This is a genomic window from Armatimonadota bacterium, assembly GCA_020354555.1.
Lineage (GTDB): Bacteria > Armatimonadota > Hebobacteria.
The window spans coordinates 2,924,586-2,965,587 of sequence record CP070648.1; the positions used below are offsets into that span (position 1 = coordinate 2,924,586).

The following is a 41,002-nucleotide window of genomic DNA, read 5'->3' on the forward strand; positions in this document are numbered from 1 at the left end:
CCCCAATACGCCGGCCACGACAGCGCGCCGCGGTAGTGTTTCCGGTAGAACCGCGCCAGCCCCTCCTGGCTCAACCGCAGCGCCGCGCGCCGCGCCTGCGCCGTGCTCGCGCCGACGTGATGGATCGCCTGCGCCTGCGGCACGAAGTATGTCCTCCACGCCGCCCGACGCAGCCGGTAGCATAGATCCACGTCATTGAAGAACAGCGGAAACTGCTCGTCGAACAGGCCGACTTGACGCAGCGCCTTGCGCCGTAGCATCAGCGCCGACGCCATCGGCTGGTCCACTTCCCGCACGGAATCGTAATCCCAGTGCGTCAGCCGATAGCGCCCGAGCGTTTCGCTCCGCGGAAACAGCTGCGCGAGCCCGAGCACATCAGCGAGCAGCGCTCCGGGCGTGGGGAAGCTGCGCACCGACCGCTGCACGCGCCCGTCGGGATGCACCAGCTTCGGCGCGCACGCCCCCGCCGCCGGGTTGGCGTCCATGAAATCGAGCAGCGCGTCTATCGCGCCCGCCAGCACCTGCACGTCGGGGTTGAGCAAAAGGAGCATGTCGCCCGCACTCGCGCGGATCGCCTGGTTGTTGGCTCGCGCGTACTGCTCGTTCCGCTCGTTGGCGATGAGCCGCACGTCAGGAAACTCGCGCGCGACCATATCCGCGCTGCCGTCCTCCGAGGCGTTGTCAACGACGATGATCTCGTGCCGGCGGCTCGGGGGATGATTGGCGAGGGAGGCAAGGCAGTCGCGCAGGTGTTCGCGCGTGTTCCAGTTGACGATGCAGATGGACAGGGCGAGCGACGCATCTGCGTTTTCAGCGGATTTGTGCACCTCTAGTCGCCTGCGACGCTGCTGCGCCCCCGGTCGTAGGGGCGCAGTATGTTTACCCGCCTCTGGCGGGCTGTGCCGTGCTTATTCCCCCTGTTCCGGCTCGAACACCTTCTCGCCGACGACCTCGAGTTCCCCGTCCTCGAGCTTGCGATAGAAGCACGACCGGAACCCCGTGTGGCACGCCGCGCCGCCGATCTGCTCGATTTTCATCAACACCGCGTCGAGGTCGCAGTCCAGGTACAATTCGAGCACCCGCTGCCGGTTGCCGGAGGTCTCGCCTTTGACCCACAGCTTCTGGCGCGACCGGCTGAAGTACGTCGCGTAACCGGTCTCCACCGTTTGGCGAAACGCCTCGGCGTTCATGTATGCCACCATCAACACCTCGCCGGTTCCCGCATCCTGTGCAATCGCCGGCACCAGGCCATCCGCGCCGTATTTCAGTTCAGGCAGTTCCATCTCTCTCCTCTGTCACTCCACCCGCGCCGCCCGCGAGAACCGTACAGCCGGCCCTTACCCCGGCTTCAGCTCCGGCATATCCGGCTCGAAACGCACCGGAATCTGCCGCTCCGCGAGGTGCTGCTTGATCTCGTTGACCGACAGCTCGCGGAAGTGGGTGATGCTGGCGATCAGCGCGGCGTCCGCATGCCCCTCGGTGAACGCCTGAGCGATGTGCTCGGGCGTCCCCGCGCCGCCGGAGGCGATCACCGGAATCGGCACCGCATCCGCCACCGCGCGCGTCAGCTCGAGGTCATAGCCCTGCTTCGTGCCGTCCGCATCCATGCTCGTGAGCAGGATCTCGCCCGCCCCGAGTTCCGCCGCGCGGCCCGCCCATTCCACGGCGTCGAGTCCCGTCGGCTTGCGTCCCCCGTGCGTGTACACCTCCCACGACGGCGACTTCGACTTGACGTCCCAGGGATTGTCGGACACCTTGCGCTTGGCGTCAATCGCCACGACGATGCACTGCGAGCCGAATCGCTGCGCCGCCTCCGAAACGACGTTCGGCACCTCCACGGCTCGCGTATTGATCGAGACTTTGTCCGCCCCCGCCTTGAGGATCTCGCGAATGTCATCCAGCGAGCGCAGCCCGCCGCCCACGGTGTACGGGATGAATACCTGCTCGGCGGCGCGCGCCGCGATGTCCGCCATGATGTCGCGCTGCTGGTGGGAGGCCGTGATGTCCAGGAAGACCAGCTCGTCCGCGCCCTCGTCCGAGTACCGCGCCGCAAGCTCGACCGGATCGCCCGCGTCGCGCAGGTTGACGAACCGCGTGCCTTTGACCACTCGCCCCGCCGTCACGTCGAGACACGGTATGAGTCGCTTGGCGAGCATTGCTCCTATTGCCCTCCGTAGCCGGGGGCGTCTGCCTGCGCCGCGAAGACCTCCGCCGCAATCTCCGGCGGCAGGTCGCCGGTGTACAGTGCGCGGCCGACGACCGCCGCTTCGGCCCCCGCGCCGGCGATGGCCTTGATGTGCTCGCGCGTGCCGATGCCACCAGCCGCAACGACCGGAATCGCTAGCGCCTGCACGAGTTCGGTCAGCGCCGCGACGTTGTGCCCCTCCAGCGTGCCGTCATGCAGGATGTCGGTGTAGATGATTCGCCGCGCGCCCAGGGCTTCGAGTCGCCCCGCGAAATCCACCGCCTTGATCTCGGTCACTTCTTCCCAACCCTGCGTCGCCACCATGCCGTCGCGCGCGTCAACCCCTGCGACAACCGCGTCCCCGAAGCGCGAGAAGAACTCGCCCGCGGCCTCCTCGCTCTCCGTCAGCGCGGTGCCGACGATGGCTCGATCCGCGCCAGCGCCCAGAACCTGCTCCACGGCCTCCGGCGTCCGCATGCCTCCCCCGACCTGCACCGGGCACGCCACCGCGCCGCACATCGCCGCGATGGCCTCGAGGTGCATCGGCTTGCCCTCGCGCGCGCCGTCCAGATCCACGACGTGCAGCCGCCGCGCCCCCGCCTGCTCCCAGCGCTTCGCAACCTCTACGGGGTTATTCGCGTACACCGTCTCCAGGCTGAATCGCCCCTGGAACAGCCGCACGCAGCGCCCGCCGCGCAGGTCTATCGCAGGTATCACATACAACTGCAGGCCTTTCCGGCTTCCCCCGGGTGGGGCTACCATCCTCGCGTGCTTCTGTGGTGGCGCAACCGTCTCGGTTGCGGACCCGGTGGGGCGACCGTCCCCGGTTGCCAACCTGCGGGCATCCTCTCCGCGTTTTGTCCGCTCTGGCCGCATCTGCGGCTCAGGACCTCTGCGGTCGCTCCTGCCACTCGAATCCCGGCGGCTCTGTCGGCCCTTTCGGGTATGCCTGCCGCGCGAAGTTCTCCAGCATCCGCAAGCCCACGCGCCCGCTCTTCTCGGGATGGAACTGGCACGCGAACACGTTCCGCCGCCCGACTGCCGACACAAACTCGATCCCATACGTCGTCGTCGCGCGCACAACGTCGGGTTCCTCCGGCACGGGCGCATAGGAATGCACGAAGTAGAACATCGAGCCCTCAGGTATGCCCGCCAGCACCGGGTGCAGGTTCTCGATGCGAATCGAATTCCACCCCACGTGCGGCACCTTGAGCCCCGGCCCAGGCGCCTCCAACGACGGATCGGGCTTGGGTTTCCCGAAGTCCTCGGGGATGGGGTCCCACGCCGGCGCCGGCCCTGATCGCTTCACCTTGCGTGCCACAGGCCGCTCCGTCGGGCCCAGCACCGGCTTGGCGAACGCCGGCCCGGACAGGCGCCTGACCCGCCCACGCAGGATGCCCAGACCCGGCACCTCTCCGAACTCTTCGCTCACCTCAAACAGAAGCTGCAGGCCCAGGCATATCCCCATGAACGGCTTGCCGTCCTCGATAGTCTTCCTGATGACGGCCTCCAGTCCAGTACGGTCGAGCGCGGCGATCGCTCTCGCGAACGCGCCCACCCCAGGCAGAATCACCGCCGGGGCCTTGAGCACCAGCGGCGCATGGGACGTGACCTGCGCCGGATAGCCCAGCCTGTGCAGCGCCTTCTCCACGCTGCGCAAGTTGCCCATCCCAAGGTCAATAATGGCAATCACGAGGGTCCGCTCCGTCACTACCAGTATATTGGCTGCGCCGGAACCCCGTCAAGCGAACAGGACAATGCAGCGGACCGCCAGTATCCTGCCTCTAGCCCGTCGAGAACGGCTCAGCATGACGGTGGCAGACAATAAGACCTGGGATTTCGACGACGTCGCCGACGAGTACGACTCGTGGGTCCACGGCGATTGTCCGGTTTACGCTCGGTATGATGAGGTGCTTGACGCGGTTGTCGCCGCGGCAAGGGTCTCAGCGGGAAGCCGGGTGCTCGACCTCGGAACCGGCACCGGCAACCTCGCACTGCGCTGCCTCGCGCGCGGCGCCGCGGTCATCGGCCTCGACCCGTCGGAGCGCATGCTGGCAAACGCGCGCGCCAAGACCCGCGGCAATCCGAACGTCGGGTTCCGCCAGGTGGATAATCCCTTCCTCAGCATCCCGTATCCCGATGCGTCGTTCGACGCCGTGGTCAGCACCTACGCCTTTCACCACGTCTCGCATCGCGTGAAGCCGGATGCCGTGCGCGAGATGCTCCGCGTGCTGAGGCCGGGCGGGATGTGGGCCATGGGCGACCTGGCTTTCGCAAACGCCTGGGAGGAGCAGAATGCGTTGCGGCAACACGACTGGCTTGAGGATGAATACTTCATCCGCATAGACGAAATGCGCGGCCTACTCGTCGAGTTAGGCGGGGAACTCCGCGCGCAGCAGTTCACCGGCGTCACCTGGCTGCTGTGGGCCGAGAACGCCGGGCGTCATTCCAGCGGCGCAGGCTCTTGCTCGACCGGGGCTTCCTCTTCCGGCTGCGCTTATTCGATGGGCTGAGGCGCTTCCTCCGGCGTCTGCAGCACAGTAGGGCGTTCTGCCGCGGGCTGCGGCCCTTCCAGCCGCCACACATACCCGCGGATGCTGAAGGCCAAGCTCTCCGGCGGCTCCGACGGAGAGCCCTCCAACGCCCGCGCGCCCGGAAGCCACCCGCCCCGAACGGCGCTAATCAGCCGGCCGAAGATGCCTCCCAGAAGCTCCTGCTGGGGCTGCGACAGATCGCCGTACGCCAGCGCATCCCCCTGCGACGCGCGGGCGATCTGGCTTTGCGTCAGTGTCAGCATCAGCCGCGCCGCATCGAGCCGCTGACGCTCGGAGTACAGGACTCTGTTGGCGAGATCTTCCGGAGCCGGCAGCAGGGGCGCTCGCTGCGCCGGCCGCAGTACGTACACCTGTCCCACCTTGCGCCACTCGTAGCTCATCTGCCGGCATAACGCGTCGAGCGCCTGTTCCAGCGGAACCTCCTGCATCACCAGGTTGATGCGGACATCATTCGCAGGCGGCTGAAAGACGATCGGCACCTCGGCGAGCCAGCGGAATTGAATGACTGCGTCCGCCGCCGCCACATCCTCGAAGGACAGAGTGATCCGCCGCTCCTGTGCCCAGGCCGGCGGCACGAGCAGAAGATGCGCCACGGCCACCGCGACGATGAGCAACCCCAGCGCGCGCACCGTTGCCAACCTACCCCCTACGATACTGCCGCACCCCTGCCTCATAAACGTCGCCTCCGTGGCAATCGTTTGCCACGATCACGGGAAAGTCCTGTATCTCCAGCCGATGAATCGCCTCCGTGCCGAGGTCGGGGTATGCGACCACCTCCGCCGCAACGATATGCCTGGAGAGAAGCGCCCCCGCGCCCGGCGTCGCCGTCAGATACACCGCGCGGTACTCGCGCAGGGCCTCGCGCACCTCCGCCCCCCGCGCGCCTTTGCCGATCATCGCCTTGAGCCCCTGCGCCATCAGCCTCGGCGCGTAGGGATCCATCCGGCTCGCGGTGGTCGGCCCGGCGGAACCGATCGGCCGCCCCGGCGGCGCGGGTGTCGGCCCGGTGTAATAGATGATCTGACCCTCAAGCCCGACCGGCAGCGGCTGTCCGTTATCCAGCGCCTCCACCATCCGCCGATGCGCCGCGTCCCGCGCCGTGTAAATCACGCCGGTTATCGTCGAGCGATCGCCCGCGCGCAGCGCTTCCACTACCTTATCCGCCAGCGGCGGCGTGAGCTTGTGAATCTGCGACATTGCCCCGCTCTTCCCACGGCGCCCGCGCGCCCTGTCCGCTATATCACCGCCTCGGCATGCCGATGCGCGTGGCAGTTCAGGTTGACCGCGACCGGCAGGCTCGCGATGTGGCACGGGAACGTCTCAACGTGAACCGCCAGTGCGGTCATACGGCCCCCCAGGCCGCCCGGCCCGATACCGGTGTCATTGACTGCACCGAGCAGGCGCTGCTCCAGAGCGGCCGCGTCGGCGTCAGGGCTCGGCTCGCCAAGCGGCCGCAGGAGCGCCTCTTTCGCCAGCATGGCGCACCGCTCGAAGTTGCCGCCGATACCAACTCCGATCACCAGCGGTGGGCATGCACTGGCGCCCGCGCGCTCGACGGTCGTCACGACGAACCGCACTATGCCCTCGACTCCATCTGCGGGCCGCAGCATCGCCAGCGCGCTCATGTTCTCCGACCCCGCGCCCTTGGGCGCTACGATGACGCGCATGCGGTCCCCGGGAACGTGCTTGAGATGGATGATCGCAGGCGTGTTGTCGCCGGTGTTTTCGCGCCGCAGGGGACTTGCGACCACCGACTTGCGCAACAGTCCCTCGGTGTAGCCCTGGCGCACCCCGGCGTTGACGGCATCGGCGAGCAGCCCGCCGGTGACGCAGACCTCCGCGCCCGCCTCGACAAACACCACCGCCACCCCGCAGTCCTGACACGCCGGGAGGCTCTCGCGCTCTGCGAGGCGGGCGTTGTCCAGCAGTTGCGCGAGGATCTCCTTGCCGAGCGGGGACTCCTCCTGCTTCGCGGCGCGCTCGAATGCCTCAATCAGGTCGGGCGGCAGCCGGCGGTTCGCCTCGACGCACAATCCTGCAACCACCCCAATGATCTCGGCCGCAGCTACTTCGCGCACGTGCATCCTCCGCGCGCGATTATACCAACATCAACCGGTCAGTGAAAGACCTCCGGGGGGCGCCGTCAGTTGCGGGAGTTTGACTTCCGCGCGGTACCTGCCATATAATCCCCTATCATCGCCGACGTCGGCCGCGAGGCGTTCATGCGCAGTCCCAGCACCGGTTCCCGCACGTTCTCGATGGGCGAGTATCTGCTCGCCCGCTATCGCCGCTTGCGCCCCAAGCTCGCCTTCCGCGCGCGAAACGAACAGGAATGGCGCGAGTGGCGCGCCGAGTTCTCGCACGTCCTCGCCGACCTCATGGGCGAATGGCCGCGCCGCTGCCCGCTCGACGCGCATGTCGTCGAGCGCGTCCAGGAAGACGGCTATGCTCGCGAGAAGGTCATCTTCAACGCCGAGCGCGACATGGCCGTCGTCGCCTACGTGCTAGTCCCCGACGGCATCAAGCGCGGCGACAAGCTCCCCGGCCTGCTCTGCGCGCACGGACACGGCAACGGCAAGGACGACGTCTGCGGCATCCATCACGGCGAGCATTCGCGGATCATCAATATCCAGAGCCACAACTACGATTACGCGCGCCAGTTCGTCCGCCGCGGATATGTCGTCATCGCCCCGGATTGGCGCGGCTTCGGCGAGCGGCGGCTGGGCTATGACTTCCCCGGCCGCGACGGCTGCAACGTCGCCTTCATCAAGGCCCTCAAAATGGGCCTCAATCCTTTGACCCTCAACGTGTGGGACGCCAAGCGCTGTCTCGATTACCTCCAGCAGCGCCCCGAGGTGGATCACTCGCGGCTGGGCTGCCTCGGGCTCTCCTACGGCGGCACGATGACGCTCTTCACCGCCGCGCTGGACGAGCGCGTCAAGGCGGCGATCATCAGCTGTTATCTCAACGAATACGGCAGCTACGCGATCACCCTCGGCAACTTCTGCGGCTCGCAAACCGTGCCGGGGCTTCTGCAATACGGCGAAATGGCCGATGTCGCCGCGCTCATCGCCCCGCGCCCGCTGCTGGTGGAGATGGGCAAGCTCGACGACGGTTTCCCGATCGAGCATTCCCGCCGCGCCTATCGGCACGTGGCGAAGGCCTATCGCGTACTCCATGCGCCGGACCGGCTGGCATGCGATGAGTTCGACGGCGGCCACAGGTTCAGCGGCCGCCTCGCATTTGATTGGATGGACACATGGCTGAAGGACATCTCGTAACCTGGCGCACACCCTGGGCGCTGCCCGGCCAGTGGTTCCGTGGCGTGCTGCACGTGCACACCACGGAGTCCGACGGCGCGCTCGATCCGGCGGCGGCCCTTGCGTGGTACCGCGAGCACGGCTATCACTTCGCGGCCATTACCGACCACCGCAAGCTCACCGATACCTCGGATCTCGGCGGCGATTCATTCCTCGCGCTGCCGGGCATCGAGTTGAACGCGGGCGAAACCGAGATCGGCGGTGACTATCACGTCGTCGGCCTCGGCGTGACACGGGAGCCGGCGCTGGAGCCGGACGCGGGCGCGCAGGCCGCGATTGACGCCGTCCGCGACGCGGGGGGGGAGGCGATACTCGCGCATCCCTACTGGTCGGGCGCGCACCTCGGCGACCTGCTGCCTTTGGAAGGACACCTCGGCATCGAAGTCTTCAACACGACATGCGAGGAGAGCATCGCCAAGGGCCTGTCGGCCGTGCACTGGGATGGGCTCCTGGCTCGCGGGCGCCGTCTGTGGGGCGTGGCCGTGGATGACGCTCACTGGCGCAGGCCGGATCATGGCGAGGGATGGATCGTCTTGAAGGCGCGCCGCCTTGACCGCGACGCGGTGCTGCAAGCCCTGCGCGACGGGCACTTCTACGCCACCCGCGGCCCGCGCATCACCGGCATCGAGATCCGCGACGACGCGGTGCATGTCACCTGCTCCTCGGTGGCGGCAATTACATTTGTGTGCGATAATTGGCGGGGCAGGCGGTTCCGCGCCGACGGCGGGGGCGGCATCAGCCGGGCGGAGTTCGCGCCGCCCGCGGGCGTCCGCTACGTGCGCGTCGAGTGCGCGGATCAGCACGGGCGCGTCGCCTGGAGCAACCCGATATACTGGCCGCCGTGGATTCAAGCCCCCGGCGCCGAAGCTCACCATCAACCGAGCGAGACCGACCGATGAAGTTCGCGATCTGCAACGAGATGTTCGAGGAATGGCCGTGGGAGCGCGTGTGCGAGGTCGCCGCGCAGGTCGGCTACGACGGCATCGAGGTCGCACCGTTCACACTTGCGGAATCCGTGAACGATCTCTTGCCCGACTGGCGGGCACGGCTGCGCCAGCAAGCCGAGGACGCCGGTCTCGAAGTCGTCGGCCTGCACTGGCTCCTGGTATCGCCCAAAGGGCTTTACATCAATCATCCCGATGCCGACGTCCGCGCGCGCACCGCGCAGTATCTGGCGGACCTCGCTGATTTCTGCGCCGACCTCGGCGGCCGGATCATGGTCCTCGGCTCGCCCAAGCAGCGCAACGTCGCCGAGGGGCTGACCTTCGAGCAGGCGTGGGACCTCATCAAGGACACCCTGGGGGCGGCGCTGGAGCGGGCCGCGGCGCGCGGCGTCACCATCTGCCCCGAGGCATTGTCGCCCCAGGAGACGAACTTCATCAACACGGCGGCGGAGGCGCGCCGGTTCGTCGAGGATGTTGCCCACCCGAACCTGAGAATGATGCTTGACGTCAAGGCGATGTCCTCCGAGGGACGGCCGATCCCGGACATCATCCGCGACCACGGCGACCTCCTCGCGCACGTCCACGCCAATGATGCGAACATGCGCGGCCCGGGATTCGGCGACACCGATTTCCGGCCCATCGCGGAAGCGCTGCGCGATGTCGGCTACGACGGATTCATCTCGGTCGAGGTCTTCGACTTTAAGCCCGACCCGGAGACCATCGCCTCGCGCAGCCTGGCGTACTTGAAGGAGGCATTCGCAGCATAGGGCACGTGTTGCCCCCGATGCCGCAGCCACTCCAGGGCGCGCCGCGTGTCAACACGATAGCGAAGGAGCGCAGCAATGAAGGAAACCAAACTCAGGGCCAGCGCGGGACCGCATCATCGCCACCAGTGCCCGCTGGTCACCCGCATCCCGTGGTCGGGCGATCCACCGCCCGCGGCGTTCGGCATCACCGACCTCACCGCGAACCATACCGCGCCCGCGCAGCTCTTGCCCGGCCTCGCCGGCGCAGGAGAGATCTGCTTCGCCTGGGTCGTCGAGGACTTGGCGCCAGATCACGCGCGCGAGTTCTTGCTCACGCCCGAGGCGCCGGAAGCTCGGCCCGGCGTCGAGTTGGTCGAGGCCGGCGCGGGGCGCCTCGAGGTCAACATTGATGGTGGGCTTTTCACCGCGTACAACTTCCACAGCGACCTCGCCCGCCCCAACCTCCATCCCTTGTGCGGGCCGGGCGGCCGACACATGACGCGCGACTACCCCATGGCCGACGGGCCGGCCGGCGAAACGCGCGACCACGTCCACCACCGCTCGGTATGGATCGCCCACGGCGAGGTCAACCACGCCGACAACTGGAGCGAAGGCGAGGGGCACGCATGCACCGTCCACCGCGAATTCGCGCGCACGGAGGCGGGGCCGGTGATGGGGGCGATTGAAGCGCTCTCCGACTGGGTCACCGCCGACGGCAAGCGGTTGCTCAACGAGCGTGCCGAGTTCGCATTCTACAATCTCCCCGCCGAGTGGCGTTGCTTCGACCTCTCGGTGGATCTCACGCCGGCGGAGGGGGAGGTGCTGTTCGGCGATACCAAGGAGGGCGGCATCTGCGCCGTGCGCGTCGCCAGCTCCATGGATGCTTCGGGAGAAGGGCGCATCGAGAACTCCTACGGCGGCACCGACGAGGACGAAACCTGGGGTAAGCGCGCCCACTGGTGCGATTATTCCGGCCCCGTCCGCGGCGAGATCGTCGGCATCGCGGTGTTCGACCATCCCGACTCATTCCGCCATCCCACCTACTGGCACGTGCGCAACTACGGGCTGATGACGGCCAATCCCTTTGGGCTGTCGCACTTCTATGACGACCCCGCGCGCGACGGCAGCCATGTGCTCAAGCCGGGCGAAACCATGTCGTTCCGCTATCGCATCTACCTCCACCTCGGTGACGCGGCGGCGGGCGCGGTGGCGGAGAAGTATCACGATTTCATCAACCCGCCGCACGTGGAGGTCGTATAGTCGCGCACGTCGAACCGTGCGCGGACGAAGCCGCTGGCGGTCGTCACTCGCGGCGACGGTCGGCGGCCGGCTCGGGCGCGCCGTCGGCGTTGCCCGGCGCTGTTGTGCCTCGTGCGCCGGGTCGCCGCGGCACCTCGCCTGGGCCATTGAGCCGAACATCGCCGAATCTTGACTGAGGCAACCGGGAGGAACCCATGAATCTCAAGCGCTTGACGCAGATCTGCGATAAGATTCGCAGCGATTTCGATGCCAAGGACGCGGCCCGCGAGAAGGCCCTCGCACTGTCTCGCGAGGTCATCCGCAACAGCGCCAATGCCATCCGTGGCGTTCACCGCGGCGAACTCGGCGAGGCGCGCAAGCTCATCGCCGCCAGTTCCCGCATGCTGGCTCAGGTCAACAAGGCGCTCAAGGGCCACCCCGACATCCACTACGCCGGCTTCGCCCAGGACGCCCAGAAAGAACACGCCGAGGCCTGCATCACCCTCGCCCTCGTGCACCGCGAGCAGATCCCCGACCCCGACGAGTTGAAGGTCGACTACCCCGCTTACCTGCTCGGCCTGTCCGAGGCGGTAGGCGAACTCCGTCGCCACGTCCTCGACGAGATGCGCGGCGCCGAGCCGAGTTGGGGCGAGGAATTGCTCACCGCGATGGACGACATCTACTACCTCCTGGTCTCGTTCGACTACCCCAGCGCCGTTTCCGGCAACCTCAAGCGCGCCACCGATGTCACCCGCTCGATCATCGAAAAGACCAGGGGGGACGTCACCAACGCCCTGCGCCAGGAGCGCCTCGAACGCGCTATGCGCCGCCTGGAGAAAGACATCGGCGCCGGTGACCAGTGAGGAGTAACCACCACCCGCGCGCGCGATGACGACGGGCGGTTCGCACCGTCGCCTGCCCCTGACTCGCGCGGACGGACACCCGAGCGCGAAGGCAGACGTGGCGACCGCGCCGGCCCCTGCACGAGCAGCAACAACGCATGACACCCGCTTACGCGCTGTCTCTGGGGGCGTCCCGCCGCCGCAACGCCAGATACCGCTGCTGGCGCACGGCGTCAGTCCGTGCCTGAGCAGCCCTCGGGTCCCGGCCCAGGCGCAGCAACGTGTGGCGCAGCATCTCCAGGCTTGCCTCGAACTCCGCCTGGACGACCTCCTCCGCCCCTTCTCGGTACATGGCGTCAATCTCCTCTGTCGGGTGCACGCGGGCGAGGATCGGCAATCCGGGGCTGATGCGCTTGAGGCTGCGAATGGCCAGCCGCGTCGTCATCGCGTCGGGCAGCGCCAGCACTGCGAGGCAGCTCTCCTTGGCGCCAGCCGCCTCCAGTACGCGCGCGCTTGCGGCGTCGCCGTACAGCGCCGAAATGCCGCGTTGCCGCAGCTCCGCTACGATCACCTGGTCGAAGTCCACTACCGCGAACGGTGCGCCGTCCTGCAGCAGCATCTCCCCGACGTGTCGGCCGACGCGGCCGTAACCGCAGATAAGCACCGGCCGCTCGCCGCCGCAGGCGTAAGCCGCGTCGTCCTGCGCCGCTTCGAGCGGCACGTGCTCCACCGCCCGCCGCGAGCGCAGACGTTGGTACAGCGCGTCACCGGCGGCGAGTAGCGCCGGGCTCGCCAGCAGCGTGATCAGCGCGACGGCCTCGACCAGGGACAACTGCTCTCGCGTCAGCAGGCCGCTGCGGTAGGCCAGCGTCGCCACGACGAATGAGAATTCGCCGATCTGGGATAGGCCCAGGCCCGCAGCTGAAGCGGAGCGCATGTGGAAGCCAGCGGCCAGGGCGGCAACAAACACGATCAGCGCCTTGCCGACAACGACAGCGGCAAGGACGCTTATAGCCCAGCCCGGATGCCGCAGCACCGCGCCCGGCTCGAACAGCAGACCGAGCGATACGAAGAAAATTATGGCAAAAAGGTCGCGCAGTGGCGTCACGTCCGCCAGCACCTCATGGCTGTAGTCCGATTCACTGATCATGAGGCCCGCGATAAACGCCCCCAGCGCCAGCGAGAAACCTAGCAGTTGACTCCCCCACGCCCCCCCGAAGCACAGCGCGGCGGCGGTCACCACGAAGACCTCCTTCGTATAGCCACGCGCCACCACGCTGAACAGGCGCGGTATCACCAAACGGGCGAGCACATACACCGCAATCAGAAACGCCAATCCTTTCCCCAGCAACACCGCCATCGCGTCTGCCCCGAATGCGCGTGTCCCCGTCAGAACCGGTAGCGCTCCCACCATCAGCACCGCAGCCAAGTCCTGCACCAACAGGACCGCAATCATCAGCCGCCCCTGATTCGTATGCAACTCGCCGCGCTCCCCGAGTAGCTTGACCACGACCATAGTACTGCTCAGGGCTAGAGCGAACCCAAGTATCAGCGACGAATCGGTATCCCACCCCCACGCTCGCCCCAGAGCGTACCCGAGCCCAACGCTAAGCGCTAGTTGCAGCGGCCCCGCCACCAGGCTCGCAGACTTCAGTCGAGTCAGAGAGCGCACGGACAAATCCACGCCCAGCGTGAACAGCAGCAACGCGACCCCCAGCTCCGCCATGCCCATAACCGCATCCAGGTCCCTGACCAGATTCAGCCCGCCCGGCCCCGCGACGACCCCTGCGACGAGATACCCGGCGACCACGGGCAGCCCTAGCCGCCGCGAGATAAGAGCGCTCGCCAGACCCACACACAACACCACTGTTAGGTCGCGTACTGCCTCAACGCCCGTCATCGTCGCACACCCCCACGGCAAGATAGACCAAGCTCGTCGCCTGTGCCGATTGAAACGCCTCCTTACTATTCCCGCTCGACTGTATGCGCCCTGTCGCTCACGAGCCAACCTTCATCGCTACGTTAGCCCGCGTTGCCTGCAGCACTGACCCCGCCGGGGCAGGCGGCGCCTCGATGCTTCTTTTTCTTCCGCCGCGCACCGAACGGCGCCACGCCGACCACGACTGCAGCGCGCTGCGCTCCGGCAGTTCCCGACAGCGACGCCGCCGCTTGCTGCCGTGGGCGCCACACGCGCCTCCGCAACGAGCATGTCACTTCCGACAGGAGTGCAGCCGGCGAGGGCGAAAGTAATCACGGCCAGTTGCAGGGCCGCGCCCAACGGAGCATCCACTCGGCCCTGGCATTCGATGCAGTCCGCCAAGATGCGCAGCGCATTCCGACGCTGCGCGCGACGACTCTGTTGGCCGGGAGGGACTATCATCGGCGAGCAGACTTACCGTGAACTCTCAGCTCTGGGGGGCCGCTCCTTCGGCACCCTGCGGGATCGCCAGCGCGTCAGCCTGCATGCACTCAAGGCGGCGGCCGTGGCGCTGCTCCTCCTGCTCATCGCCGCCGTGCTCTACTACAAGTTCGCGGAGCATTACGAACTCGTTGACGCCGTCTTCATGACCATTATCACCATCTCGACCGTTGGCTATCGTGAAGTGCGGATGCTCAGCCCGGCCGGGAAGATGTTCACCGTGTTGTTCATCCTCGGGGGCTTGGCCACGGCCACCTTGGCGCTGCGCTATGGTGCGGAACTCGTCGTCGGCGGACAGCTCCTCGACTTCTGGGGCAGGCGGAGAAGAATGAGAGCCATCGAAAAGCTGGAGAATCATCACATCGTCTGCGGCTACGGGCGCATGGGCCAGGAGATTATCCGGCAGCTCATACGCCACGGCGCCCAACTCGTCGTCATCGAGCGCGACCCCGACCAACTCGCCGAACTCAGCGATGCGGGAGTTCCGTTCGTTGCCGGCAATGCCACCGACGACGAGATGCTCATGCGCGCCGGCATCAAGCGCGCCAAGAGCCTGGTCGCGGTGTGCTCGAGCGACGAGGACAACTTGTTCCTTACGCTCAGCGCGCGCGCGCTGAACCCCGACCTCTACATCGTCGCTCGCTGCGCCGGCCCGGGCGCGAGCGACAAGTTTACCCGGGTCGGAGCGAACCGGGTCATCTCGCCGTACGTCACCGGCGGCCGTCAGATGGCCGCGGCGCTCGTCCGCCCGGTGCTCGTCGATTTCCTCGACCTCTTCCTGCGAGCTGAGGAAGTGGACGTGGATCTCGCTCAGATCACCATCGGGCCGCAGGCGCGTTTTGCCGGGAAGAAGCTCGCCGACGCGGCGATCAGAGAACAGAGCGGCGCCGGGATCATCGCGGTGCGCGGGCCCGACGGCCGATTTCATACGAACCCGACGCCCGACTACATCCTCGAAGCCGGCGACATGTTGATCGCACTCGGCACGCCGGACCAGCTCACCCGCCTGGAGCGCCTCGCAAGCGGCAGCGACACCGCGTGATCGCCGCGCGACACCCCGGTTGTCATCAAGGGTAACCCATGCATCGAGTGCGTCGAGGATTCTTTGCACGGATACCACCTTGCCCGGCGCCGAGCCCGGTCGCTGTGACCTCAGGATAACCGCGACCGTTCCCGCCGGCAAAACGGTCGCCCATGAGGTCCTGAGCGGACAGGTACTCGCGACGTCGGAGGGGAAAATCGAATCCGACCTTCCCGCTGGAGAATGGCAGGTGGCGGAGTTCTCGCGCTGAGCCAGGCGCGTCAGGCGCCCCGACCGGGCGCTCGGCCGACGGTTCGTGTCCGTTGCTTCGATGTAGCGCGTCAAACAGAGGCGGCAGGAGAAACCCGTGAGCGCGCCAATTGACGTACGCAAGCTGCCGGGGGCCGAGGAAGTGACGCTCGTGCGTGATGCCGGGTACTTCCCGGTGCTCGCAGTGCTCGGCAAATGCGAAGTCGTCGCCATCCTGCGCGGGGGCGCCGGGCACCTGGGCCTGAAAGGCCGCCTGGAGCTGGTGCGCTCGCGCGATGGCGGACACACATGGTTGCCGCCATCAGTTGTCGCTGACAGCGACCGCGACGACCGCAACCCGGCCGTCGGCGTCACGCCCGAGGGCACGCTCGTCGTCGCGTACCACCACCAGGGCTCCTACAACGAGCAAGGCCGCTACGATCGTAAGATCGGCATCATGGACACCCTGGTCATCCGCTCGCATGACGGCGGCCACAGTTGGGAGCATCCCAGAAAGCTCGACTTCGAGCCGCTCAACGGTCGCTCGCCCTACGGGCCGATGGTGAACTTCCCGGACGGCACGCTCGGTATGTGCATCTACGGCATGCCGATGGACGACGAGCGCCCGTGGGACGTTCCTCAGTACCATACCTACCTGCTGCGCTCGCCCGACGGCGGCCTCACCTGGGGCGCCCCGTCGCTCGTGGCCCAGGGCTTCAACGAAACCGCTTTCCTCCGCTTCCCCGACAGCGAACTCATCGCCGGCGTGCGTTCGCCCGACCGCCCGCCCAATGTCCACGTCAGCAGATCGGCCGACGACGGCCGCACCTGGTCGGCGCCCGCGCCGGTCACTGAGTCGGGTGAGCACCCCGCGGACTTCGCCCTCCTCTCCAACGGCTGGGTGCTGCTGACCTACGGCCACCGCCGCGAGCCGTTCGGCGTGCAGGGAATAGTCAGCCGCGATCGCGGCCGCACGTGGGACCGCACTCGCACGCTCATCTACAACGACGATCGGCCCGGCGGCGACTGCGGGTACCCCACGACGGTCCGCTTCCCGGACGGCACGATGCTCACAGCCTACTACTCGGCGGGCGACCACATGGACTCCTATCGCCTCGACGGGGCGTTCGCGGCCGGCGTCCTCTACGCCGAGCAGGAACTCCTGTCCGCGCTTGAGTAACCGTGAGTTCCCGCTCTCACGGCGTTGCCAATCCCCCGGATGCGGCAGGATTCGGCCGCGGGTGCGGCGAAGCGCGGAGCCGAGTCGCTTGTCCTCGGCGCGGCCGCGCCGCGCGCGACTGTGCTGCGGCACGATCCTGCGAGACATGAGGTAGCATCCAGATGAAGTCAGATTACGGAGTCGGCGTTATCGGCTGCGGCGGAATGGGCACCTCGCACGCGGGGTATTTCGCCGCGCTGCCGGATGTCGAGGTGGTTGCTTGCGCCGATAGCGTCGCGCCAGCGGCGCAGCAGCTGGCGCAGCAGCACGACGCGCGGGCGTACACAGATCCCGAGGAACTCCTCGACGATCCTCGCGTCACCATCGTCGCCATCTGCACCCCGACGCCCTTGCACGCGGATCTCATCGAGGCCTCCGCGCAACGCGCCAAGCATGTGTTCTGCGAGAAGCCCATCGCCCGGACGCTTGCCGATGCCCGGCGCGCGATTGACGCCGCGAAGGACGCCGGCATCTGCCTCATGATCGGCCACGTCCTGCGTTTCTTCCCGGAATACGCGATGGCCAAGCGCCTGCTCGACGACGGCACGGTTGGGCGCCCGGCGGTCGTCCGCACCACGCGCAACAGCGGCTACCCTCGCGGCGCTGGCGACTGGTTTGTCGACCCCGACCAGAGCGGCGGCGTGATGGTTGACATGGTCATCCACGACCTCGACTTCCTGCTGTGGTGCTTCGGTGAAGCGGAGCGCATCTACTGTAAGGCGCTGACATACCACGGGCCGGAGGCGACGGATTACGCGCTCGCTACGGTGCGCTTCAAGAGCCGCGTCATTGCTCATATCGAAGGCAGCTGGGCGCACCCACCTGGAACGTTCTTTACCAAGCTCGAGATCGCCGGCGACAAGGGCCTCCTGGAATACGACAGCCAGGCCGCGTCGCCGCTCCAGGTCTGGAAGAAGGCCGTCGGCGACGAGAAAGCGCCCGGTGTCGTCGTGCCCGAAAGCCCTCTCGCTGAGAGCCCGTACCAGATCGAGATCTGCGAGTTCATGGACGCGGTGCGCACCGGCCGCGATCCGTGCGTCACGCCGCAGGACGCGTACAACGCGCTCGAGTTGGCGCTCGCCGCCTTGGAGAGCGCCCTGCGCGGGGAGGCGCTCGCCCTGCCGCTCGCTCACTAGGCCGGGCGTCGCCGCACACCGTCACACGCAACGCAGCCGCTTTTGACTGTGCTGCCAAAACCGGAGGAACGAATGGTCAAGATCGGCATACTCAGCTTCGCCCACATGCACGCCGGTAGCTACGCGCGCTGCCTCAACAGCCTGCCCAACGCGCAGCTCGTCGGCATCGCCGACGATGACAAGCAGCGCGGCAAGGAGATGGCCCGGCAGTTCGAGACGACCTGCATGGATCGCGACAAGCTGCTCAAGCAAGTGGACGCCGTCATCGTCACCGCCGAGAACGCGAGGCATGCGGACTGGGTGCTGCCGGCCGCCAAGGCCGGCACGCACGTGCTGTGCGAGAAGCCCATCGCGGCGGACGTCGCCGACGGCAAGCGCATTATCGACGCGTGTACGAAGGCCCGCGTCAAGCTCGGCATCGCCTTCCCGTGTCGCTACATACCCGGCGTCCTGCGGCTCAAAGCGCTCTGCGACAACGGAGACCTCGGCGAATTCCTCGCTGCCCGGGGCACCAACCGCGGGCGCATGCCCGGCGGGTGGTTCACCGTCCCCGCGCTGTCGGGCGGCGGCGCGGTGCTCGACCACACCGTTCATGTCGTGGATCTCATGCGGTGGATACTCAAGGCCGAGATCGTCGAGGTGTACGCCGAGGTTGACCGCCTGATGCACGACATCGAGAGCGACGACTGCGGCACCCTCACTATGACGTTCGACAACGGCGTCTTCGCCACCCTCGATCCGAGCTGGTCGCGCCCTAAGACCTATCCGACCTGGGGTGATGTCACGCTGCAGATCGTCGGCACCAAGGGCGCCGCGGCCGTTGACGGCTTCGGGCAGAAACTCGACGTCTACGATGACCAGCGCGGCGGCGTGGCCTGGAATTACTGGGGCTCCGATGCTGACCTCGGCCTCGTCGCGGACTTCGTGGACGCGGTGCAGCAGGACCGGCCGTTCGGTATCACCGGCACGGACGGCCTGCGCGCGCTCGAGGTCGCCATGGCCGCCTATCGCTCCGCCGAGGAGAAGCGCCCGGTGGGGATCGAAGAAGTGCGCTGACGGCGCGGGACGACGTGGAACAGGCGCCGCGCCTGTTGTCCCGCGCGCGCGCCGAGTGCCCCGCACACGCCACGCAAGCCGGCCGCGGATGTCCTGCCCGACGCCCCGCGCGTCTCAGAACGTCCCGTACTTCCTGACCAGTTCCATCACGTGCGAGTACTGCGCGAAGCTGACGTTGCTCGGCACCGAGTGGTCGGAGTGGTAGATGTACCCCCCGCCCTTCTTGCCGACCGGGATCTTGGTGCTGATCTCCTTCTCGATGACTTGGGGATCGGAATTCGCCATCGCGCGCACGTCAACGCCGCCGAAAAGGGCCAGGTCGCGACCGAATTCCCGCTTCAGCTCGACGATGTCCATTCCCGACTTCACCTCCAGCGGCTGCAGACAGTCGAGGCCGGCCTCGATCAGGTGCGGCACCAGGCCGCGTACGTTGCCGCAGCTGTGCAGGATCGTCGGCATCCCGTTGCGGTGGCAGAAGTCGTACAGCCGCTGCTGCGACGGGAACTCCAGCTCGCGAAACGCGGCCGGTGAGAACAGCGACGCGTTTCGATACCCGAGATCGTCGAACATAAAGGCGCCGTCAAACTGGAAACCCCGGCGGATCATCTGCTCCGCCCCGGTGATGACCAGGTCCACCGTCGTCTCGAACATCTCTCGCACCCACGCCGGGTCCTCCGCAATCGCCATCAGCAGCCAGTCCGAGCGGATAAAGCCTTGCGTCCGGTCATAGCCGATCGCGCAGCTCAGGCATACGAACGCCCCTCGCTCGCGCGCCTCGCGGTTGGCCTGCAGCGCCTTCTCCCAGTCCACGCGCTTGTCGTTCCACGCCAGACGGTGCTTGTGCTCGTCCCACGTCCGACGATCCCGAATCGTGAAGTCAATCAGCTCCGGCGTTGACTCGTGATCCTTGAAGTTGCGCCGCGTCGCCCCGTTGGCGTCGCGCGCGATGGTGTAGGTATCGGTCTCCTCCACCACCTCGTGCGGGAACTGGAATGAGATGTCCGGGCCCTGGCCCACGAGTTCATCGTAGCCGAAGAACTCCCCGGGGGACTTGCCCTCGGGCAAGCCCTCCCGCCGCCAGCGGTTCACCGTATGTCCCCACGGGCTGTCGTGGATCGGGATGCGATCCGCCTCCTTGTGAGTGAGCGCTGCAAGGTACCGTTCGCGAGAGGTCATTCACTACTCCGTTCACGTGTGCTGCGTGATGATAGCACAAGGGAATGCGGACGACAACCGGTCTTTCCGAGGGCGGCCGCGCGAGCCACAGCGCAACGTGCACTCTGCTGCCGCCGGCCCTCACAGCCGTGACAGGAGGGCCGCTGCGCTCCTGATTGTCCGGGGCATGGCAGGCAACAAGCACCGCAGTATCGAAACCAACAGTGGTCAGCGAGCCGGTCCCCACAAGGCTTCCCGGTGACAGGCTCGCACGCAGGCACGGTCGAAGCACGAACCAGTGGAGGGTGAAATGTTCCGAATCGGAGTCGCCGTCGCAGCAGTGTCCGTCGCGCTCGTGATTGCAGCCGCCCCCGCGGTGGCGCAAATCACCATCCCCGCGCCCATCCCTGTGCCCGGAGCCGGGCAGCAGGCCACGCCCGTCGTGTCGTACATCTGGTACGAGCCGTCCCGCGACGAGGTCGAATCAGGCAAGGGGGTCGAACTGTCCGCCGTCTTCGGCTTCCTCGGGCCCGTCAAGGGCCGAATTCAGTGGACCTGGCCGCAGTCCGGGGACTACTCCAACCTCGGCCTCGCCGGCATCATCGGCTGGGGCAGCCCGATCTACTTCGGCGCGGGTTACGGCCGTACCGGCGGCCACGAGACGTCCCCGGTGTCGCGCGACGTCAGCGAGTATCAGTCCTACGCATTTGCGGGTCTGACCTCGCGCAGCCAGCTCTACTCGCTCCTGCTCGAGGTGGAACGCAGCTTCGGCGATGAATTGAAGGGCACCACCCTCAAGGCCGGCATTACCATGTCGTGGTAAGGCCGCCCGCTCGAGCAGACGCCCACAACTCGTAGGGGCACAGCCTGCTGTGCCCCTACCGTTCCCTTCCGCAATCTCGCGACGGCCTCCGATCGCCTCGACGCGCACGCTTGCGTGGCTGCGTCGGAGCCGGACGCTTGTCCTCACTCCTCCAGCCGTTGGCGGCGCAGGTCGAGGTCCATCGGGCGCACCGGCTCGCCCGGCCTGAGCAGCTCAATGCCCGGGAAGACTTCGAGATGCACTACCGACCGCCCGTGAATCAGAGCTGAACCGTTGACGCCGGCGCGGTGCAAGCGTATCGCGCGTCCCGCGCCGGGCGTCTCGATGATGGTCCGCTCCGCGTGGTACAGCCGCCCGAGGAACCGCTCCGCGTCTCCGACGGTCGCACGCCGTGAACCCCCGGGTTTGCCCACGACGTCCGCCGCGTAACTCCGCAGTAGCCGCGGCCACAGGCGCCGGAACAAGTCCGGCCGGTAGAACAGATCGGCGCAGATAATCCTGTCGCCTCTCGCGATCACGACTCCTATCACGTTTGGCGCTGCCGAGGGGACGTCGCTCAACACCGACACGTACGGCGCGAGCTTCTGCTGCACGTGACGGCTCTCGTATACCGACCTAATCGCCCCCGTTGCGCTCGGCGCCTCGAGCCGCTCTTGCTCCCGGGCGACCTCAGCCCACACCGCCGATTGGTCCTGCTTGAGACGCGCCGTCCGCCGCACCGTCATCGGCGCGTTGAACTCCATGACCCGGAATCTCGCGTCCGGCGCGGCCGCGGTCCACCGGTGCGCCTCGACGCAGAACACCGGCACCTGTGCCTTGCTCCGCGGCGCGAGCAGCACGTCCTCCGCGACCGTGCGGTCCTGCTTGGCTCCGCCTATCATCTCGCTCGCCATGAGGAACACGTAACGGTCCGACCGGTTTACTGCCAGCACTTGATTGACCGACCCGCCGCCCACCTCTTGGATGACGAGCAGGCCCCTCGTCAGCGCCTCGTCCATCGTCAGCACCGATCCGAAATCGCCGATGTGAGACGCAGCCACGGGGAATACCGTCAGGTTGCCGTGGGAGTGGGGCGCGAGCACCGTCGCCCTGTGCAGAAGCGCGGTCAGCGGATCCTCGACTGCAATGGGCTTCCTGACGACCTCCGGCAACGGCGTCGGCTCGATGCGCGCCACCTGCTGCGGCCCGCCCGGCTCGGCCGCGGCCGTGAGTAACAGCCCGCCCGCCATCAGCGCCGCGGCCGCCAGCGTCCATACAACGATCCATTTCAGCCGCCTGCTCAGCTTTACGGACTTCATTTTCCCCTCCATTCCGCTCGCCGCCGACAGAGCATGCGCCGCAGGCGGACGAACGTGCTCGCTGATGTATTTGACTCCGGGCAGGCCGCGGAAGTTCCGCGACGGTTGGCGGTCTATGGCAGCGATGCCCCCGAGGCGAGGAAAGGCCCCGCGGAGGAGACCGGCATCAATACTGCGGGCGTGAACGAGGAGGGCGGGTGAGATCCGGTGCCCTCTGGCTCTACGGAACGGGTGAGAAGGAGTCAGCCGACAGCGGAGAGAGGAAAGGAGGAGTGCCTGGCGTGACGATGGGCCAGAAGAACGGCATCACCGGCCGCGGCGGACGACCCACAATGACAGGCGGCCAGTAGGGCTTGACGGAAGCGAAAGCGTGAACTGCGTAGCCGGCCGGCTCGCGCACCGCAACCGCCACCGGCGGCGACCAATGCTGTGGCGCCTCGTCGGGATGCTTGAAATGGCTCACGATCTCCCGCAGTTCGGGATCTGCGAGTGTGAGCGGTGCAGGCGTCACAGCCGGCGCGTCACAGCCGCCGCCGGATGCGGACGTTTCGACCTCCTCGCCTGCCGCTGTCGCCCCAGCCGCTATCAGACAACCAGCGGTTAGCAAGACCGCGAATCCGATTCTGAAGATCATAGTCCTCCCCACGCACATCGTACGGTCCTGATAGCCCCCTCGCGTGCTGGCCGTCGTGCTGAATCTCTTTGGCCAACGCCGAAGCGCAGCGTCGTGCGGGCTACGTTACATCACCGGTTCCGCGTCGCAGGGGGCAGCCGCCCTGAGCCTCTTGGCCGAACCAGGTTCTGCTCCTTCGCCGGCTCCCTGGGCAGCCAGGGGAACTGAGGACCTTCCCCAGGCTTGAAAGCCATGTCCGGCGGCCGCTGCGGCAGGAACAGCATCCCGTAGATGGTCTTGTCGAAATCCGGGTTCGGCACGAAGGTCCACGGGCCGGGCGGATACGGCTTAACGTGCCAATACGCGTAGCGCCCTGGGTGCACGTAGTACGGCGGCGGGAGGATAATCGGCTCCCAATACCTGGCCCCTGTCGCGGGATCCCACACCCACCGGCCCGGACGCTGCGGCTCGATTAGCCGCGGGGACGTTCGCCGGTAATCGTGACGCAGCGCTGCTCGCTGCGGCACTGCCTGCGGCTGATCGAGCGCAGGTTTCGGCGGCGGTGGAGGTGGCGGCGGAGGCGGAGGTGGCGGCGGAGGCGGAGGAGGCGGCGGAGGCGGAGGAGGAGGCGATGCCGTTTCCTTTGCCGCGGGCGGCTCGCTCTGCTCATCCGCAGCTCCGATAGTGGCCTGGGGGCTGCTCGCGCTCATTGTCACGAGAAACACGAGCGCGACCCACGCCCAGACAAGCGGCGCCGCGTGCTGCTTCATGACGTACCTCCACGAGGATCCGCGCCTGCGTTGGCATCCTGCAGTCCGCCCGAATCCTCATGCCTATAATACCCCGCTGCGGCGCAAAGTCAAGGGACGAAATGTCGGAAGGAATCGCCGCCCGGCAGAGCCACCCATTAAGTAGGGGCGATGTCCCCCCGACGACCTCCCGGCCGTCAGCACCGCCCCATCCCGGATGCCCTGTCGGCGACCACATCCGTCCCCGGATCGCGGCGCATCCGGGGGCGGCGCGGCCTGACCTTGATCGGTTGCCCCCCTTGCTTGGCAGCGCGCCCCTGGTTGCCGGCCGTTTCCCTCGCGCGGCAAGTAGCCGGACCGTGCGCGCGCCCGAGCAGATCAGCATAGCGGCTCTATAAGCTAGTATGACACGTGACGAGAAAAGGTAACACGATTCCTGAGCGGGCACCGGGACGCAAAGGGGAAGGGACGTGTCGAATCCCATAGAGTCTCGTGTATTACCGCAGCGCCGGTAATACACGTAGACTCTTCCGGACGAGGTTCGTTTGGGAGGTGCCCCGCCGTCCCTCGCATCCTTCCCTATAGAGTCTCGGCTATTAGAGTGCCAGCCCAGACTCCATGGGAACGGGATTCGTGAGCGTGATCCTCTCGTCTGCGGGCCTTCCGGTGATACACGAATCCCGGCAATGCACGAACCTCGATAGGTGGGGCGATTGGCCCGGCGGCCGGCGTCGATGATGTGACACGGGTTGCTAATACAGGAGGTCGTCGAGGCGCGCGCCGACCGTCACGCGGTACAACCGCTCTGCCGTGTCCGCGCTGACGTGCAAAGGTGGCCTGACCTCCACCGACCTCCAGTAGCATCTCCGCGCGAGGTGGCGCAGACCGGCACGAACGAAGATGTCTCCCCCGATCTTCTGCAGCGCGGGGAACCAATGACGTGCGCCGTCGGTGAGGGCCTTGCCAGCGAGGAACAAGGTCTCCCGCGCCGCCCACAGGCTCTCGTTCTTGCGGCCCGACTTGGCGAGAGCCGTTCCCAGTATCGCGTAGTAGAACGGATTTCCCGACTCGGTCTTCTCAGCCGCGCGCAGATGGTCGAACGCATCTTTCAGCCGCACCCTCCCGAAGGTGTGAAGGTGCGCCATGTTAATCAGGGCTCCGCCGAATGCCTCGAGTTCCAGGGCGCGCGCGAAGCAAGACTGCGATTCGTCGAACGCCCCGCCGTGGAAGTAGCGGAAGGCCCCGAGAGCAGTCCACAATCTGGACGATCCCGGCCGGGCCCGGATCGCTCGCCGCAGGGCCTTCTCAGCATGTCGGCACCTGGTCCGGTGGTAGGGCGTGCCGCTCGAATCCTGAGTGTCGCCCCACATGCGCATGCCGAGACCGTCGTCGAGCACGAAGCTGGCGGCGTACGCTCCCGCGCCTTGCTGCCAATGCCCCTGCGTCCACAGCAGTTTCCCGAGCTGCCAGTAGCACCGCGCCAGATCCGTCGCCACCGTCGTCGGGAATGGCAGCTTCCCGCGCCGCGTGCACTTCCGCATGATCCGCCGCGCCCGGCTCAGGCGCATCTTCACCGCCCCCACCGATAGATCCAGCAGGTACGCTATCTCGCGCAGATCCGTGTCGTGGTAGAAACGCAGTACCGCCGGTATCGCCAGCTGCGTCGGGAGCGATGCCACCGCCTCGCACAGCCGCGCGGCCGACTCGCGCTCTTCGAGCGCTGCGACGGGAGTCAGCTCGGTCAGCATGGGCGATGCCCACCGCGACTCGCTGGTCCCCTTCAGCTCCGCCGGCGCGTGACGCCGCGCTCGAAGCAGCTCGTGGGCCACATTGCCCGCTATGCCCAGCAGCCACCCGACGAAGCTGCACGATGGCCAGTAGCTGTGAAGCCCTTCGTAGGCGCGCAGGAAGGTCTCCTGCGTCGCGTCGAGAACGGCATCGGAGCTGTGCAGCCGGCGGGAGAGATACCGCTCCACCTGCGCGCGGTACCGCCGCACCAATTCATCGAAAGCGGGGCCGTGGGAATGGGTCAGGGTCTCGTGTACGAGGTCGGCGTCGCGCCACGTCGCCAGCGAGCGCGCCCGTCGCTCAACACGGGACGCCGCACCGGACAGGCCGGAGCTTGCGTGATCTTCGCTGCGCATCGCGCTCGTATCAGCAGACATGGTTCCTCGGAGAACAGCCGCACACGGTTTCCTCACGGGGTTCTGTGTCGCCCCGCGCCCTCCTCTATGGATTGGTTCAGCGCAACCTGCGATTCCGTACGAATCCAGGGCCGGATGACGGAGCGCTCCTCCGTGCTAATCCGACGCTCGCGCGAGGACATGCGCAGGCGACGCATCCAATGCCCCTCGTCGGCACAGATGCTCCGCCTTGACTGAGGCGGACCCCGCGGCTATACTGGCCCGCGGAGATTGCCAGTGATGCACAAGGCCACCTTGATCTACAGCCCCACCTTCGCCGAGTACAAGCTGAGCGACACCCACCCCCTGCGCCCGGAGCGGCTCACCCTCGCCTTCGAGCTGATGCAGGCCTACGGCCTGTTCAGCGACTCGGGCGTGAACTCGCAGCAGCCCACCGAGGCCGGCCGAGAGTTCCTGCTCAAGGTGCACGCCGAGGAGTACGTGGATATCGTCAAGGCGCTGGGCGAGGGCAGGAGTGTTGATTCGCCCTCGCGCTATGGCCTCGACACCTCCGACAACCCCATCTTCCCCGGCATGTACGAGGCATCCGCGCTGTGCGTGGGCGGCTCGGTGCTGGCTGCGGACCTCGTTATCAACGGCAAGACCGAGGTCGCCTTCAACATCGGCGGGGGGCTGCATCATGCCCACCGTAACCGCGCCGCGGGATTCTGCGTGTTCAACGACCCCGCGATCGCCATCGCGCACATCCTCGAGCGCACCGACGACGACGCCAGAGTCGCCTACATCGACATAGACGCCCATCACGGCGACGGCGTCCAGGAGGCGTTCTACGACTCCAACCGCGTGCTCACCATCTCCCTCCACGAGACCGGCCGCTACCTCTTCCCCGGCACCGGCTTCGTCGAAGAGTCGGGGATCGGGGATGGCGTCGGCTATTCCGTCAACATTCCCCTCGCGCCGTACACCGACGACGAGACCTACCTCTGGGCATTCCGCGAAGTCGTGCCGCCGTTGATCGAAGCGTTCAGACCGGACTTCATTCTCACTCAACTCGGAGCAGACACCCACTACCGCGATCCGCTGACACACCTGGCGCTGACCACCGCCGGCTATACGGAAGTCCTCAATACCTTCAAGCGCCTGCCGGGCAAGTGGGTCGCCTGCGGCGGCGGGGGGTATGACCTCGAGGTCGTGCCGCGGGCGTGGACGCTCGCCTTCGCGGTCATGGCCGACCTCGACCTGCCCGACGAGATCCCCGGAGCCGCCGCCCGGCACTACCCCGACACTTCGGGCCGCTTGCGCGACGCCGAGGCGCCCGAGTCCGGCCCGGAACTGCGCGCCGGAATCAAAGTCATGGCCGAGCGCACGGTGCAGCAGATCAAACGCCTCATCTTCCCCCGCCACCGGCTGTGAACGTCTCGCGGCGCCTCTCCCGCCGCGTTCCGTGGAAGCCGCTGGTCGCTCGGCTCCCGCCACCGGTCCAGTTGTCCCGTTTCTCCCAATCCCCTTCGCTGTCGCTCCGCCAGCGGGAAGGAGCATCAGGCGCGGCGAACTGTACAGCAAAGGTCGTCACGATGGACCCTCGCACTCTGCGAGTTCTCGAGTATCATAGGATCGTCGAGCTGCTGGCCGAGCACGCGACCTCCACCGTCGGCAAAGAGCAGACCCGCGCCCTCGAGCCCGCGGCTGACCTCGACGTCGCGCGCGCGCGCCAGCAGGAGACCTCCGAGGCGCGATTCGTCCTCGAGGAGGACAGCGCGCCTCCGCTCGGCGGCATCCGCGATATCCGCGAAGTCGTGCGCGGTGCCGCAAAGCACCAGGTCCTCGAACCGGCGCACCTCCTCGACATCGCCGGTACCGCCTTCGCCGCTCGGCGCCTGCGGTCGTTCGTCCTCTCGCGCCAGGACGCTTGTCCGGCCCTCGCCGCTCACGCTCTCGGGCTCCGCGACTTCCGCCACCTTGAGGATGAGATCACGCATTGCGTGGACTCTCGCGCCCAGGTCAAAGACGACGCCAGCGAAGAGCTGACCCGTCTGCGCCAGCGTGCGCACGCGCTCCACGCATCCCTCGAGCAAAGGCTCCAGCGCGTCCTGCACAACCGACAGTACGAGCGCATGATCCAGGAGCCCCTCATCACGGTGCGTAACGGGCGCTACTGCATCCCGATCCGCAGCGAGTTCCGCACCGAGTTCCGCGGCATCATCCACGGCTCCTCGGCCAGCGGTGCGACCGTGTTCATGGAACCGCTCGCTCTCGTGGACACGGGCAACGATCTCGCCGAGGCGCGCGAGGAGGAGGAACGCGAGGTGCGCCGCATCCTCGCCGGCCTCAGCCAGGGAGTAGGCCGCGCCGCGCGAGAGCTGCTCGAAACCGTGGAGGTCCTCGCGACGCTCGACGCCATCTTCGCCCGCGCTCACCTCAGCCAGGCCCAGGACGCCTGCGCGCCGCAGCTTAACGCCGACGGCGTCATTGACGTCGTCGGCGCGCGCCACCCCTTGCTCGCCGGAGACGTCGTGCCCATTGACATCCGCATCGGCGAAGGATTCACCGCCCTCGTCATCACCGGCCCCAACACCGGCGGCAAGACCGTCAGCCTGAAGACGGTCGGCCTGCTCTCGCTTATGGCTCAGTCAGGGCTGCACGTGCCCGCCGAGCCAGGCAGCCGCCTCGCCGCCTTCAAGCAGATCTTCGCCGACATCGGCGACGAGCAGAGCATTCAGCAAAACCTGTCCACGTTCTCCTCCCACATGGCCCAGATCGTCGAGGTCATGCGCGCGGTCCCGCGCAACGCCAACGCCCTCGTGTTGCTCGATGAAATCGGCGCCGGCACCGACCCGGCGGAAGGCTCCGCCCTGGCCAAGGCGATACTCACCGAAATGCATTCGCGCGGCGCGCGGACCGTCGTGACCACCCACTACGGCGAACTCAAGGCCTTCGCCTACGCCCAGCCGGGCATCGAGAACGCGAGCGTCGAGTTCGACCCGCAGAGCCTCCAACCCACGTATCACCTGCGCATCGGCCTGCCCGGCAGCAGCACCGCCTTTGCCATCGCGCGGCGCCTGGGGCTGCCGGACGACGTCGTCTCTACCGCCCGCTCAATGCTCGGCGAAACCCAGACCGTGATGGAGGACGCCATCCGCGGCATCGAAGAGTCCCAGCGCCGCCTCCAGGCCGAACGCGCCGGCGCCGAACGCGAGCGCCGCGAGCTGCAGGCAGCGCGCGCCGACTTCGAACGCCGTCTCCGCGACCTGGAATCGAAGCGCAGCCAGATCCTGCGTGACGCCCGCCGCGAGGCGTCGCGTGTGCTCAACGAAACCCGCGCGCAAGCCGCGGAGATCATCGAGCGCCTGCAGCACGAAGCCCGCCGCAAGCCGAAACGCGCCGAGGCCGACCGCACCGCCCACCAGGCTCAAGGTGACCTCGCTCGCGTGGACGAGCGCGTGGAAGAGGCGTTGCCCGCTCCCCCGCCCGAGCCGGCACCGCCGCCCCCTAAGCCTGAGCCCGAGCCCGCGCAGCCCGTCGAGAAGATCCGTCCCGGCGAAGCCGTCATCGTCCGCACCGTCGGCCAGCGCGGCACCATCCTCGGCCCCGCCCCGGAAGAGGGTATGGTTGAGGTGCAGGTCGGCATACTCAAGCTCAAGGTGCGTACCGAAGATCTCGAGCAGGTGCCTCCGTCGGAGATGGAGCCTGCGCCCCAGTTGGCGAAGGCCGGGGAAGTCCCGCCCGAGATTCACCTGCGCGGGATGCGCGTGGCCGATGCCCTCGAAGTGCTCGACAAGTACCTCGACGATGCCATCCTTGCGGGCATGACGGAAGTGAGAATCGTTCACGGCCTTGGCACTGGCGCGGTACGCAACGCGGTGCGCGAGGCCTTGGCCAAACATCCCCACGTCCACGGGTACCGCCAGGGCCGCCGCGACGAGGGCGCCGCCGGCGTCACCATCGCCGAACTCGTCCCCGGCGACCCGGGCTAGCGCTCAGTCAACATAGTCTTCTCGTCACCTCCGATAAGTGAGCCGTAGGGCATGCACTTGCCTCCGGCCCAGAGTCGGGGAGGGTGGGCAGAAGACGTGCTTCCGACCTCCGACATTGTCGCAAGAATCAGTTGTCTGAGCACCAGCCGTCGATCTCCGCGGATAGCTTTCTTGCCGCTCCCGGGCGCGACTTCGCGCCAGAGGTCCACCCGCCTCCGGCGGGCGCGCCAGCGCTGACGTCTACTCGCCACAGGTGAGCCGCGAATCGCGGGGTCAGAGCCTGTCCTGGGCGCGGCCGAAACGCGGACCGCCCGGGCGTGGGCGAGGCACGCGCCCAGTGGCCCACGAAGCCTTGGCACGGCGGGCTCGCCGTCCTTGTGGGCACGGGAGAGAGACACGTGAAGATACACGGGGTCGGGAGGAATCCAGGCGCGAAAGCGCGGGTGACCGGCAGGACGCAGTCTGCCGGACTTGCCCCGGATTCCGACGCCTATCCCCCGGGGGCCTTCTTCTTCCCCAACTCCAGGATGTAGTTGATCCCCGCCTTGAGTTCCCGGTGGGTCAGGCTCCCGCCCTTGAAGTCGGTTTGCAGCAGCTTGTTGATCTCCGCGAACATCTCGTGGCTCGACTTGCCCTCGCCGAACCACCGGTCGATGTCCTCGCGCAGTCGCCGCAACCGGCGCTCCGGGATGCGCGCTATGCTCTCGCGCACCAGCTCCAGCGCGGCTTCCGCGTCGCTGCAGTTGCGCTCTTCGGCGGTGTCAACGTCCATGATGCAGAAGCTGTCGTTCGTCGGATGGTAGTCGACGTTGATCTGGCTCGTTGACCCGCCCGGCAGCTCGTAGACCAGCGCGAAGTTGACGACGCCGTCTTGCCCCGGCCACTCGGAGCGTTGCGCGCGCAGGTTGCCGTAGACGACGCGGTACTGATAATCGGCGAGCAGCGCCTGCAGGCGCTGCTCGCATTCCTCGAGTGCGGATGATGAAGACATGATCAACCAACGCCGCGCGTCCCCGGCCCCCACGGCGGCGCGCTACGTGTGTGAAGCTACTTCGGTTCGACCATGAGCCGAATCGCGGTGCGTTCCTGGCCGTCCACGTGAATATCGGCGAAGGCGGGCCGGCAGATGAGGTCCACTCCCGAGGGCGCCATGAACCCCCGCGCGATTGCCAATGCCTTCACGGCCTGATTCAGCGCGCCCGCGCCGATGGTCTGCATCTCCGCGCATCCCTTCTCGCGCACCACTCCAGCCAGGGCGCCTGCTACTGCATTCGGGTTCGATTTTGCTGATACTCGAAGGACCTCCATCGTGAGTCCTCCTTGCCGTGTCTTTGTAGATAACGTTGCAGCCGTGACGTCGCCGGCCCGGATCGTTTGCGATGCCTCCACATGCCGAGCACCGCCTGAGGAACGCACGCGCGCAAGGCTGCCGCGCTAGTTCTGCCCCTCAGCGGCCGACTCGACAAGCGGATCGGGCTCGACCTCCTGAAGCGTCTTGATGCTGCGGGCGCGGCCGGTTTCCTCGTCAATCTCAATCACAGCGGCGCCGATTACGACCGGCCCCCGCGCCAACTCGAATTTCTTCGGCATCTGCCGCGTGAACCGCTCGATCACCGTGCTCGGCTCGATCCCAAGCACCGAATCCCGCGGCCCGACCATGCCGACGTCCGTTATATACGCGGTACCCCCCGGCATCACCTGCGCGTCCGCCGTCTGCACGTGCGTGTGGGTGCCGATCACCGCGCTCACCCGCCCGTCCACCATCCATCCCATCGCCAGCTTCTCGCTGGTCGCCTCGCCGTGCATGTCCACCACGATCGCCCGGGCGGCCTCCCCCAACTCGGCGATCTGCCGCTCGACCTCGCGGAACGGGCAGTCAAGACACTCCATGAATACCCGCCCGCATAGGTTGATAACCGCCACCGGCACGCCGCTGCGTGACTCGAACACCCCAGCCCCGCGCCCGGGTGCCTCCGGCGGATAGTTGGCCGGGCGCAGCACCCGCGACTCCTGCGCCAGGAACTGCTCCGCCTCCTTCTTATTCCACACATGGTTTCCGGTCGTAATGACATCCACGCCGGGCGCCAGGATCTCCTCGGCTACGGAGGCGGTGATGCCGAACCCGGCCGCCGCGTTCTCGCCGTTGGCGATCACGAAATCCGGCTGCCAGCGTTCGACCAACTCCGGCAGCGCGCGCTGGAGCGCGCGGCGCCCGGGGCGGCCCACGATGTCCCCGATGAAGAGTATGTTCATAGATCGGCGCGCCCTGCGTCCGTTGCCGTATGCCACGCGTCTGTTGTCGCAAACCCTACGTTCACCGCCGCCCGCGTCCGCCGCGGCGGCGGCTTTTACTTCGCATATTCCACGGCGCGGGTCTCCCGGATGACCGTGACCTTGATCTGTCCCGGGTAGTCCAGCCCTTCCTCGATGTTGTGCACGATCTCCTTCGCCAGCCGCCCCGCGGCGAGGTCGTCCACGTCCTCCGGCTTGACGATGATGCGCACCTCGCGCCCCGCTTGAATCGCGAAGCACTTGTCCACCCCGGCGCACGACTCCGCTATCTTCTCCAGGTTCTCCAGGCGCTTGATATACGTCTCCAACGTCTCCTTGCGTGCGCCCGGGCGCGAGGCCGACACCGCGTCCCCGGCCTGCACCAACACCGCCTCGACCGTCCGGAACGGCTCCTCGGCGTGGTGCGCCGAGATCGCGTGGATGACCTCGTCGTTCTCCTTGTGATGGCGCGCGAGATCCGCGCCGATGGCCGCGTGGGTGCCTTCGACTTCGAAATCAACCGACTTGCCGATATCGTGCAGCAGGCCGGCACGCTTCGCGACCGCGACCGACGCGTGCAGCTCTCCTGCCATCACCCCGCATAGGTGGGCGACCTCGATCGAATGATCGAGCACGTTCTGCCCGTAGCTAGTGCGGAACTTGAGCTTGCCCAGCTGCCGCATCACATCCTTGGGCAAGCCGGTCACGCCGGTCTCGAGCACCGCCTGCTCGGCCGCCTCCTCGATCTTCTTCTCGACCTCCTTGCGCGCCCGCGCCACCGTCTCCTCGATGCGCCCGGGATGGATCCGCCCGTCGTTGATCAGATACGACAGGGTGGTGCGGGCGATCTCGCGGCGCACCGGGTCGAACGCCGATAGTACGACCGCCTCCGGCGTGTCGTCAATGATCAGATCCACGCCGGTTTCCGCCTCGAAGGCGCGGATGTTGCGCCCCTCGCGCCCGATGATGCGCCCCTTCATCTCGTCGCTCGGAAGGGGCACGACGGACACGGTGGTCTCCGCTGCCTGGTCAACCGCGCAGCGCTGAATTGCCATCGCCAGGATATCGCGCGCCTTGTTCTCGGCCTCCTCGCGAGCCGCCTCCTCGATCTCCCGTGCGAGTTTGGCGGCCTCGTGGCGAACCTCGTTCTCGACCTGCTCGAGCAGCAGTGCCTTCGCCTCTTGCGGCGTGACCCCCGAAATCCGCGCCAGCTCGGCGAGTTCACGCTCTTTGACCTCGACGATCTCCTGCCGCATGCGGTCGAGGTCCTTCTCGCGCCCATTGAGGGCGCGTTCGCGCTTCTCGGCACCGTCGAGCTTGCGCTCGAGATTCTCCTCCTTCTGTGCAATCCGGCGCTCCGCGCGCTGGATTTCGCTCCTGCGCTCCCGGTTCTCCCGGTCTATCTCCGTGCGCAGCCGGTGCGCCTCGTCCTTGGCTTCGAGCAACGCCTCCTTCTTGAGCCCATCTATCTCCTTCTGGGCATCCTCCAGGATGCGGCTCGCCTCCCTCAGCTTCGCGCCCGCTCGCTGCGATTGCTTGCTCCCGATCAGCCATGCGAGCGCGAGCACCACGATCCAACCGACTACCGATAGAACGATATACTGCGTTTCCATCTATGCAACTCCCTTCTTCGAGAGGCCGAAGGGCGGGAGAGTCATCCCATCGGCCTCAACCATGTTGCGCCCGGCGCCGCTGATCCCGACGCCGGCGGCGGCGGCCCGCCATACTCTACGAAGCGCTCCGCTCCCGGCGCGCCCGTGCGAGCGCCGCATCTATCACCTCAAACGTAAACCCTCGCCGCCGCAGCGCTGCGGCCAGGCGCCTCAGGCTTCCTGCTTCATCCTCGCCCGGCCGCGCCGCGTACCTGGCGGCCACTCTCAGTGCGGCATCCAGTTCCCGCTCCACGCCCATTTCTTCCTCGATCGCTCGCTGGATGATCTCTTCATCTACCCCCTTGCGGCGCAGCTCCCAGCGCACCACCAACGAGCCCCGAGGGTTGTTCGCCAGGCGCTCCCGCATCCACGCGCGGGCGAACGCCTCATCATCTACCAGCCCCGCCATTTCCAGCGCATCCACCGCCGCGCGAATCACCGGCTCCGCGAACCCCTTGCGCGCTAGCCGCTCGGCCAGCTCCCACCGGCTCCGCGCGCGGTACCCCAACAGCCGCAGACACGCCTCGCGTGCCCGCTCGACCTCTCGCCGCGAGCAATCGCTGCTCAGGCTATCCTCCCTCAGGCCTAAGAGTCGCGCGGCGACGGGCCTCGCGGTCTTGTTGACCGCCGCTATTCCTCGGCCGCCGCGTCATCTTCATCCGCCGCACTGGCCCCGTCGGCGCCGACCTGCTGGCGGATGCGATCCTCGATCTCCTGGGCCAGCTCCGCGTTGCTCTCCAATGTCTCTCGTGCGTTCTCGCGCCCCTGCCCGAGGCGGGTATCGCCGTAGCTGAGAAACGCCCCCGACTTGGTGATCAGCCCGAGCCCCAGGCCGACGTCGAGAATGCAACCGCCGTGGGATATCCCCTTGCCGTAGATCATGTCGAACTCGGCCTGCCGGAACGGCGGCGCGACCTTGTTCTTGACTACCCGCGCGCGGCTGCGCGCGCCGATGACCTGCGTCCCGGACTTGAGGTTCTCCACCCGCCGCAGCTCGATGCGCACCGACGACCAGAACTTGAGCGCGCGGCCGCCGGGCGTGACTTCCGGATTGCCGAACATGATGCCGATCTTCTCGCGGAGCTGGTTCAGGAAGACCCCAACCGTGCGCGTCGTCGCCAGCGATCCCGAGAGCTTGCGCATCGCCTTGCTCATCAGCCGCGCTTGGAGCCCGACGTGCGAATCGCCCATTTCCCCTTCCAGCTCCGTCTGGGGAACCAGCGCGGCGACCGAGTCCACCACGAAAATGTCAATCGCGCCGCTGCGCACCAGCATGTCGGCGATATCCAGCGCCTGCTCCCCGGTGTCGGGCTGTGACAGCAGAAGCTCGTCAACGTTGACCCCGACCGCCTTGGCGTACGCGGGATCGAGCGCGTGTTCCGCGTCGATGAACGCGGCGGTTCCCCCGCGCTTCTGCGCTTCGGCGACGATGTGATATGCAAGCGTGGTCTTCCCCGAGGCCTCGTTCCCGAAAATCTCGATAATCCTCCCGCGCGGCACGCCCCCGACACCCAGCGCGAGGTCGAGCGTCAGCGCACCCGTCGGAATCGCATCCACCGACAGCCGCGACGACGCCTCGCCGAGGCGCATGACTGAACCCTTGCCGAATTGCTTCTCGATCTGGCCGATGGCCAGCTCCAACGCCTTCGCTTTGTCCGACATCATCCCTCTCCCTGCTCCGTCGGCGCTCCCGCGAGATCAAACGCATGCTGACTCGTATAGATGGGTCCCGTCGGGCGCAGGTCGCTGCGCATCAGCTCGACGCGCCTGACCTCCATCTCACCAAACGGCCGCTCGCGCATCGCCCGTATCTCGGCGGCGAGCCCGTCACGCCCGCCCGCGCTGCGGCACCGGCCCACTGTGACATGCGGGCTGAACCCCCGCGCTTCCCTGTCAAATCCCAATGGCTCCAGCGCCGCCTCTACCCGCTCCGCCAGCCGCGCAAGCTCCTCCGCGCCCTCTTTGACTCCCACCCAGATCACCCGCGGCGCTGTTGCCGACGGGAACCCGCCCGTGCCCTCGATCCGCAGGCGGAACGGCGCCTCCGCTTCCACGGCCGGCCTCACCGCCTCGACGATCGGCGCCAGCCGCGCGTCATCCACCCACCCCAGGAACTTGAGCGTCAGGTGCATGTTGTCCGGGCGCACCCACTTGACGTCGCCGCCCGTGCGTCGCAGCGAACCCTGCGCCTCACCGATGGCCTGGCGTAGGTTCCCGTCCAGGTTGACGGCCACGAAAGCCCGCATCGTCTCGATCCAGCGCCTCGCCGCACGGCAGCAACGCAGCGCCTTTTCCCCTACGTCCTAGTCTTCTGCGCGCGCCCGTGCTAGCCTCTCGGCCTCGCTCAGCACCAACGCCAACGCCGCGTTCGCCGCTCGCGACTTGATCATGTCACGCGCGCCGCCAAAACGGTGTTCCTCGCACTTCTCCCCGTCCGGGCCGCAGAAGCCAATGTACGTCAGGCCGACCGGCTTCCGCGCCGTGCCGCCCGAAGGGCCGGCAATCCCCGTTACCGAAACCGCGACATCCGACCCAAGCACCCGGCGCGCTCCCGCAGCCATCGCGAGGGCGGTCGGCTCGCTCACCGCTCCGTGTTCCTCCAGCACCGTCTCCGCAACGCCGAGCAACTCCACCTTCGCGCGATTGCCGTACGTTACAAGCGAACCGAGAAAGTAGTCCGAGCTGCCCGGAACTTGCGTTATCCGGTGGCCGATCAGGCCCCCGGTGCACGATTCAGCGGCCCCGAGGGTCAGCCCGGCCACCCGCAGGCGCTCGCCGACAGCCGCCTCCAACGACTCCTCGTCGCGGCCGTACATGAATCCCCCGGCGCGCTCCCGCACCGCCGCTTCGAGGGGATCGAGCATCGCCTCCGCCGCGTCCGCGTCCGCCGCCTTCGCGGTCAGGCGCACGTGCACCTCGCCGGTACACGCGAGGAGCGCAATGGTGGGATTGCTCTGCGCCGCAACCAGATCCCCGATTAGATTCTCCAGCGTGGATTCGCCGATACCGACGAACCTGAGCACCCGCGATCGGATGACGCTGTCCGGCGACAGGCGGCGCAGCTCCGGCAGTAGGCTCTCCTCGGCCATCGCCTCCATTTCTCTGGGCACGCCGGGCAGGGCGCACACGACATGGCCATCCTCTTCGACCATGAAGCCCGGAGCGCTGCCGACGGGGTTGGGCATGATGCGTGATCCCGCGGGCACGCGCGCCTGCTTCATGTGGCTGTCGAGGACGGGGATGCCGCGGGTCTCGAGGAGCGACCGAATACGTCTCGCGCAGGATTCGTCGAAGATGAGTTCGCGGTTGAGGGCGAGCGCGATCGCCTCCGACGTGACATCATCGGCCGTCGGGCCGAGGCCGCCGGTTACGATCACGGCGTCGGCGTGGTTCAGCCCGTCACGCACCGCCGCGCGGATGCGCTCAACGTTGTCACCGACCGTGACGTGCCGATAGACGTCTATGCCGACGTCCGGCAGTCTGCGCGACAGGTAGGCGGCGTTGGTGTTGACGATCTGACCAAGGAGAAGCTCGGTTCCTACCGAGAGGATTTCCGCTCGCATGCGGTCCCCTGGAGCGCGCCGACCGTCGCGGGCCTGCGGCGCGCTCGTTCCGCGGGCTCGCCCGCTGTGACACCGCACAGTCGGCCTGTGCCCGCATTCTAACCCGGATTACCCATGACCGACCTCGCGCCCTGCGCGCGGTGCGCCTATGAAGTATCATGAATAGCGCGGCGCACCCCAGGCAGCACGCTCAGAGATCGGTAGCGCCGACCCGCGCCGGGTATGAGTAATACCGGCTAACGCTGCCATTATAGCCCATTCCCGCGCCCGCGGCAAGCGCATCCCGCTGATGGCGCCGGGGCAGCGTCCCTCAGTGGCTGGCCGGTGAGATCGACTCGACAACGCCCCCGACCAGCGCGCCCATCGCCGCCCCAGCGAGAGCCATGACCAGTACCTCCGCTGCCACTATCGGCGCCGGCGTCCCCGCAATCGTACCGGTAAGCAGCATCTGCGCGAACCACATGCCCGCGGCCAGCGCCCCGCCGACCTTCCCACCGGTCCAGATCCCGCCCCCGTAGTACGCGCTCAACGCTCCGATGATCGCCCCGTTGATCGCCCCCACGATGAAGCCCTGCGCGACGTACACCGCGACCGTTCCCCCCTCGAGTATCCCCGAGCCGGCTTCGGCCAGCAGTCCGGTCACTACGCCAAGCGCCCCGCCTCCCGTCACTGCGCCGGCGATGATGCTTCGAACCAGCAGCCGCCTGGCACCTCGTGCGGCTGACACGTGGTCGGCTGGCACCCGGCTCTCCGGGCGGGGCGCAGTCCGCTCAGACGGGCCACTCAGCCGCAGCGGTCCGAGCGTCCCCAACTCCGAAGTGTCCTCCGCGCTTGGCCTCTTGTCCGGCGCAGCTCTCGCTCCGGCGGCCGCCGCTTTTACGTCGGCGTCATCGTCCGTGGAAGCGCCGAGCCGCGTGCCACAGTTCCAGCAGGTCTCCCGGCCCGGCGGATTATGCTGATGGCAGTGCTCGCATTCCACCGTCGTCTCGACTTCACCCCGCCGAATTCCCCGGCCAGGCCGTCAATAGGTGATCCGAAATGACCTGAACTCGCCGATCGCCGCCCGCCACTGTGCGTCAACCGCCTCGACGCGCGCGCTCGCTGGCCCGCGGCGCAGATGCCCCAGTAAGGCCTGCAGCGACTTCTCACGCCCCTCGGCGACCACCTCGACCTCGTCGCCGACCGTGTTGCGCACCCAGCCGGTCAGCCCCAGCTCAATCGCCCGGCGCTGGACGAACGCGCGAAAGCCTACCGCTTGCACCCTGCCCCGGATTGTAGCGTGGAGCCGTTGATCGGGCATTCTCTGCGCCTGCCCCTCCTCACGCACGTCACGGGCGGGGTGTCGCACCGGTGCCGCGGGTGCTTCTCGCGTCCGCAGCGGCCGCGCCCGCGCCCGATCGCCGCCGACATAGCCCCGCAACGAGCAGTTCCAGCGCCATCCGCGGCTCCGACACACCCTCGCCGATGCCCTTCAGGGCAAGCTCCGCCGCGAGCACGCGGCGCAGCGCGTAGGCCAACTGCGGCCACGAGAACCGCCGCGCCTGTCCCGCCAGTCGGTTGACCAGCCACTGGCGGCTGGACAGATAGCGCCGTATGTCGGCGTCCTCCGGCAGCAAGGCCTCGGCCTCATCTGAGGGTTCCTTCCCCGGGCGCCAGCCCGTATCGAGCAGCACCTTAGTCTGCCAGATGAGCCGAAACTGGCGGGCGATGAAAGCCAGCGCCGTGGTCGGTTCGACGCCTTGGTATTGCACGAGATCGCGCAGCACCGCCAGCGCCTGATCCGCATCGCCGGCGCCGATGGCGTCGCCCACCGCGAAGACATTATCCTCAGGGGCACGTACCGTCAACTCCTCAACGTGGCGCTTGGATATGCCGCTCCCCTCCGATGCGACCAGCACAAGCTTCTCGACCTCACGTGCGATCCTACCGAGGTCGGTGCCGACGCGCTCGGTCAACAGCGCGGCGACGGCCGGCTTCATGGTGCTGCCCAGGGATTGCGCGTAGTCGGCAGCCCACGCGGCAGCCTCCTCCCGCCTCATCGCGGCGCATTCGACTACGCTGCCCGACTCCGCGACCGCCTTAATCAACTCCGCGCTCAAGCGGCTCTTCGCCTCTCCGCCGGCTGACCTCCGGCGCTCGGATCGCTGGCCGCGCGCTCCCTCCGTGAGAATCACCGTCGTGCCCGGCGCCGCGCGCAGATTGCTCGCCAGTTCGCGCTGTTCGGCATTCGTCATGTTCTCCACGCCGTCCACCACGAGCACGCGGACGGGACTCAGGCTCGCGGCTGTCTGCGCCCTACCCGAGATCGCGGCCGCCCTGACTCCTTTGCCGACGACGAAAGTCTCCACCGCATAGTCGCGGTCCTCGGGCGAAACCAGGCGTTCCACGATCCCGTTGCGCACCCGCAGCTTCAGTTCGTACTCGGGGCCATGCAGCAGACACCACTGGCCCTGCGGATCGTATCCCTGCTTGTGGAATTGGGCGGCGGAAAGCTTAGGCATAGGACTGTTCGGCGGCGTCGCCGGTCACGGCGAGCTTATGACTCTCGGTTTCCGTTGGCGCACGCGCTCTTCCTGCCCAAGGCAGACCTCATCGCGAACGCGCGACGACCAGCTCTTGAGAATGACCAGCCCGGTGCGGGAAAAGCCTGACCTCACCCGTCGAGTACTCCCCCCGACATCTCCGAGAACAACCGATAGCACTCGTACAGCGCGCGGGGGACATGGAAACACCCCTTCCACTTCCCGCCCTTCAGCGGCAGCAGCACTTCGCCGCGCCGGTCGAGATACCCGTACCACTCCCCGTACTCCGGGTCCGGAAATCGCTCCCACGCATACTCATGCACCCGCTCATACCACTCCCAGCATTCCTTGCGCCCCGTGAGCAGGTAGCCCATTGCCGTCGCCACCAGCGTCTCCAGATGCACCCACCACAGCTTCTGATCCCACTCCAGTTGCTGCGGCGGCTTGCCCTCCGCGTCGAGGAAGTAGAAGATCCCGCCGTGCTGCTTGTCCCATCCGAACTCGAGAATGCTCAGCGCGAGATCGACGCACTTCGCAATGAGCGCGTCATCCCTCTTGCGCCTCGCGATGTCCATGATAAACCACATGCCCTCGATGCCGTGTCCGGGGTTGATGAGCCGGCCGTCGAAGCAGTCACAGTGAGCCCCCTCTGCCAGCACGTTCTCGAATATCAGGCCGCGCTCGTCGTCAACGAACAGCGTCATGACCTCGTCCACGCAGCGGTCAACCAGTCCCCACGTCTCCTCCTCGCCGAGCAGCCATTCCATCTCCAGGGTCAGGTTCGACAGGATCATCGGGATCGCGAACGGGCGCAGCGGGCGCGTGCCCGGCACGGCCTTCGAGTACTTCCCCTTGGGATTGTCCTTGCGCCGCCAGACGTTATGATAGGTCGTGAGCGCAAGCTCCTTCGCCGCCTCATCTCCGGTCGCCAGCGCATACTGACTGAACGCCATGGCCGCGAACGCATCAGAGAAGATGTTGTACGGCTGCACCAGCGGATTGCCCCGCCGATCCAGCGCGAAATACCAGTTGCCTTCCCCGTCCATCCCGTGCGCGCGCAGGAACTCCGCCCCGTGGCGCGCGATGCTGAGCCATTCATCCCGCCGCTCGAAGCGGTTGTACAGCATCGAGAACGTCCACACCTCGCGCGCCTGGAGCCACACGAACTTGTCGGTATCGTACACATCGCCCGCGCGGTCGAGGCAGGTGAAGTATCCGCCGCACTCCCGGTCGAGGGAATGCTTCTGCCAGAACGGCAGCACGTCGTCAAGCAGATTGGTGAGGTAGAGCTGAGCGTACTCCGCGAA

Annotated in this window: 40 protein-coding genes; 14 read left to right on the forward strand and 26 right to left on the reverse strand. The window is 67.2% G+C overall.

From position 1 onward, the window contains the following. The 5 genes from JSV65_11955 to hisH form a co-directional block, all read right to left on the reverse strand. Positions 1-827, reverse strand: an 827-nt coding sequence (locus tag JSV65_11955) for a glycosyltransferase family 2 protein (GenBank protein ID UCH33284.1), incomplete at its 3' end; no start/stop codon positions are given. Between the two features lie 81 nt (positions 828-908). Continuing rightward, positions 909-1,283 (reverse strand): phosphoribosyl-AMP cyclohydrolase, encoded by a 375-nt coding sequence (gene hisI / locus JSV65_11960; GenBank protein ID UCH33285.1) that lies wholly within the window; start codon positions 1,281-1,283, stop codon positions 909-911. A 54-nt stretch (positions 1,284-1,337) separates the two neighbouring features. Beyond that, positions 1,338-2,156, reverse strand: coding sequence for an imidazole glycerol phosphate synthase subunit HisF (gene hisF / locus JSV65_11965; GenBank protein UCH33286.1), 819 nt, complete (start codon positions 2,154-2,156; stop codon positions 1,338-1,340). A 5-nt stretch (positions 2,157-2,161) separates the two neighbouring features. Continuing rightward, positions 2,162-2,908, reverse strand: coding sequence for a 1-(5-phosphoribosyl)-5-[(5-phosphoribosylamino)methylideneamino]imidazole-4-carboxamide isomerase (gene hisA, locus JSV65_11970; protein UCH36769.1), 747 nt, complete (start codon positions 2,906-2,908; stop codon positions 2,162-2,164). A gap of 160 nt (positions 2,909-3,068) precedes the next feature. After that, on the reverse strand, positions 3,069-3,878 hold the full coding sequence (hisH, locus tag JSV65_11975) for an imidazole glycerol phosphate synthase subunit HisH (GenBank protein ID UCH33287.1): 810 nt from the start codon (positions 3,876-3,878) through the stop codon (positions 3,069-3,071). Positions 3,879-3,993: 115 nt separating this feature from the next. On the opposite strand from hisH, the gene JSV65_11980 reads away from it, so the two are divergent. Beyond that, positions 3,994-4,698 (forward strand): class I SAM-dependent methyltransferase, encoded by a 705-nt coding sequence (locus JSV65_11980; protein UCH33288.1) that lies wholly within the window; start codon positions 3,994-3,996, stop codon positions 4,696-4,698. On the opposite strand, the gene JSV65_11985 is transcribed toward JSV65_11980, so the two are convergent. Genes JSV65_11985 through JSV65_11995 form a run of 3 tightly spaced genes read right to left on the reverse strand, consistent with a single transcriptional unit; the run spans position 4,683 to position 6,824 of the window. Continuing rightward, a complete protein-coding gene (locus JSV65_11985) occupies positions 4,683-5,378 on the reverse strand; it encodes an STN domain-containing protein (GenBank protein ID UCH33289.1) in 696 nt (231 codons plus the stop codon). The genes JSV65_11980 and JSV65_11985 overlap by 16 nt on opposite strands. A gap of 1 nt (position 5,379) precedes the next feature. Then, a complete protein-coding gene (locus JSV65_11990; protein ID UCH33290.1) occupies positions 5,380-5,937 on the reverse strand; it encodes a Fe-S-containing hydro-lyase in 558 nt (185 codons plus the stop codon). A gap of 38 nt (positions 5,938-5,975) precedes the next feature. Further along, on the reverse strand, positions 5,976-6,824 hold the full coding sequence (locus JSV65_11995) for a fumarate hydratase (GenBank protein UCH33291.1): 849 nt from the start codon (positions 6,822-6,824) through the stop codon (positions 5,976-5,978). 138 nt (positions 6,825-6,962) lie between these two features. Between JSV65_11995 and JSV65_12000 the strand changes: the two genes are divergently transcribed. The 5 genes from JSV65_12000 to JSV65_12020 all read left to right on the forward strand — a co-directional run bounded on the left by JSV65_12000 (position 6,963) and on the right by JSV65_12020 (position 11,852). Beyond that, complete coding sequence (locus tag JSV65_12000; GenBank protein UCH33292.1) at positions 6,963-8,021, forward strand: alpha/beta fold hydrolase; 1,059 nt, start codon at positions 6,963-6,965, stop codon at positions 8,019-8,021. Next, a complete protein-coding gene (locus tag JSV65_12005; protein ID UCH33293.1) occupies positions 8,000-8,959 on the forward strand; it encodes a CehA/McbA family metallohydrolase in 960 nt (319 codons plus the stop codon). Before JSV65_12000 ends, JSV65_12005 begins: the two co-directional genes overlap by 22 nt. After that, positions 8,956-9,771: a sugar phosphate isomerase/epimerase gene (locus JSV65_12010; GenBank protein ID UCH33294.1), complete on the forward strand. Its 816-nt coding sequence runs from the start codon at positions 8,956-8,958 to the stop codon at positions 9,769-9,771. Before JSV65_12005 ends, JSV65_12010 begins: the two co-directional genes overlap by 4 nt. 75 nt (positions 9,772-9,846) lie before the next feature. Then, the gene (locus JSV65_12015) at positions 9,847-11,010 is read left to right on the forward strand and encodes a PmoA family protein (protein UCH33295.1); all 1,164 of its coding nucleotides are present in this window, start codon (positions 9,847-9,849) and stop codon (positions 11,008-11,010) included. Between the two features lie 194 nt (positions 11,011-11,204). Next, on the forward strand, positions 11,205-11,852 hold the full coding sequence (locus tag JSV65_12020) for a haloacid dehalogenase (GenBank protein UCH33296.1): 648 nt from the start codon (positions 11,205-11,207) through the stop codon (positions 11,850-11,852). 148 nt (positions 11,853-12,000) lie between these two features. Here JSV65_12020 and JSV65_12025 read toward each other — a convergent pair whose 3' ends face one another. Continuing rightward, positions 12,001-13,731 (reverse strand): cation:proton antiporter, encoded by a 1,731-nt coding sequence (locus JSV65_12025; GenBank protein UCH33297.1) that lies wholly within the window; start codon positions 13,729-13,731, stop codon positions 12,001-12,003. A gap of 583 nt (positions 13,732-14,314) precedes the next feature. Here JSV65_12025 and JSV65_12030 point away from each other — a divergent pair. The 4 genes from JSV65_12030 (at position 14,315) to JSV65_12045 (ending at position 18,931) form a co-directional block, all read left to right on the forward strand. After that, the gene (locus JSV65_12030; protein ID UCH33298.1) at positions 14,315-15,292 is read left to right on the forward strand and encodes a potassium channel protein; all 978 of its coding nucleotides are present in this window, start codon (positions 14,315-14,317) and stop codon (positions 15,290-15,292) included. Positions 15,293-15,638: 346 nt separating this feature from the next. Continuing rightward, positions 15,639-16,700: an exo-alpha-sialidase gene (locus JSV65_12035; protein UCH33299.1), complete on the forward strand. Its 1,062-nt coding sequence runs from the start codon at positions 15,639-15,641 to the stop codon at positions 16,698-16,700. Between the two features lie 161 nt (positions 16,701-16,861). Further along, positions 16,862-17,875 carry a Gfo/Idh/MocA family oxidoreductase gene (locus JSV65_12040; protein UCH33300.1) on the forward strand — a complete coding sequence of 338 codons (1,014 nt, stop codon included), beginning with the start codon at positions 16,862-16,864 and terminating at the stop codon, positions 17,873-17,875. A gap of 72 nt (positions 17,876-17,947) precedes the next feature. Continuing rightward, positions 17,948-18,931: a Gfo/Idh/MocA family oxidoreductase gene (locus tag JSV65_12045; GenBank protein UCH33301.1), complete on the forward strand. Its 984-nt coding sequence runs from the start codon at positions 17,948-17,950 to the stop codon at positions 18,929-18,931. 114 nt (positions 18,932-19,045) lie between these two features. Here JSV65_12045 and JSV65_12050 read toward each other — a convergent pair whose 3' ends face one another. After that, entirely contained in the window at positions 19,046-20,107 is a 1,062-nt protein-coding gene (locus JSV65_12050) for a hypothetical protein (protein ID UCH33302.1), read from the reverse strand. Positions 20,108-20,396: 289 nt separating this feature from the next. On the opposite strand from JSV65_12050, the gene JSV65_12055 reads away from it, so the two are divergent. Beyond that, a complete protein-coding gene (locus tag JSV65_12055) occupies positions 20,397-20,909 on the forward strand; it encodes a hypothetical protein (GenBank protein UCH33303.1) in 513 nt (170 codons plus the stop codon). Positions 20,910-21,052: 143 nt separating this feature from the next. Here JSV65_12055 and JSV65_12060 read toward each other — a convergent pair whose 3' ends face one another. Beyond that, positions 21,053-22,207 (reverse strand): hypothetical protein, encoded by a 1,155-nt coding sequence (locus tag JSV65_12060; GenBank protein ID UCH33304.1) that lies wholly within the window; start codon positions 22,205-22,207, stop codon positions 21,053-21,055. A gap of 54 nt (positions 22,208-22,261) precedes the next feature. On the opposite strand from JSV65_12060, the gene JSV65_12065 reads away from it, so the two are divergent. Further along, positions 22,262-22,408 (forward strand): hypothetical protein, encoded by a 147-nt coding sequence (locus JSV65_12065; protein ID UCH33305.1) that lies wholly within the window; start codon positions 22,262-22,264, stop codon positions 22,406-22,408. Positions 22,409-22,427: 19 nt separating this feature from the next. Here the strand turns inward: JSV65_12065 and JSV65_12070 are convergent, their stop codons facing one another. The 3 genes from JSV65_12070 to JSV65_12080 form a co-directional block, all read right to left on the reverse strand. Further along, complete coding sequence (locus tag JSV65_12070) at positions 22,428-22,841, reverse strand: hypothetical protein (protein UCH33306.1); 414 nt, start codon at positions 22,839-22,841, stop codon at positions 22,428-22,430. Between the two features lie 110 nt (positions 22,842-22,951). Then, positions 22,952-23,347: a hypothetical protein gene (locus JSV65_12075; GenBank protein UCH33307.1), complete on the reverse strand. Its 396-nt coding sequence runs from the start codon at positions 23,345-23,347 to the stop codon at positions 22,952-22,954. A 974-nt stretch (positions 23,348-24,321) separates the two neighbouring features. Then, positions 24,322-25,734, reverse strand: coding sequence for a sigma-70 family RNA polymerase sigma factor (locus tag JSV65_12080; GenBank protein ID UCH33308.1), 1,413 nt, complete (start codon positions 25,732-25,734; stop codon positions 24,322-24,324). A gap of 258 nt (positions 25,735-25,992) precedes the next feature. On the opposite strand from JSV65_12080, the gene JSV65_12085 reads away from it, so the two are divergent. Continuing rightward, a complete protein-coding gene (locus JSV65_12085; GenBank protein UCH33309.1) occupies positions 25,993-27,126 on the forward strand; it encodes an acetoin utilization protein AcuC in 1,134 nt (377 codons plus the stop codon). A gap of 161 nt (positions 27,127-27,287) precedes the next feature. Further along, positions 27,288-29,687: an endonuclease MutS2 gene (locus tag JSV65_12090; protein ID UCH33310.1), complete on the forward strand. Its 2,400-nt coding sequence runs from the start codon at positions 27,288-27,290 to the stop codon at positions 29,685-29,687. A 490-nt stretch (positions 29,688-30,177) separates the two neighbouring features. Here the strand turns inward: JSV65_12090 and JSV65_12095 are convergent, their stop codons facing one another. The 12 genes from JSV65_12095 to JSV65_12150 all read right to left on the reverse strand — a co-directional run. Next, positions 30,178-30,678 carry a hypothetical protein gene (locus JSV65_12095; GenBank protein ID UCH33311.1) on the reverse strand — a complete coding sequence of 167 codons (501 nt, stop codon included), beginning with the start codon at positions 30,676-30,678 and terminating at the stop codon, positions 30,178-30,180. Between the two features lie 56 nt (positions 30,679-30,734). Next, complete coding sequence (locus JSV65_12100; GenBank protein UCH33312.1) at positions 30,735-30,995, reverse strand: stage V sporulation protein S; 261 nt, start codon at positions 30,993-30,995, stop codon at positions 30,735-30,737. A gap of 126 nt (positions 30,996-31,121) precedes the next feature. Next, entirely contained in the window at positions 31,122-31,940 is an 819-nt protein-coding gene (locus JSV65_12105; protein ID UCH33313.1) for a TIGR00282 family metallophosphoesterase, read from the reverse strand. A 95-nt stretch (positions 31,941-32,035) separates the two neighbouring features. After that, positions 32,036-33,571 carry a ribonuclease Y gene (rny, locus tag JSV65_12110; GenBank protein ID UCH33314.1) on the reverse strand — a complete coding sequence of 512 codons (1,536 nt, stop codon included), beginning with the start codon at positions 33,569-33,571 and terminating at the stop codon, positions 32,036-32,038. A gap of 115 nt (positions 33,572-33,686) precedes the next feature. Continuing rightward, entirely contained in the window at positions 33,687-34,118 is a 432-nt protein-coding gene (locus JSV65_12115; GenBank protein ID UCH33315.1) for a regulatory protein RecX, read from the reverse strand. A 122-nt stretch (positions 34,119-34,240) separates the two neighbouring features. Continuing rightward, entirely contained in the window at positions 34,241-35,275 is a 1,035-nt protein-coding gene (gene recA, locus JSV65_12120; GenBank protein UCH33316.1) for a recombinase RecA, read from the reverse strand. Then, positions 35,272-35,856, reverse strand: coding sequence for an RNA 2',3'-cyclic phosphodiesterase (gene thpR, locus JSV65_12125; GenBank protein ID UCH33317.1), 585 nt, complete (start codon positions 35,854-35,856; stop codon positions 35,272-35,274). Before thpR ends, recA begins: the two co-directional genes overlap by 4 nt. A 57-nt stretch (positions 35,857-35,913) precedes the next feature. Then, the gene (locus JSV65_12130) at positions 35,914-37,173 is read right to left on the reverse strand and encodes a competence/damage-inducible protein A (GenBank protein UCH33318.1); all 1,260 of its coding nucleotides are present in this window, start codon (positions 37,171-37,173) and stop codon (positions 35,914-35,916) included. Positions 37,174-37,483: 310 nt separating this feature from the next. After that, positions 37,484-37,915 (reverse strand): hypothetical protein, encoded by a 432-nt coding sequence (locus JSV65_12135; GenBank protein UCH33319.1) that lies wholly within the window; start codon positions 37,913-37,915, stop codon positions 37,484-37,486. Positions 37,916-38,194: 279 nt separating this feature from the next. After that, positions 38,195-38,473 carry an acylphosphatase gene (locus JSV65_12140; protein UCH33320.1) on the reverse strand — a complete coding sequence of 93 codons (279 nt, stop codon included), beginning with the start codon at positions 38,471-38,473 and terminating at the stop codon, positions 38,195-38,197. 28 nt (positions 38,474-38,501) lie between these two features. Continuing rightward, complete coding sequence (gene holA / locus JSV65_12145; GenBank protein ID UCH33321.1) at positions 38,502-39,674, reverse strand: DNA polymerase III subunit delta; 1,173 nt, start codon at positions 39,672-39,674, stop codon at positions 38,502-38,504. 152 nt (positions 39,675-39,826) lie between these two features. Beyond that, positions 39,827-41,002: AGE family epimerase/isomerase (locus JSV65_12150; protein ID UCH33322.1), on the reverse strand; the 1,176-nt coding region annotated here is incomplete at its 5' end.

Bases quoted from the DNA above. Each gene is read 5' to 3' on its own strand.
- hisI (UCH33285.1), bottom strand. From the start codon at position 1,283: ATGGAACTGCCTGAACTGAAATACGGCGCGGATGGCCTGGTGCCGGCG.
- hisF (UCH33286.1), bottom strand. From the start codon at position 2,156: ATGCTCGCCAAGCGACTCATACCGTGTCTCGACGTGACGGCGGGGCGA.
- JSV65_11980 (UCH33288.1), top strand. From the start codon at position 3,994: ATGACGGTGGCAGACAATAAGACCTGGGATTTCGACGACGTCGCCGAC.
- JSV65_11990 (UCH33290.1), bottom strand. From the start codon at position 5,937: ATGTCGCAGATTCACAAGCTCACGCCGCCGCTGGCGGATAAGGTAGTG.
- JSV65_11995 (UCH33291.1), bottom strand. From the start codon at position 6,824: ATGCACGTGCGCGAAGTAGCTGCGGCCGAGATCATTGGGGTGGTTGCA.
- JSV65_12000 (UCH33292.1), top strand. From the start codon at position 6,963: ATGCGCAGTCCCAGCACCGGTTCCCGCACGTTCTCGATGGGCGAGTAT.
- JSV65_12005 (UCH33293.1), top strand. From the start codon at position 8,000: ATGGCTGAAGGACATCTCGTAACCTGGCGCACACCCTGGGCGCTGCCC.
- JSV65_12010 (UCH33294.1), top strand. From the start codon at position 8,956: ATGAAGTTCGCGATCTGCAACGAGATGTTCGAGGAATGGCCGTGGGAG.
- JSV65_12015 (UCH33295.1), top strand. From the start codon at position 9,847: ATGAAGGAAACCAAACTCAGGGCCAGCGCGGGACCGCATCATCGCCAC.
- JSV65_12020 (UCH33296.1), top strand. From the start codon at position 11,205: ATGAATCTCAAGCGCTTGACGCAGATCTGCGATAAGATTCGCAGCGAT.
- JSV65_12025 (UCH33297.1), bottom strand. From the start codon at position 13,731: ATGACGGGCGTTGAGGCAGTACGCGACCTAACAGTGGTGTTGTGTGTG.
- JSV65_12040 (UCH33300.1), top strand. From the start codon at position 16,862: ATGAAGTCAGATTACGGAGTCGGCGTTATCGGCTGCGGCGGAATGGGC.
- JSV65_12045 (UCH33301.1), top strand. From the start codon at position 17,948: ATGGTCAAGATCGGCATACTCAGCTTCGCCCACATGCACGCCGGTAGC.
- JSV65_12050 (UCH33302.1), bottom strand. From the start codon at position 20,107: ATGACCTCTCGCGAACGGTACCTTGCAGCGCTCACTCACAAGGAGGCG.
- JSV65_12055 (UCH33303.1), top strand. From the start codon at position 20,397: ATGTTCCGAATCGGAGTCGCCGTCGCAGCAGTGTCCGTCGCGCTCGTG.
- JSV65_12060 (UCH33304.1), bottom strand. From the start codon at position 22,207: ATGAAGTCCGTAAAGCTGAGCAGGCGGCTGAAATGGATCGTTGTATGG.
- JSV65_12070 (UCH33306.1), bottom strand. From the start codon at position 22,841: ATGATCTTCAGAATCGGATTCGCGGTCTTGCTAACCGCTGGTTGTCTG.
- JSV65_12080 (UCH33308.1), bottom strand. From the start codon at position 25,734: ATGTCTGCTGATACGAGCGCGATGCGCAGCGAAGATCACGCAAGCTCC.
- JSV65_12085 (UCH33309.1), top strand. From the start codon at position 25,993: ATGCACAAGGCCACCTTGATCTACAGCCCCACCTTCGCCGAGTACAAG.
- JSV65_12090 (UCH33310.1), top strand. From the start codon at position 27,288: ATGGACCCTCGCACTCTGCGAGTTCTCGAGTATCATAGGATCGTCGAG.
- JSV65_12095 (UCH33311.1), bottom strand. From the start codon at position 30,678: ATGTCTTCATCATCCGCACTCGAGGAATGCGAGCAGCGCCTGCAGGCG.
- JSV65_12100 (UCH33312.1), bottom strand. From the start codon at position 30,995: ATGGAGGTCCTTCGAGTATCAGCAAAATCGAACCCGAATGCAGTAGCA.
- JSV65_12105 (UCH33313.1), bottom strand. From the start codon at position 31,940: ATGAACATACTCTTCATCGGGGACATCGTGGGCCGCCCCGGGCGCCGC.
- rny (UCH33314.1), bottom strand. From the start codon at position 33,571: ATGGAAACGCAGTATATCGTTCTATCGGTAGTCGGTTGGATCGTGGTG.
- recA (UCH33316.1), bottom strand. From the start codon at position 35,275: ATGATGTCGGACAAAGCGAAGGCGTTGGAGCTGGCCATCGGCCAGATC.
- thpR (UCH33317.1), bottom strand. From the start codon at position 35,856: ATGCGGGCTTTCGTGGCCGTCAACCTGGACGGGAACCTACGCCAGGCC.
- JSV65_12130 (UCH33318.1), bottom strand. From the start codon at position 37,173: ATGCGAGCGGAAATCCTCTCGGTAGGAACCGAGCTTCTCCTTGGTCAG.
- JSV65_12140 (UCH33320.1), bottom strand. From the start codon at position 38,473: ATGCCCGATCAACGGCTCCACGCTACAATCCGGGGCAGGGTGCAAGCG.
- holA (UCH33321.1), bottom strand. From the start codon at position 39,674: ATGCCTAAGCTTTCCGCCGCCCAATTCCACAAGCAGGGATACGATCCG.